The organism is Sporomusa sp. 246TCP1, from assembly GCF_057319775.1.
This window is the reverse complement of record NZ_CM170492.1, coordinates 325,001-382,671: the sequence shown is the minus strand read 5'-3', so window position 1 is coordinate 382,671 and position 57,671 is coordinate 325,001. Positions and strand designations below refer to the sequence as shown.

At 44.1% G+C, this 57,671-nt stretch carries 52 protein-coding genes, 1 rRNA gene and 3 riboswitches (2 of these 56 running past the window's edge); of the genes, 10 read left to right on the top strand and 43 right to left on the bottom strand.

Annotation, left to right across the window (positions count from 1 at the left end; all coding sequences use genetic code 11):
- Positions 1-453, bottom strand: the 5' portion of a protein-coding gene (locus tag AC1ECB_RS01830; protein ID WP_485667202.1) for a YmaF family protein. It extends 66 nt beyond the left edge of the window; 453 of the gene's 519 nt are visible here — the first part of the coding sequence; it begins with the start codon at positions 451-453; its stop codon lies off the left edge, out of view.
- Between the two features lie 188 nt (positions 454-641).
- Here AC1ECB_RS01830 and AC1ECB_RS01825 point away from each other — a divergent pair, with 188 nt between their 5' ends.
- The gene (locus tag AC1ECB_RS01825) at positions 642-1,364 is read left to right on the top strand and encodes an SIMPL domain-containing protein (RefSeq protein ID WP_485667201.1); all 723 of its coding nucleotides are present in this window, start codon (positions 642-644) and stop codon (positions 1,362-1,364) included.
- 139 nt (positions 1,365-1,503) lie between these two features.
- Here the strand turns inward: AC1ECB_RS01825 and AC1ECB_RS01820 are convergent, their stop codons facing one another.
- From AC1ECB_RS01820 to AC1ECB_RS01670, 31 genes are all read right to left on the bottom strand, one after another.
- A complete protein-coding gene (locus AC1ECB_RS01820) occupies positions 1,504-1,779 on the bottom strand; it encodes an ABC transporter permease (RefSeq protein ID WP_485667200.1) in 276 nt (91 codons plus the stop codon).
- A gap of 565 nt (positions 1,780-2,344) precedes the next feature.
- Positions 2,345-3,886 (bottom strand): bifunctional phosphoribosylaminoimidazolecarboxamide formyltransferase/IMP cyclohydrolase, encoded by a 1,542-nt coding sequence (purH, locus tag AC1ECB_RS01815; protein ID WP_485667199.1) that lies wholly within the window; start codon positions 3,884-3,886, stop codon positions 2,345-2,347.
- Positions 3,887-3,906: 20 nt separating this feature from the next.
- Positions 3,907-4,524 (bottom strand): phosphoribosylglycinamide formyltransferase, encoded by a 618-nt coding sequence (gene purN, locus AC1ECB_RS01810; RefSeq protein WP_485667198.1) that lies wholly within the window; start codon positions 4,522-4,524, stop codon positions 3,907-3,909.
- Between the two features lie 12 nt (positions 4,525-4,536).
- The gene (purM, locus tag AC1ECB_RS01805) at positions 4,537-5,586 is read right to left on the bottom strand and encodes a phosphoribosylformylglycinamidine cyclo-ligase (RefSeq protein WP_485667197.1); all 1,050 of its coding nucleotides are present in this window, start codon (positions 5,584-5,586) and stop codon (positions 4,537-4,539) included.
- 20 nt (positions 5,587-5,606) lie between these two features.
- A complete protein-coding gene (gene purF / locus AC1ECB_RS01800; RefSeq protein WP_485667196.1) occupies positions 5,607-7,037 on the bottom strand; it encodes an amidophosphoribosyltransferase in 1,431 nt (476 codons plus the stop codon).
- Positions 7,038-7,748 carry a phosphoribosylaminoimidazolesuccinocarboxamide synthase gene (purC, locus tag AC1ECB_RS01795; RefSeq protein WP_485667195.1) on the bottom strand — a complete coding sequence of 237 codons (711 nt, stop codon included), beginning with the start codon at positions 7,746-7,748 and terminating at the stop codon, positions 7,038-7,040.
- 94 nt (positions 7,749-7,842) lie between these two features.
- Positions 7,843-8,340, bottom strand: coding sequence for a 5-(carboxyamino)imidazole ribonucleotide mutase (gene purE / locus AC1ECB_RS01790; RefSeq protein ID WP_485667194.1), 498 nt, complete (start codon positions 8,338-8,340; stop codon positions 7,843-7,845).
- A gap of 106 nt (positions 8,341-8,446) precedes the next feature.
- The gene (locus AC1ECB_RS01785; protein WP_485667193.1) at positions 8,447-9,817 is read right to left on the bottom strand and encodes an NCS2 family permease; all 1,371 of its coding nucleotides are present in this window, start codon (positions 9,815-9,817) and stop codon (positions 8,447-8,449) included.
- A 252-nt stretch (positions 9,818-10,069) separates the two neighbouring features.
- Positions 10,070-10,171, bottom strand: a riboswitch (purine riboswitch).
- An 83-nt stretch (positions 10,172-10,254) separates the two neighbouring features.
- Entirely contained in the window at positions 10,255-10,728 is a 474-nt protein-coding gene (locus AC1ECB_RS01780; RefSeq protein ID WP_485667192.1) for a NanQ anomerase/TabA/YiaL family protein, read from the bottom strand.
- 19 nt (positions 10,729-10,747) lie between these two features.
- A complete protein-coding gene (locus AC1ECB_RS01775) occupies positions 10,748-11,215 on the bottom strand; it encodes a C40 family peptidase (protein ID WP_485667191.1) in 468 nt (155 codons plus the stop codon).
- A gap of 90 nt (positions 11,216-11,305) precedes the next feature.
- Complete coding sequence (locus AC1ECB_RS01770) at positions 11,306-12,637, bottom strand: 5'-deoxyadenosine deaminase (protein ID WP_485667190.1); 1,332 nt, start codon at positions 12,635-12,637, stop codon at positions 11,306-11,308.
- Positions 12,638-12,653: 16 nt separating this feature from the next.
- Positions 12,654-13,205 carry a UbiX family flavin prenyltransferase gene (locus AC1ECB_RS01765; protein ID WP_485667189.1) on the bottom strand — a complete coding sequence of 184 codons (552 nt, stop codon included), beginning with the start codon at positions 13,203-13,205 and terminating at the stop codon, positions 12,654-12,656.
- A 15-nt stretch (positions 13,206-13,220) separates the two neighbouring features.
- Positions 13,221-14,051, bottom strand: a complete 831-nt coding sequence (locus AC1ECB_RS01760; RefSeq protein ID WP_485667188.1) for a GNAT family N-acetyltransferase — start codon at positions 14,049-14,051, stop codon at positions 13,221-13,223.
- Between the two features lie 276 nt (positions 14,052-14,327).
- On the bottom strand, positions 14,328-15,803 hold the full coding sequence (locus tag AC1ECB_RS01755; RefSeq protein WP_485667187.1) for a class I adenylate-forming enzyme family protein: 1,476 nt from the start codon (positions 15,801-15,803) through the stop codon (positions 14,328-14,330).
- Between the two features lie 227 nt (positions 15,804-16,030).
- Positions 16,031-16,600 carry a DJ-1/PfpI family protein gene (locus AC1ECB_RS01750; protein WP_021166878.1) on the bottom strand — a complete coding sequence of 190 codons (570 nt, stop codon included), beginning with the start codon at positions 16,598-16,600 and terminating at the stop codon, positions 16,031-16,033.
- 88 nt (positions 16,601-16,688) lie between these two features.
- Positions 16,689-17,234, bottom strand: a complete 546-nt coding sequence (locus tag AC1ECB_RS01745) for a 2-oxoacid:acceptor oxidoreductase family protein (protein WP_485667186.1) — start codon at positions 17,232-17,234, stop codon at positions 16,689-16,691.
- Positions 17,231-17,983: a thiamine pyrophosphate-dependent enzyme gene (locus AC1ECB_RS01740; protein ID WP_485667185.1), complete on the bottom strand. Its 753-nt coding sequence runs from the start codon at positions 17,981-17,983 to the stop codon at positions 17,231-17,233. The genes AC1ECB_RS01745 and AC1ECB_RS01740 overlap by 4 nt, the downstream gene beginning before the upstream one ends.
- 1 nt (position 17,984) lies before the next feature.
- Positions 17,985-19,052 (bottom strand): 3-methyl-2-oxobutanoate dehydrogenase subunit VorB, encoded by a 1,068-nt coding sequence (locus tag AC1ECB_RS01735; protein ID WP_485667184.1) that lies wholly within the window; start codon positions 19,050-19,052, stop codon positions 17,985-17,987.
- Between the two features lie 96 nt (positions 19,053-19,148).
- Complete coding sequence (locus tag AC1ECB_RS01730; RefSeq protein WP_094603194.1) at positions 19,149-19,352, bottom strand: 4Fe-4S dicluster domain-containing protein; 204 nt, start codon at positions 19,350-19,352, stop codon at positions 19,149-19,151.
- Between the two features lie 180 nt (positions 19,353-19,532).
- Positions 19,533-19,700: a hypothetical protein gene (locus AC1ECB_RS01725; protein ID WP_021166873.1), complete on the bottom strand. Its 168-nt coding sequence runs from the start codon at positions 19,698-19,700 to the stop codon at positions 19,533-19,535.
- An 88-nt stretch (positions 19,701-19,788) separates the two neighbouring features.
- Positions 19,789-19,892: riboswitch (SAM riboswitch) on the bottom strand.
- Between the two features lie 94 nt (positions 19,893-19,986).
- The gene (locus AC1ECB_RS01720) at positions 19,987-21,321 is read right to left on the bottom strand and encodes a chloride channel protein (RefSeq protein WP_485667183.1); all 1,335 of its coding nucleotides are present in this window, start codon (positions 21,319-21,321) and stop codon (positions 19,987-19,989) included.
- Between the two features lie 4 nt (positions 21,322-21,325).
- Positions 21,326-21,910, bottom strand: coding sequence for an HPP family protein (locus AC1ECB_RS01715; protein WP_485667182.1), 585 nt, complete (start codon positions 21,908-21,910; stop codon positions 21,326-21,328).
- A 97-nt stretch (positions 21,911-22,007) separates the two neighbouring features.
- Positions 22,008-22,232, bottom strand: coding sequence for a hypothetical protein (locus tag AC1ECB_RS01710; RefSeq protein ID WP_485667181.1), 225 nt, complete (start codon positions 22,230-22,232; stop codon positions 22,008-22,010).
- Positions 22,233-22,270: 38 nt separating this feature from the next.
- Entirely contained in the window at positions 22,271-23,851 is a 1,581-nt protein-coding gene (locus AC1ECB_RS01705; protein WP_485667180.1) for an L-lactate permease, read from the bottom strand.
- Positions 23,852-23,983: 132 nt separating this feature from the next.
- Positions 23,984-24,946: an oxalate oxidoreductase subunit beta gene (locus AC1ECB_RS01700; RefSeq protein WP_485667179.1), complete on the bottom strand. Its 963-nt coding sequence runs from the start codon at positions 24,944-24,946 to the stop codon at positions 23,984-23,986.
- Positions 24,947-24,962: 16 nt separating this feature from the next.
- Positions 24,963-26,207, bottom strand: a complete 1,245-nt coding sequence (locus tag AC1ECB_RS01695; RefSeq protein ID WP_485667178.1) for an oxalate oxidoreductase subunit alpha — start codon at positions 26,205-26,207, stop codon at positions 24,963-24,965.
- Between the two features lie 12 nt (positions 26,208-26,219).
- Complete coding sequence (locus tag AC1ECB_RS01690) at positions 26,220-26,510, bottom strand: 4Fe-4S dicluster-binding protein (RefSeq protein ID WP_485667177.1); 291 nt, start codon at positions 26,508-26,510, stop codon at positions 26,220-26,222.
- 29 nt (positions 26,511-26,539) lie between these two features.
- Entirely contained in the window at positions 26,540-27,175 is a 636-nt protein-coding gene (locus AC1ECB_RS01685; RefSeq protein WP_145097454.1) for an oxalate oxidoreductase subunit delta, read from the bottom strand.
- A gap of 96 nt (positions 27,176-27,271) precedes the next feature.
- The gene (locus tag AC1ECB_RS01680) at positions 27,272-29,386 is read right to left on the bottom strand and encodes a CDC48 family AAA ATPase (RefSeq protein WP_485667176.1); all 2,115 of its coding nucleotides are present in this window, start codon (positions 29,384-29,386) and stop codon (positions 27,272-27,274) included.
- A gap of 201 nt (positions 29,387-29,587) precedes the next feature.
- Entirely contained in the window at positions 29,588-30,298 is a 711-nt protein-coding gene (locus tag AC1ECB_RS01675) for a response regulator (RefSeq protein ID WP_485667175.1), read from the bottom strand.
- Between the two features lie 33 nt (positions 30,299-30,331).
- On the bottom strand, positions 30,332-32,218 hold the full coding sequence (locus tag AC1ECB_RS01670) for an ATP-binding protein (RefSeq protein WP_485667174.1): 1,887 nt from the start codon (positions 32,216-32,218) through the stop codon (positions 30,332-30,334).
- A 331-nt stretch (positions 32,219-32,549) separates the two neighbouring features.
- On the opposite strand from AC1ECB_RS01670, the gene thiC (AC1ECB_RS01665) reads away from it, so the two are divergent.
- Both thiC (AC1ECB_RS01665) and AC1ECB_RS01660 read left to right on the top strand, forming a co-directional pair.
- Positions 32,550-33,851, top strand: a complete 1,302-nt coding sequence (gene thiC, locus AC1ECB_RS01665) for a phosphomethylpyrimidine synthase ThiC (RefSeq protein ID WP_485669254.1) — start codon at positions 32,550-32,552, stop codon at positions 33,849-33,851.
- Between the two features lie 44 nt (positions 33,852-33,895).
- Positions 33,896-34,474: a carbonic anhydrase gene (locus AC1ECB_RS01660; protein WP_485667173.1), complete on the top strand. Its 579-nt coding sequence runs from the start codon at positions 33,896-33,898 to the stop codon at positions 34,472-34,474.
- Positions 34,475-34,507: 33 nt separating this feature from the next.
- Here AC1ECB_RS01660 and AC1ECB_RS01655 read toward each other — a convergent pair whose 3' ends face one another.
- A complete protein-coding gene (locus tag AC1ECB_RS01655) occupies positions 34,508-34,813 on the bottom strand; it encodes a hypothetical protein (protein ID WP_485667172.1) in 306 nt (101 codons plus the stop codon).
- A gap of 280 nt (positions 34,814-35,093) precedes the next feature.
- On the opposite strand from AC1ECB_RS01655, the gene AC1ECB_RS01650 reads away from it, so the two are divergent.
- Positions 35,094-36,150, top strand: a protein-coding gene (locus tag AC1ECB_RS01650; RefSeq protein ID WP_485665795.1) for an IS630 family transposase whose coding sequence is annotated in 2 segments (ribosomal slippage) — positions 35,094-35,602 and positions 35,601-36,150 — 1,059 coding nt in all. Because the reading frame shifts where the segments join, the coding sequence is not laid out codon by codon here.
- Between the two features lie 107 nt (positions 36,151-36,257).
- Here the strand turns inward: AC1ECB_RS01650 and AC1ECB_RS01645 are convergent.
- From AC1ECB_RS01645 to thiW, 5 genes are all read right to left on the bottom strand, one after another.
- Entirely contained in the window at positions 36,258-37,550 is a 1,293-nt protein-coding gene (locus tag AC1ECB_RS01645) for a sensor histidine kinase (RefSeq protein ID WP_485667171.1), read from the bottom strand.
- Positions 37,540-38,223, bottom strand: coding sequence for a response regulator transcription factor (locus AC1ECB_RS01640; protein WP_485667170.1), 684 nt, complete (start codon positions 38,221-38,223; stop codon positions 37,540-37,542). Before AC1ECB_RS01640 ends, AC1ECB_RS01645 begins: the two co-directional genes overlap by 11 nt.
- Before the next feature lie 38 nt (positions 38,224-38,261).
- Positions 38,262-39,902 carry an ArnT family glycosyltransferase gene (locus AC1ECB_RS01635; protein ID WP_485667169.1) on the bottom strand — a complete coding sequence of 547 codons (1,641 nt, stop codon included), beginning with the start codon at positions 39,900-39,902 and terminating at the stop codon, positions 38,262-38,264.
- A gap of 402 nt (positions 39,903-40,304) precedes the next feature.
- Positions 40,305-41,860: ribosomal RNA gene (locus AC1ECB_RS01630) — 16S ribosomal RNA — on the bottom strand.
- A 318-nt stretch (positions 41,861-42,178) separates the two neighbouring features.
- A complete protein-coding gene (thiW, locus tag AC1ECB_RS01625) occupies positions 42,179-42,694 on the bottom strand; it encodes an energy coupling factor transporter S component ThiW (RefSeq protein WP_485667168.1) in 516 nt (171 codons plus the stop codon).
- Between the two features lie 263 nt (positions 42,695-42,957).
- Here thiW and pyc point away from each other — a divergent pair, with 263 nt between their 5' ends.
- Both pyc and thiC (AC1ECB_RS01615) read left to right on the top strand, forming a co-directional pair.
- Positions 42,958-46,407: a pyruvate carboxylase gene (gene pyc / locus AC1ECB_RS01620; RefSeq protein ID WP_485667167.1), complete on the top strand. Its 3,450-nt coding sequence runs from the start codon at positions 42,958-42,960 to the stop codon at positions 46,405-46,407.
- 17 nt (positions 46,408-46,424) lie between these two features.
- Positions 46,425-46,525, top strand: a riboswitch (TPP riboswitch).
- A 71-nt stretch (positions 46,526-46,596) separates the two neighbouring features.
- Positions 46,597-47,895: a phosphomethylpyrimidine synthase ThiC gene (thiC, locus tag AC1ECB_RS01615; RefSeq protein ID WP_485667166.1), complete on the top strand. Its 1,299-nt coding sequence runs from the start codon at positions 46,597-46,599 to the stop codon at positions 47,893-47,895.
- A 105-nt stretch (positions 47,896-48,000) separates the two neighbouring features.
- On the opposite strand, the gene AC1ECB_RS01610 is transcribed toward thiC (AC1ECB_RS01615), so the two are convergent.
- Positions 48,001-48,777 (bottom strand): ADP-ribosylglycohydrolase family protein, encoded by a 777-nt coding sequence (locus AC1ECB_RS01610; RefSeq protein WP_485667165.1) that lies wholly within the window; start codon positions 48,775-48,777, stop codon positions 48,001-48,003.
- 476 nt (positions 48,778-49,253) lie between these two features.
- On the opposite strand from AC1ECB_RS01610, the gene AC1ECB_RS01605 reads away from it, so the two are divergent.
- Both AC1ECB_RS01605 and AC1ECB_RS01600 read left to right on the top strand, forming a co-directional pair.
- Positions 49,254-50,495: a hypothetical protein gene (locus AC1ECB_RS01605; RefSeq protein WP_485667164.1), complete on the top strand. Its 1,242-nt coding sequence runs from the start codon at positions 49,254-49,256 to the stop codon at positions 50,493-50,495.
- Between the two features lie 359 nt (positions 50,496-50,854).
- Positions 50,855-51,271, top strand: a complete 417-nt coding sequence (locus AC1ECB_RS01600) for a hypothetical protein (RefSeq protein WP_485667163.1) — start codon at positions 50,855-50,857, stop codon at positions 51,269-51,271.
- Between the two features lie 205 nt (positions 51,272-51,476).
- Here the strand turns inward: AC1ECB_RS01600 and AC1ECB_RS01595 are convergent, their stop codons facing one another.
- Complete coding sequence (locus AC1ECB_RS01595; RefSeq protein WP_485667162.1) at positions 51,477-53,465, bottom strand: FAD-dependent oxidoreductase; 1,989 nt, start codon at positions 53,463-53,465, stop codon at positions 51,477-51,479.
- Positions 53,458-54,531: a heterodisulfide reductase-related iron-sulfur binding cluster gene (locus tag AC1ECB_RS01590; protein ID WP_485667161.1), complete on the bottom strand. Its 1,074-nt coding sequence runs from the start codon at positions 54,529-54,531 to the stop codon at positions 53,458-53,460. The genes AC1ECB_RS01595 and AC1ECB_RS01590 overlap by 8 nt, the downstream gene beginning before the upstream one ends.
- 242 nt (positions 54,532-54,773) lie before the next feature.
- Between AC1ECB_RS01590 and AC1ECB_RS01585 the strand changes: the two genes are divergently transcribed.
- Both AC1ECB_RS01585 and AC1ECB_RS01580 read left to right on the top strand, forming a co-directional pair.
- Entirely contained in the window at positions 54,774-54,953 is a 180-nt protein-coding gene (locus tag AC1ECB_RS01585; RefSeq protein WP_485667160.1) for a hypothetical protein, read from the top strand.
- Positions 54,937-56,547, top strand: a complete 1,611-nt coding sequence (locus AC1ECB_RS01580; protein WP_485667159.1) for a PAS domain-containing sensor histidine kinase — start codon at positions 54,937-54,939, stop codon at positions 56,545-56,547. The genes AC1ECB_RS01585 and AC1ECB_RS01580 overlap by 17 nt, the downstream gene beginning before the upstream one ends.
- 4 nt (positions 56,548-56,551) lie before the next feature.
- Here AC1ECB_RS01580 and AC1ECB_RS01575 read toward each other — a convergent pair whose 3' ends face one another.
- Both AC1ECB_RS01575 and AC1ECB_RS01570 read right to left on the bottom strand, forming a co-directional pair.
- Positions 56,552-57,208, bottom strand: coding sequence for a response regulator (locus AC1ECB_RS01575; RefSeq protein ID WP_485667158.1), 657 nt, complete (start codon positions 57,206-57,208; stop codon positions 56,552-56,554).
- A gap of 451 nt (positions 57,209-57,659) precedes the next feature.
- A protein-coding gene (locus AC1ECB_RS01570; protein ID WP_485667157.1) for a hypothetical protein crosses the window boundary here: on the bottom strand, positions 57,660-57,671 show its 3' portion. It continues 279 nt past the right edge of the window; the window shows 12 of its 291 coding nt (coding positions 280-291); its start codon lies off the right edge, out of view; the stop codon is at positions 57,660-57,662.

Sequence of the window (57,671 nt, the reverse complement as noted above, 5' to 3'; positions counted from 1 at the left end):
GCAAATTTCTTCACACGGATCTTCAATGTCTTCAACGCACTCATCTTCGTATTCTTCTTCACATTCATCCTCTGTTTCCAGGTCACAACATGGTACAAGACCAGTAGCACCGGTAAAGCTATGACAATGACACTCATCTTTGCTAGTCATGCCTTCAAAGAAGTGAACATGGTTGCCGTCCGGCATTTCAATCTCTGGTCCTGTCATAACATCCTCGGTATGCCAGTGACCGCCTTCCCCTTCTTCACATATAAATGAAGTCCGGCCATGTATCCGGTGTACATGACATCTTCCTTTGTCTTTTGCCGGACCGCTCACCCCCATAATAATATGCTGATGTTCATCTGCCACATCAACTTCTGTTATATAGGTATGAACATGTGGCATCATCTCCTGTTCATCAGGATGGTGATGCTGATGCTTGGGTTTGCGATCTTCTTCACTAATAGGCATAGTCTCCTCGCACCTCCAAAATGTTTTCACATCATATCTTATGCCACAATAGCCCTCTTTGCCACCTATCTTATCTGCTGACCAAACTGTTCGCTAAGTCTCATTTTATATTATTTTTGATATTTAACTATTTTCTGCGTTACTTCTGGCTATCTTAACCGTTTATATGAGTAAAGGAGTTGATGACAATGTTCAAATACGTCAAATCGTTGAGTTTAGCACTGCTGCTAATGGTAGTTGCACTACCTGCTGCTCTAGCCTCTGAAACAAACCCTAATGCTACCGAAGTACAGGTAAGCGGTAGTTACCAAGAGGAAATCGCCCCCGACATTGCATATATTAATCTAGGTACAGTAACCGAAGCCGAAACCGTTGCTGCCGCCCAAGCCAAAAACGCGGCCGCCTCTACAAGCATCCGTCAACAGCTAGAAAGTATGGGAATAAAAGATGAATACATAAAGACAGCGCATTATGCGGTAACGCCAATTTATAAAAATGATGACACTGGCCGCCGCACACCGACTATTAAGGGTTATCAAATTACCAACAGCATCCTGGTGACCACTGTGCCAGATAAAGCGGGCGAGGTTATCGATACCGCCCTCAATGCCGGTGCTAACCAGGTCAATAACATTCGGTTTGGCAAAAAGGATGAAAATGAGGTTAGAAATGCCGCTCTGGCCCAAGCAGTCCGCGATGCGATAAGCAAAGCCGACGCCATCGCCGCCGCCCTAAACAAACAAGTAGTCCGGGTCAAGGTTGTAAATGAAAATGGTGTCAATTTTTATTCGCCTGAGGCAACAACCCGCCTATACGGTAAAGGAATAGCCGATAATCTGGCAGCAACGCCTATCTCCGCCGGACTGGTTCAATTATCAGCCAATGTTCAAGTCACCGTTGAATTAGAATAAAAAAGCGCTACCGCGCCCTTGAGGATATGTTTAACCGCAGAGGACACAGAGAGCGCAGAGGGGAGATGTATGTCAACCATTCCCTCTGTGTACTCTGCGTCTCTGCGGTTAAAAAAACTTATACTTTATCTCCAGGAAATCAACCTTTTTTCCAGCCAATTGAGGGAGTAATTAAAAGTTCTCCAATTCCCAGCCACAAAATAATCAGCGGTAACAGTGCAATCTTCGGTATAGGGTATAGCGCGTGAACAAGTGGATTACCCACTGCCTCCGCCAAGCGAAAGAAACCGGTGGCAAGTCCTAGCAATATACCAGCAGCACTGCCAATAAAAAATCCCCAGCCAATCCGGTACAGACTGGCTGTAGCATTGGTTAGTAGCTCCCCGCTGACAAGCATATCCCAACTGGTAACCACTAGTCCCCCTTGTCTTTCGTTAAATAATTATGTCCAAGTTTATTCGCCAATAACATCCCGGACACTAATTGGAATACTTTTGTACTTTTCTTCACTAAAAGGTAAAATCCTTCCTTAGCCCAGTTGCTTACCTTAAAAAGCGCATAGAAAATACCGGCAGGAATCCTGCCGGTATTTTTTATAAGATAAGTATATGTTGTTGAGAGTTATGGAGGCCTTATAAAACAAGGGATGTCAAGTATAAAACCCGGCACAGGCGGCCCCGTGCCCTGTACCCCGTGCCCTGTACCCCGTGCCTTGTACCCCGTGCCTTGTACCCCGTGCCTTGTACCCCGTGCCTTGTACCCCGTGCCCTGTACCCGTGCCCCCGTAACCCCTCGGCCTTTGCCGGAAAAAGCGTTCCGCAGGAGAAAAGCCGGGTGGTATTCCGTTAAAAAATCCGTACTGTTTGAGCGTAGCGAGTTTACGGATTTTAGGAATATCGCCTGGCTTTTCAGCTTTTGGAGGCGTGGGGCCTAGACCTTTTGTTACTTTTGGGGCAATGCCAAAAGTAAAACCCCTTTGCTTAATGTTTAAAATGTCTCATACCTGTGAATACCATGGCAATACCCTGTTCATCTGCCGCTTTAATCGAATCTTCATCATGAACTGAGCCGCCTGGTTGGATAATAGCTGTAATACCGGCTTCGATAGCTGCCTTAACAGTATCTGCAAACGGGAAGAAGGCATCTGAGGCCAATACTGCCCCTTTAGTCTGTTCCCCGGCTTGCGCCAGCGCAATGCCGGCTGCACCTACACGGTTCATTTGCCCTGCTCCAACACCAAGTGTCTTATTATCATTGGCAATTACAATGGCATTGGATTTGACATGTTTAACAACCTTCCAGGCAAATAATAGCTGTTCCCACTCTGAAGCTGTCGGCTGACGCTTAGTAATTACTTTCATAGCAGCTTGCGGTGCGATGGTCATATCAGCTTGCTGCAAGAGCACACCTCCAGCCACTGATTTTACATCCAACCGTGTGCTGTCCGGCTCAGGAAGAACAGCCGCCAGTAGGCGAACATTTTTCTTTTGCGTTAAAATGCCAAGTGCCTCCGGACTAAATGCCGGTGCAATAACAGCTTCGGCAAAAAGTTCACTAATAAGCTGCGCCGTCTCTTTATCTACTTCCCGGTTGAGGGCAATAATCCCGCCAAAAGCAGAAAGCGGGTCAGCCTGGTACGCTTTATTATAGGCTGCGGCTAAAGTAGCACCAATGCCTGTACCGCAAGGATTGGTATGCTTAATAATGGCAGCAGCCGGCTCTGCAAACTCAGCAACCAACGCATATGCAGCTTCTACATCAACAATATTATTAAATGACAGTTCCTTGCCACTAAGCTGTTTGGCATTGGCAACGCCAGGCCCGGTATAATATTGTTCACGATAAAAGGCTGCAGCCTGGTGCGGATTTTCTCCATAGCGCAGATCCTGAGCCTTTTCATAAACCATATGCATCGTCTCCGGGAAAAGCCCCTGATCCAGCTGTCCGCTTAGATACCGCGAAATATAAGCATCATAAGCAGCAGTATGACTGTAAGCTTCCTGCGCAAGCGCCATGCGGTTTTTAAATTCAACCTCACCACCAGCCGTCAGTTGGGCGATAATTTCCCCATAACGTTCTGGGTTAACAACAACAGTAACATACTGAAAATTTTTGGCCGCCGCCCGGATCATAGCCGGACCACCAATATCAATGTTCTCCACAGCATCATTTAGCGTCACACCTGGTTTAGCAACGGTTTGCCGAAACGGATATAGATTAACTGCCACCAAATCAATGCCGGTGATGTTGTGCTCAGTCATTGCCGCCTGGTGAGCAGGATTGTCTCTGATAGCAAGTATGCCGCCATGAATATAAGGGTTAAGGGTTTTTACCCTGCCATCCATTATTTCCGGAAAACCAGTAATTTCACTGACATAGGTTACAGGTATACCAGCCTCTTTGATGACTTTCATGGTGCCGCCGGTCGAAACCAGCTCCACGCCAAAACTGTGTAATGCTTTAGCAAACTCAACAATACCGGTTTTATCTGACACGCTTAACAGCGCCCGTTTGATTTTCATCTGTCTCCCTCGCTTATCACTTATTCAGTTTCAATTATCCGTACACGCCGCCCATCTACCTTCAGCCGTCCTTCACAATATAAGGCCAGGGCCCGGGGGTAAAGAATATGCTCCGCATGTAAAATACGGTCTGACAGTGTCTCTGCTGTGTCATCTTCTAAAACAGGCACAGCCTCCTGCAAAATAATGGGGCCGGTATCCATACCCTCATCCACAAAATGAACCGTACACCCCGAAACCTTCGCACCATAGTCCACGGCCTGCTGCTGGGCATTCTCACCCGGAAAGGCCGGCAGCAGTGCCGGGTGGATATTCATGATTTTTCCGGCAAAACGGTCAATGAAATAGGAGGTCAAAATGCGCATAAAGCCAGCCAGAACAACCAGCTCCACATGACGGATATTCAATTCTTCGGCAACCGCAGCCTCAAATTCATGGCGACTGGCAAACTGCCGCCTGTCAATACAAAGTGTCGGAATATCAGCGGCAGTCATGCGCTTTAAGACATTGGCCTCCGGGTTATCACTAATAACTGCACCAATCTTGGCATTAAGGCGGCCGGCCTCAATGGCATCTACAATAGCCTGTAGATTACTGCCCCGTCCTGATGCCAGTACACCGATTACCGTTTTGTTCATGAAGCAGCCCCCCTACTTAAGTTCAACCAGATGCTTTTTGTCTGTTACTTTGCCAATTATATATGACGTTTCGCCCCTGGACGCAATGTCGGCCTGAATAGTTGCTGCATCTTCGGCGGCAACTAGGAGAATCATACCAATACCCATGTTAAAGGTCCGGTACATTTCAGCGTCAGCTACCCCGCCCCATTCCTGTAAGAGCCCAAAAACAGGCGGCTTAGGCCAGGCAGCTGTATCTACTGTCACGCCACAATCTGCTGGTAATACACGGGGGATATTATCATAGAATCCGCCACCAGTGATGTGAACCATACCATGAAGATCAAATTTTTCAATCAGCGGCAAACAGGTTTTAGGATACAGGCGGGTAGGCTCTAACAGTTCATCTCCCAGAGTGCGGCCTAGTTCCGGGATATAAGTATCAACACTAAACTGCTTTACATCAAAGCAGATCTTACGCACCAGTGAATAGCCGTTAGAGTGAACACCACTTGACGGCAACCCTATTAGCACATCGCCTGGCTTAATTTTTTCCCCGGTTATAATTTTATCCCGCTCTACAACGCCTACGGCAAACCCAGCCATGTCATACTCACCGTCAGGATAAAAACCAGCCATTTCAGCCGTCTCGCCGCCAATAAGCGCACAACCTGATTCGCGGCAAGCCATAGCCACACCGCTGACAATCGCAGCGACCTTTTCGGGTTCCAGTTTACCAACAGCCAGATAATCCAGGAAAAATAGTGGCTCAGCCCCTTGCACCAAAATATCATTGACACACATCGCTACACCATCTTGTCCAATCGTGTCATGCTTGTCCGCCATAAAGGCAACTTTCAGTTTGGTCCCTACGCCGTCTGTCCCGCTTACCAGTACCGGCTGGCGATACTTACCGGAGTTTAATGCAAACAGACCGCCAAAACCACCGATATCACCAAGTACTTCCGGGCGATATGTGGCCCGAACATGGTGTTTCATCAATTCAACTGCTTTATTGCCGGCATCAATGTCCACACCGGCATCACGGTAAGTAAGCTTAGGATTCTTTTCCTTATCGGCCATTCTTTGACCTCCTGCTGTATTTATTTACTTTTGGCTTCAAACAAGAATTTATTGTTGGCGCAATCCCTTTCACAAGGAATTTCTGCCGGATAATCGCAGTTAAAGCACGCATTACATAACGTTTGTTTCGGGATGCTGCCAATAGAGGCATATAAGCCTTCCAGGGACAGGTAATGCAAAGAGTCAGCACCGATATACTCTCTGATTTCCTCTACCTGTTTGGATGCGGCAATAAGCTCTTTCCGGGCTGATGTATCAATTCCATAGTAACAGGGATAACCAATCGGCGGCGAGCTTATGCACATATGGACAGCCGTAGCACCGGCTTCTTTTAGCATGCGGACAATTTTGCCGCTGGTCGTGCCCCGTACAATAGAGTCATCCACCATAACAATAGATTTACCCTTCACTACTGATGTAACAGCATTGAGTTTTATCCGTACACCCATATCCCGTTTTTTCTGTTCTGGCTGGATAAAGGTACGGCCGATATACCGGTTTTTCATGAGTCCTTCGGCAAAAGGTATCCCTGATTCCTGGCTATAGCCAAGCGCCGCCGTAGTCCCGGAGTCTGGTACTGAAATAACAAGATCAGCCTTATAACCGCTCTCTCTTGCCAGCGTACGTCCCATACTAAGCCTGGCCTGGTACACGCTCTGACCATCAATGACACTGTCAGGACGGGCAAAGTAGATATATTCAAACACACAAGCAGCGCGCCGGTCAGTCTCAGCAAACCGCCTGGTTTCAATACCCTTATCGTCAATGCTTACTATTTCACCTGGTTCAATATCACGCACAAATTCAGCACCAACAGTATCTAGTGCGCAGGACTCAGATGCCAGTACCCAACCATCGCCCAGCCGTCCCAAACAAAGCGGCCGGAAGCCATGTGGATCACGTACACCAATAAGCTTGTTTTCTGTCATGATAACCAGACTATAGGCCCCCTGGACATCAGTCAAGCTGTCGATTACTCTTTCCTCCACCGTCTGTTTGGTAGAACGGGCAATTAAGTTAACAATAACTTCACTGTCGATAGAGGTTTGAAACACATGTCCTTTTTTCTCCAGTTCTATTCTCATTTCATGAGCGTTGGTCAGATTGCCGTTATGAGCCAGACTAATCTGTCCCCCGGAATAGCTGACCAATAGTGGTTGTGTATTACGCAAAAGACTTGACCCGGTTGTTGAATACCGGACATGACCGATGGCAATATGAGCCGGCATATCAGGCAGTTCATGGCGAAACACCTCATTGACCAGTCCCATACCCCGCTGCACATCCATAACACTACCGTCGGTAACAGCAATACCGGCGCTTTCCTGGCCCCGGTGCTGCAATGCATACAGGCCCCAATACGTATTTAGTGCCACATTCTCCTGACGGGCAAAAATACCAAATATCCCGCACTCTTCCCGCCATTTGTCGCTTTGTATATCGTAAAGCACTTAGTTTCTCCTTCCTGTCAGTCGGTACAATACCTCTTGATAGGCTTCCTCAACATTACCTAAATCGCGGCGGAAACGGTCTTTGTCAAGCTTTTGGCTAGTCTCGCTATCCCAGAAGCGGCAAGTATCAGGTGAAATTTCGTCTCCTAAGATTACTTCCCCTTTGTGCACGCCAAATTCAAGCTTGAAGTCAATTAATTCTATTTTTTTCTCTTTCAGGAAAGTAGATAACACTTCATTTATTTGCAGCGCATATTTTTCTATGATTTCAACTTGCTCCGGGGTAGCTAGCCCTAGTGCCTTGATATGATAATTATTAATCAACGGGTCGCCCAGTGCATCATCTTTGTAATAGAGCTCAACAACCGTACTCGGCAATTTGCGGCCTTCCTCCCAGCCAATGCGTTTTGCCAGGCTGCCGGCAGCAATGTTGCGGACGACAACTTCTACCGGCAGGATAGCAAGTTTCTTAACCAGCATTTCCCGGTCATTAAGCATTTTGATAAAATGATGCGGAATACCTTTTTCGCTTAACAAATTAAAGAAAAAAGTCGAAATTTTATTGTTGAATACACCCTTATTACCAATCGTGCCCTTCTTTTCACCATTAAAGGCAGTGGCATCGTCTTTGAAATATACCAATAGTTCATCAGGATTCTCAGTTGCAAATACTTGTTTAGCTTTTCCTTCATACATAGGTTTTTTAGTCATGGGGTTAGCCTCCTCGTAAATTTAAATTAGTAAGTGAGATTGCTCTTTTCCATATAATGGTGAGCAGTCTCACTTTTTGGAACTTTAAATGCAACTACTTAGTGGCAGCCAGCTTTTGCGCCAGCCGCGCATCTTTTCGCTCAACTTCTTCGGCCATAGTCTGCCGGTGTGCTATTAGCTTAGCTGCAAGTTCAGTATTATGTACCGCCAGTATCTGTGCGGCAAATAAGGCTGCATTTTTTGCCCCGTTAATGGCCATGGTGGCTACAGGAATACCTGCCGGCATTTGAACAATGCTGAGCAGTGCATCCATACCGGCAAGTGGCGTAGCATTTACCGGAATACCAATAACCGGCAGCGTAGTAAAGCTGGCAATCACTCCCGGAAGGTGAGCGGCGGCGCCGGCAGCAGCAATGATAACCTGCACCCCGCGTTCGCTGGCACCAGCTACAAATCGGTGCACCTTATCTGGCGTGCGATGAGCTGATGCTACTAATACTTCTGTTTCAATACCAAATTCGGCTAGTTGGCTGGCAGCCGGCTCAAGCACCGGCCAATCCGAATCACTGCCCATAATAATTGCTACTTTCATATCCTCATCCTTTCACTCAATAATGCACCCATAGGTTAATTTACCAATGAATGTTTTGTTATAAAACCCAGATATTTTAATAAAATATCTGGGTTTAGCTTCCCCGTTATTCAGCCAGGAATGCAAACCGGAAGACAACGAGAGCCGCTAATATGTAGACAATCCAATGCACTTCGCGCCCTCTACCGGTAACGAGTTTTAACAACGGATACATCACAAGACCGGCAGAAATACCATTGGCGATGCTATAGGTGAACGGCATCAGGACAATGGTTAAAAAGGCTGGCAGGCTTTCTGTGAAATCATTAAAATCAATCTGACGGACTGACTCGAGCATCAATGCGCCAACAATAATAAGCGCCGGCGCAGTTGCAGCAGTGGGAATAAGGCCTGCAAGCGGCGCAATGAACAACGATAACAAAAAGAGTATGCCGCATACGATTGCTGTCAAGCCTGTACGTCCGCCTGCACCAACACCAGCAGCACTTTCCACATAGGAAGTGATCGTACTAGTGCCAAGCAAAGCACCAAGACTTACACCAGTGGCGTCTACCAGCATGGCTTTACCAATACCGGGAAATTTTCCTTTTTTGTCCATAAGGCCTGCTTTGGATGCAGTACCAACAAGTGTACCCATAGTATCAAACAGTTCAACAAAAGTAAACGTAAAGATAATCGCCATTAGGCCCATATTTAGAGCGCCCTGAATATCCAGTGCAAAAAAAGCATTATGGCTAAAATCAGGCATAGCGATTGGGCTAAAGCCAGCAGGGATAGTAACAATCCCCAACATAATACCTACAATCGTGGTAGTAAAAATACCAATTAAGATAGAACCCTTTATTTGGCGTGCCATGAGTACACCAATAACTACCAGGCCAAATACGGAAAGCAATACTTCGGGATGAGTAAATTGCCCCATCTCAATAATAGTTTCAAAACTAAGCGGTGTACCATTGCCCTTAGCGGCGACAATTTTCTCCAAAGTAGGTGGAATCAAAGATAACCGAATGCTCATAATACCGGAAAGTTTCAGCCCAATAATGGTAATAAATAAACCAATACCTACGGTAATTGCATGTTTTAGCACGGTAGGCATACCCTCAACCAATAATTGACGAACATGAGTTACTGTAAGCAAAATAAAAATAAGACCAGAAATAAATACCGCACCCAAGGCCACCTGCCAGGTAATCCCCATACCGATAACAACGGTAAACGCATAAAAGGCGTTAAGTCCCATGCCAGGAGCCAAAGCAATCGGATAGTTAACAAACAGGCCCATCATGATTGACACCACACCGGCACCAATGGCAGTAGCCAGTAATACGGCGTTCTTGTCCATTCCTGCTGAACCCAAAATACTAGGGTTAACAAACAAAATGTACGCCATGGTCATAAAGGTCGTAATACCTGCGACTACCTCAGTTCTCACATTTGTTTTGCGGGAACTAAGTTCAAACAGTTTTTCCAGCATTTTCTCTTCCCCCTTAGTCGTTCATCCAGGGAAAGTTTTACTTTCCATCTGGATACGATAACCTCTTCTTACAGTGTCACCGCTAGTACCATAGCGTATTCCAACAACACCAAAAAACCCTGACAGGGAAATTTCGCATGAACATCATAGAGCGAAACTTCCCCGCCAGGGTTTTTATCCCATCGGTGTAGTGTTATCCGGTAACACCTGTGCCACTTGGTCACAGCCACACCACGTTGTGTTATGCGGAACCCTAGGCACACTTTCACCCGTAGTCGGGCGATTTACGGTCGCCTGGTAGAAACTTTTGAGCCATATCCTCAAATATATACGAGCATTATGTATTTATTTGTATTGTACCAGCAGTGGGTAAAAGCTGTCAATGAAAAAATCGAACTTTAATTACATATTTGGAAATATTGTTCGGATAGTTCTGACTACTTTAACAACGACATTTTAATTTTTACCACAGCTTTTTTGACAGCAGCAGCCTTATTCAGTATACAGTTGGGGCGGTGTACATCCCAGGGAAAGAATATGGCATACATCCCCTCTGTCATTGCCAAATCAGTCTCTTGTTGCACTGTTTGATAAAATATCACGTCTTTAGCCGCCAGCTCATCAGCTAAAACTTCGTTATTTGCCGCCAACAAGCTATAAGCAACCATTTCCTGGCCGGAAATAATATATTGAATGTCCAGATAATCAACATGAGCTTCTGCACTGCGAACTTCCCGCGGCTGGGTTTCATATTCATTAATAGCTACATAGATATCTTTACCTTCAATTTCATACTTACCTTTAGGCAATGCCGCCAAATCAGTTTTAGCAAGATACGCAAGCCCTTTAACAAGAATTTTATGAAGGTGTGGTACATCTGCTGCTAATGTTGAAATATGTCCAAAAATCATAAGTACGCCTCCAAATAGTTTAATTAACGATTCGCTTGGCGCCGAAATAACGCGGCTTCCAGTACGTTTCGTCCAGTCGGCTAATCATTACACCCCGGCTGGAGGAAGCATGAATGAATTTACCACTTCCATAATAAATGCCTACATGTGAAGCTCCCGCGGCATAGGTTGAAAAAAATACTAAATCACCCGGTTTAAGCTTGCTGCGCTCAACCTTTTTTCCCTGCAGATACTGAACATCGGCTGAACGCGGTAATTTTTTACCATTCTTATCATATACGAATTTAACAAAGCCTGAGCAATCAAACCCTTTGGGAGATTCACCGCCAAACCGATATGGCGTTTTAAGATACTTTTCCGCTGTTTTAATAATATTATCCGTCTTTACCGCAGTTGGCTTGGCCGAAGCAGCAAATACCGAAGTATTCACCAAAACAAGCATCAGAACCACCAGGCATACGGCCAAAGGCTTTGGGGACAGCCGCATAAAATTTCACCCCTGATTCAATTATTTTAGCTTGCCATTATTCTTCGGCAAAATTCGAATAATTCCTTTATTTTCTTGTATATAATTCCCTTATTTGACTATTTGGGCACGGGCAGCTATCCGTTTTACAGCCTGGTTAGCCTGTTGCCGTACCTCTGTCTCATCAATAGTAGTAAGCTGCCGGTTTTCCATGACTACTTGTCCATTTACAATGGTTGTCAGTACCTGGCTGCTTTGCACCTGATAAACCAGTTGTGTATAAATACTAACCCCTGCTGTTGGGGTTGTCCGCAAGTCACCCAGGCTGACAATGGCTATGTCAGCCTTTTTCCCCTGTTCAATACTGCCAATTTGATCACTAAGTCCCATAGCCTTAGCCCCACCCAGGGTTGCCAACTCAAATACCTTGTTCGCCGGCATGGCAGTCGGACCATAAAAGGGCTTTTGGATTAACGCCGCAAGCCGCATTTCCATAAACTCATCAAGATTATTATTACATGGAGCCCCATCGGCGGCAATAGACACAGCAGCACCTTTATCGATAAGTTCGGGGATTTTTGCAATGCCTGAACCGAGCTTGAGATTGGAGGACGGACAATGAACAATGTTTGTCTGACTATTCGCCAGTACCGCCATTTCCTCCTTTGTTAGATGAATACAGTGAGCCAAAATAAGGCTGGGACCTGTTAAACCCAGTTTATCAAGATAAAGAATATTGCGCATCCCGAAAAGCTTTTGTACATATTCAACCTCACTCCGGTTCTCTGAAGCATGGGTGTGAATGGCAACTTTATACCTATTGGCTAGTTCTACCGTCTTAGTCAATAGTTCTTCCGTACAGGAAACGGCAAAGCGCGGGGTAAACGCATAACTAATCCGCCCCTCACCCGCGCCGTGCCATTTTTCCAGAAGTTCGATACTTTCCTCAAGGGCATTTATCGTGGTATCTTGTAGCGCAGCCGGAACATCTGTCCCAAAATCCATCATGCATTTGCCGGAGACGGCCCGAATACCGCTGTCATAGATGGCTTGAAAGTTACTTTCGGTATGATTGACTGTCGCCATATCAACAATAGCGGTCGTACCGCCTTTGAATAATTCACCAATGCCAAGTAGAGCTGAATAATAGATGGATTGTGCATCATGGGCTGCTTCTAACGGCCAAATCTTTTGTTTTAGCCAGTCTAATAATTCCAGATCGTCCGCCTGACCACGAAACAGTGTCTGACACAAGTGAATATGTGGTTGAACAAGCCCAGGAATCACCAATTGCCCGGCAGCATCAATTACTTTGTCTGCAGCCATGGTGAGCCCGGCACCGATTGCTTTGATTCTACAGCCTTCTACATATACATCGCCCTGAATAATTTCTCGGCCTGCATTCATGGTTACAATTGTGCCATTTTTTATCAGCAGTGACATCTTTTCCACCCCTTTGCTAATTTCCCCAGCGTTTGAATAACTCATGCTCGATAGCAAAGATATCTAATATCTTGCCGGCCATGAAAGCCACTATGTCATCTACTGTGGCCGGCTTATGATAAAACCCGGGAGCCGCCGGCATAACTACCACGCCAGCGCGCGCCAGCCTGAGCATATTCTCTAAATGAATCGGCGTCACCGGCGTCTCCCGGGGTACTACCACAAGTTTTCTTCCTTCTTTGAGAGTTACGTCGGCCGCCCTTGTCAGCAAATCCCGCCCGCTGGCACCTGCCAAGGCTCCTAATGTCTGCATAGAACAAGGCGCAACCACCATGCCGTTCATCTTAAAGGAACCACTGGCCAGCGGTGCAAACAGATCTGCGTTATCATACACAGTAGCATATTTTTGGATGACTTCTATATTGTGACCGCATTCATATTCTAGTACCTTGCGGCCCATATCGGTATAAACGGCGTGGACTTCGATACCCAAATCATACAAAGCTTTAATTAGAGTATAGCCGTATATGGCGCCGCTTGCACCGGTAACACCCACAGCTATGCGCATAAGTATTCCTCCAAATTACACTACAAATTTTACGATTAAATATTCATCATAATAAGTAAACCCCAGGGCTTGATAGGCTCTCAGCGCCGGAGTGTTATCTTTTCGTACCATTAATGTGGGAATCTTGCCGGCGGCCTGAATCTGCCTGCACAATTCAGCAACCAGAGCCTTACAATACCCTTTACCCCGACTTTGCTCACTGGTATAGACACCACCGATCTGATTAATCCGGCCGGTAGCTACCTGAATGATAGCCTGAGCCACAGGCACTTTGTTTATCAGCAAAAAAAGCAAAGTTTCTTCCTGACCTCGATCTTCAATAAGTTTGACCGCCAATTCTTGGTTAAAGCGGCGCTTAAAGCCCTGCCTATAGGCCTCAACCATAAAGCTAAGTGCCGTCTCCCGGTCTACTGCTTCCACAGCAGCAATTTGGTGTAAACAGGCGAGGGAATATGGCCTTAGTTCATGGTTTACCAAATAATAGCTATTCTCACACTCCCGCACTTTTTTATCGGGAGCCAGGGCCAAACATAAAGGCTCCACCAGCCTTTTCATACCAACCAATACTTCAAATCTACGTTGGCGCATGATTTCGATAAAGCTGCCAATAGCCTTATCAGCCTCAAAATGCGGTACTACATTTCCCAAGTTAAAGAAGGCGAGTATTCCTTCTAATCTGCCCGCAGAAAAGTATCCATAATAATCACCAGCGCGGCGGCTCATTCTGTCATTAGTAATCCCGCATCTGGCCAGATTACCACTGAGTAAAGCGGTTTCCATATAGTTGCGTTCCAAATAGGCTTTGACCTCTGGATTGTCGTCACCTGTTAATAACCGAATCATCATTATCGCCTTCCACCAAAACAAGAACTAAACTTACATACTACTATAAAGGCAAATAGCAATCTTTTCAAGTTTTGTCATTATTCTCATTAAAAAAGCGCTATCTCGCCCTTGAGGATATGGCTCACTAACCGCAGAGTACACAGAGAGCGCAGAGGGGAGATGTATATCGAGACATTCCCTCTGCGTACTCTGCGTCTCTGCGGTTCAAAAAAACTTATACTTTCTTTATGTATCAAAAAAGCCAAGCCCTCTTTATAAGGACTTGGCTTTCCCGCATTACCCCACGTGTTCGCGCAGCACACGTTTTAATATTTTGCCTGTCTGATTTTTGGGCAAAGCATCCACCACATGGAAATCACGCGGAATTTTATAAGCGGCAATATTGGCATGAAGATATTCTCTAACTGCCTTCTTATCAAAACGCTGACCTTCAGCCAGCACAATATAAGCACGCGCTACCTGGCCGCGCAGTTCGTCAGCGACACCAATAACACTGGCCTCAATGATCCCTGGGTACGCATAAAGCAACTCCTCAATCTCTCGCGGATAAATATTTTCCCCATTGGAAATAATCAAATCCTTCAAGCGATCAACAACAAAGAAATAGCCTTCCGAATCCTGATAAGCTAAATCGCCCGTATAAAGCCAGCCATCTTTAAGCGCGTTAGCCGTTTCAGCCGGTAAATTAAAATACCCCTTCATGACAATTGGCCCCCGCACGACAAGCTCACCAACCATCCCTGGCGGCAAAGTCTGCCCGCCCGGGTCAGCCACCCTTACCTCTAAGCCGGGGAGAGCTTTGCCAATCGAGCAGTATTTGGGTTTCAACACCGGGTTAAGCGCTACTACCGGCGAAGCTTCTGAAAGACCATAGCCTTCAATAATTTTATGACCATATTTGTCTGAAAACTGCTGCGCTACTTTTTCAGGCAAAGACGCTCCACCTGAGATAAAGTGTTTAACACCGGAAAAATCCTGATACTGCCCAACACGGGCAAAAAGATTATACATAGGCGGCACTCCGTAGACAACTGTCACTTTATAGTCTTTAATCGCCGCAATGGTCTCTTTGGGTGCAAAGGCATCCAAAATTGTAATTGACGCCCCGCTAAGCAGAGAGACAAGCACAGCGCACGTCCAGGAAAAGCAGTGATACATTGGAAGCACGCATAATACATTATCTGAAGCAGCCACCGGCAGCATTTCCCGGAAAGCAACTGCATCACTGACAAGATTTTTGTGGGTCAACACAGCCCCTTTGGGAATACCGGTTGTACCTGAAGTATATATAATAACACAAGGCTGATTTTCGTCAAAACCGGCTGTTAGCGCCGGAGCCGTCGAAAATTCCTCCTGTTCTACTATTAATTTAATGTCAGCTATAACAAGCTGGATCACTTCCTGCTTATAGCCCTGTTGGCCAAGCTCGGAATCAATGGCTAAGCACTCCCTGGTAATGAGATGGCTCATTTTAGCGTCTTTAACAATGAAAGAAGTTTCTCTGACAGTTAATTGAAAATTAATGGGAACAACGATAGCTCCCAGACTGACAATAGCCATATAGCAGTATATGAACTCAGCCGAATTGTGAGAAAACAACCCTACATTTTCACCTGTCCGAATGCCTGATGAATAAAAATAATTGCGATATTTCCCTACTTGCTCTTGCAGTTCACCATAAGACACCTTATCTTTACCGGCAAAAGCCGGGCTGTCTACTGTTCCATTAAGAATAAGATCATGAACAAACAATACCTGCACCCCTTCCTTTCGTAGTGCTGAAAAACAGCTATAACTGTATAATTATAGCTCAACTAGGCAAATCTGTCTATCTATAGTATGGCCTAATAGTCAATTCTTTAACAACAGTAAGTAGTAAAAGAGATTGCTATACTTTTGCCGCCAAGACGTAAGAAAAAACTTTTCCCACGTCATTGCAGCCGTTAGCATAGCAATCCCGTTATAGTATACAGCTTATTTTAGATACTGATCTTCGCGCCCAGTAGATCAACAAAAGCTTTTAACCATGCAGGATGATTAGGCCAGGCTTGGGCTGTGACCAAATTGCCACTAATAACAACCGGCTCGTTTTTCCATTCAGCACCAGCCAATTGGCACTCAGCGGCGCATGCCGGATAGGAAGTTACTGTTTTACCAGCCAATACTTTCGCCGGAGCCAGTAACTGAGTACCGTGACAAATGGCAGCTACCGGCTTGCCGGCAGCAAAGAAATCCTGCACTAGTTTGAGAGCCTCATCATACATCCTAATATATTCAGGAGCACGACCGCCAGGAACTACCAGCCCGACATAATCTTCAGCCTTTGCGTCTTTGGCTGCAATATCAACCGGAATCCGGTGACCAGTCAATTCAACATAGGTATCTAAACCGATAAAGTCATGTACAACCAACTGAACCATGTCGCCGGCACTCTTATTAGGCACAGCTACATCAACTTGATAACCAAGCATCATCAGCGCTTGTTGGGGAACCTTAACCTCATAGTCTTCTGCACAGTCACCAGTCAGTAAAAGAATTTTCTTTGGCATTATATGTAACCTCCTTAACTTATAGTAGGTTACACATTCTATATTAGTAATACTTTTCCTGCACCAATACACTCCTTTTTTGCTTCACTTAAGCTATGTTGTTTTTTACATAGTCATAACCGCGTATAATAGCGGCTTTGTTGGCCTCAATGACCTGCGGTTTAGAAGCAAACTTTTTGGCAAACGCGGTAAACAGCGCTTCCATTTCAACGGCAGCGGTAGCGGCAATAAGTGCGCCCAGTGCCACCATATTGGCCATTTTCAAGTTGCCCATCTCAATCGCTATATCATTTACCGGCACACGATAGACCTTGATATCCTGCCTGGCAACGGCTTTGTCAATTAATGAGCTATTAACAATCAAAACACCGTTTGCCCGAACGGCAGCTTCAAACTTATCGAGTGATGGTAAATTTAGAACAACAACTGCTGTCGGCTCTTCTACCATCGGAGAACCTGGTAACCCCTCAGTAATAATAACTGAGCAATTGGCTGTCCCGCCACGCATCTCGGGACCATAGGAAGGAATCCAGGATACGTGTTTTTCTTCCAGCATACCTGCATAGGTTACTATCTGACCCATAAGCATAACGCCCTGACCACCAAAACCGGACATGATAATTTCGTGTCTCATTTTGCCACCTCAGCCGCATCTTTATAAACACCAAGCGGGTAGTGTGGCACCATGTTTTCTTCCAGCCATTTAACGGCTTCAAGCGGCGTTTTTCCCCAGTTTGTCGGGCAAATTGACAGTACTTCTACTAAGCAAAATCCCTGGCCGCTGAGTTGAAGCTCAAATGCCTTTTTGATAGCGGTCTTTGCTTTATTCATATTAGCAGGTGTATTGACCGCCACCCTGGCAATAAAGGCAGGGCCATCCAGAGTAGCCAGCATCTCCGATACCCGAATAGGCATTCCTGCAGTCTCCAGGTTACGTCCGTAAGGAGATGTACTGGTAACTTGACCAACCAGACTAGTGGGAGCCATTTGACCGCCGGTCATACCATAAATGGCATTATTAACAAAGATAGTCGCTATTTTTTCACCCCGCGCAGCCGCATGGACAATTTCTGCACAACCAATAGCCGCCAAATCCCCATCGCCTTGATAGGTAAATACAACAGCGTCAGGATGCACCCGTTTGACACCGGTAGCTACAGCCGGTGCACGACCATGTGCAGCTTCCAGCATGTCAACATGGAAATACTCAGAGGCAAGCACTGAACAGCCTACCGGCGCAACCCCAATTGTTTTTTCCTGAATATCAAGTTCATCAATTGCCTCAGCTACCAACCGGTGAATAATACCATGATGACAGCCTGGGCAATAGTGAGTAGGTATATCAAATAATGCTTTCGGTCTGGAAAATAGCCCTTCTGCCATATTATTTGCCCTCCTTACCATCTAGAATCCTGGTGACCTCCTGGTAAATTTCCGTGGGGGTCATTATCATGCCACCGGTACGGCCATAGAAGTATACAGGCTTAGCATCATGAGTAGCCAGCCGCACATCTTCAATCATTTGTCCAGCGCTTAGCTCAAGCGTTAAAAAGGCCTTGGCCGTTTTTGCCAACCGGGAAAGTGGCGGCTCAGGGAATGGCCACAACGAAATGGGTCGTAACAAACCTACCTTTTTACCATTCTTTCTGGCTTTATCGACCGCCGACTGTGCAATACGCGCTGTAATTCCGTAAGCAACAAGAATAACCTCTGCATCCTTGGTGTAAATTTCTTCCCACCGCATTTCATTTTCCCGAATGAGTGCATACTTTTTTTGCAAACGATTATTATGGTCTTCCAGCTCCTTGGCTTTTAGGTATAACGAACTAATAATATTGGGCTTAGTACGCCCATGCATTCCAACAGCAGCCCACGGTTTTTCCACAGGCTTAGTATTGTTCTCTTTTATTTCAACCGGTTCCATCATTTGACCGATAACCCCATCGCCTAGCAGCATAACCGGATTGCGATATTGGTCAGCTAAGGAAAATCCCAACATAGTGAAGTCTGCCATTTCCTGAACTGAATTCGGAGCCAGTACAATAGTATGATAATCGCCGTGACCACCACCCTTTGTAGCCTGAAAATAGTCACTTTGTGCCGGTTGAATACCACCAAGTCCCGGACCGCCACGCATAATATTTACAATCAGACAGGGTAGCTCCGCTCCGGCAATATAAGAAATACCCTCTTGCTTTAAGCTAATTCCCGGACTGGAGGAAGAAGTCATAACCCTGGCCCCTGCGCCGGCTGCACCATATACCATATTAATAGCCGCGATCTCACTCTCTGCCTGCAAAAACACGCCGCCAACCTGTGGCATACGTTTGGACATATATTCCGGTATCTCAGTTTGCGGTGTAATCGGGTAGCCAAAATAATGACGGCAACCAGCAACAACTGCCACCTCAGCAATAGCCTCATTGCCCTTCATGAGCACTTTTTCTGACATGTTCACCACTCCTATTACATCTCTGATGACTAACTCGCTCTAAGACTTCCAGCTTCTACAAAAGCAAGCTAAGAGCAAGTTAATCCTAAGCTAAGTCTACTTATGAATCTCAATTACTATATCCGGACAGGATCGGGCACACAGACAGCAACCAACACATTCCGAGGCGTCAGGACATGTGGAGAAATTATAACCCTTACCATTAAAAGTAGTAGACATTACCAGCAGCTTTTTAGGACATGCTACCGTACATAAAGCGCAGCCTTTACACCGTTCTTGGAAAAATATCGGTTTTGGCATAATCGTCACTCCTCAACTATATTTGTAGAGAAGATATAACATGGTAAAATGATACGAGCTACAGATTTACATTTTTCTTTCTTATCATATGCCATTCTCCATAAAATATCGAAGCCCTTTTGTTTTTCTTTTTTGGTTGGCTGTTTTTATTCAAACCTGTCCATAATGGCAATAGTTTTATTATATCCCATCACCATACCTGCCTTCCACGAAGGTATCATGACTTTTCTGGTTAAAACTCACTACTTTTCCATCACGGATAATAATAATCACCTCATTGCTAGCTGACCGCTTCTCACTGGTTATCAAATCACCTGATTCATCATACACCTTGCAGCTATCTGCCATATCTTCATTCCTCTTTTCTGTCGCTTGATAAAAAATCAAAATAACAAAGCCCCTTTCCGAGGAAAGGGGCTAATTTACAGGCGCCTTCCTCTTATCTGCCAGGATTTCTCCTGCTGGAATTAGCACCACTGCAGCATAGCTGCCGGTTGCCGGGTGTCATCGGGCCAGTCCCTCGACCACTCTGGATAAGAGTCATATGAAATTTAACATATTTTAACATGGACAACTAGAATTTGTCAATACAGTATTTTGTTTTAACAACATGCCCCACCTTATTAGGCATTTTTCATATTGATATTCGTTCTTCTTTCACGGAAGTGAAGCTTACCTGTCTCTCAGCACAACTGACAGACTTCCCCTCGTCCTCACATAAATGTGGACTCTTGCCAGCAAATATAATCTGACTGGGGTAAACACTGCGATGACCGGAAATTAAATAGCTAATTGAGCAGCTAACCGCTGCATAAGGAATAATATCACTGCCAAATAATTCAGCAGCCATAACTACGGCTGCTACCGGAATGTTTACTGCTGCCGCTAAAAGCGCAACCATACCAAGCACAGCATACACCGCTATATCCAGATTTCCAAATAGTTGCCCAAATAGGTTGCCCGTCACAGTCCCAACAATAACAATTGGCATGATGATTCCCCCGGTTCCGCCACAGCCAAGCGTTATCCCTGTAGCCAGTGTTTTCCAGAAAAAGGCAGCCACCGCAACAGACTGTCCACTAATCCCATTTTCGAGCAGTTCTAATCCTAAGCCTAAATATAGCGGACTCACAAAATATCCAATCAGAATAAGCATAATACCACCAACAAAGGCTTTTGCCTGTTGAACTATACGTAAACAGATAAAACCATGTTTACAAAAGTTGATTGTTTTGATAAAAAAAATAGCTGCCACGCCGCACACTACTCCCAACATAATGGATTGAAAAATAAAATAACCTGTAGGCTCGACGTGAATTTGCAAATAGAAGTAGGGTATTCCTGTGATATGACAAATATAGTAACCTGCCAACCCCGCCACAAAGGCAGGATAGAGTGTATCATAAAGAATTTTCCCAATAAACAGTACCTCAATCCCGAAAATGGCGCCAGCAACAGGTGTTCCAAATACACAGGCAAAACCAGCACTTAAGCCGCAGGTAACTACTTTGCGGCTGTCAGCCCTGCTGACTCGTAGAAACTTTGCCCATGCTGACGCGAGCGTAGCACCAATTTGAGCTGCAGGACCTTCCTTTCCGGCTGACCCGCCGGCAGCAATCGTTATAATTGTTGCTGCGATCTTTACTGGCATTTCCGCTAGCTGCAAACAGCCATCTCGCTGATGAATGGCTTCAATTACTTTATCACTGCCGCCTGCTGTTTGAATCGCTGCCAAACTCATTAACCAGCAATTCAAGCATAAGATCACCGGCAAGAAAAAATAATAGTACCACACTTGGGTCCATACCGCAATCGCCCAGGCCATCATTTTTAGAAATACTGCCACACCGGTTCCGACAATTACTCCTGTTGTTATACCCAGAAAACTCCATCGAAGAATATAAATAAACAAGACTTTTTGTTCAAACAAACTAGCCTTCCACCCAAACCACTTGCCAGCAGGATTCATATTGCTACCACCAATACTTGGGGTATTGGCGCTTGTCGGCAAGATTATTCACCACTATGCCTACAAGTACCAAAATACAGATACCTACTCCTACCGGCAACGCGATAAATAGCCAGTCTTGTTTGGTAATTACAGCAATCAAAGCTGTTGCCCCGGCCGGCGGATGAACAGTCCTGGTTCCTACCATAGTAGCTACAGCTAACCCTACACTTAGCGCTGCCGTATACCAATGAGCACCGGCTAACTGATAGATAAAAACTCCAATTAATGCAGCAAGTAGATGTCCTGCGACAGCATTTCTGGGCTGGGCAAACGGAGCTGCCGGAACCCCATAAATCAGACACGCCGATGCTCCTAACGACGCGACAAGAACCGGAACATCCCTGATCAGGCTTATGTAAGTTACCACCCCAATACCCGCAAATGATCCAACAAACGCCCAAAAACATTCCGACAGTGGTGGACTAGCTACATCACACCGGCGTGTTGTTTTACATTTTTTTAGGTAAGTTTGACAATATAAAACGATAAGTTCAGCCTTTATCGCTGGTCTTTGCGTAGACGCTTCTTTCGGATCACCGCTAATCATGGTACCACCTCTCAATAGTCTTTCCGCTAACGTATATGAGTGGAATCTTTTATTGAAAATGGGGAAATGCCGCTAAAAACGGCATTTCCCTGACCACTTATTTTTTTGTAACCAAAGGAACCAAACAAGCCAGCGTAAATATCATGTACGACAAACTAATCATTATTCCGTTGTTGGTCACGCCGCCTTGGTGTGCTAGAAAGAATCCTATCCAAAACCCCCAGAAGGCAGCATTCATCAGTGGGTTACGATATTTCTTTCTCCAAGACACTTCTGTGGTAACAACATTAGTATTCGCATTAGGCACAGGATTTGTACTCATTACAATACCTCCTTTGCTTATTTCGCAATTTTATTGACTTAAGGAAGATCCTTAAATAGCATGCAAGCAAAAATCCAAGCATTAATGCCCACAAGTAGCGAAATGATTAAACAATACGGTATTGTCCGATTCATTACCTCGCCTTCGCGACCCTCAAGACCAACAGTTGCTGAACCAATCAACACTTTCGACGGAGCGATGGAACAGCCTACTGCACCGCCGACAGACTGCACGGCGCACATGATAACCGTACTAATTCCCAATACCTTGGCTGTCTCAAATTGCAACGCGCCAAACATGACGTTGGAGTTGGTGTTACTACCGGTAAGAAATGCTCCTAACACACCAATATACGGGGAGAATATGGGGAACAAGCTACCAGTAGAGTTAGCTATTCCTTGTGCCAGCAACTTTGTCATACCCGTATCGTTCATAATCAACGCCATCATAACCATGGTAGTTATCCCAATACTGGTGGGAACACATTGTTTAACCGTGGCTTCAAACGCTCCACTAAAGGCACCCGGTTTCCACTTATGAGCCATTTTGAATATAACAAAAGCGCATAATGCTGCAAATAGCAACAAAGGAGCCGGATGCGAAAAAATATTAATTTTAGAATACATTTTTTCGGCTTTTACTGCGAAGCCGGCAGCAGTTGTCATAGCCGGATAGCTAAGACCCCAGGTATATGATGCAAAAATTTTCGCAATAGATTTGACCTGCGTCATGATGCATAATGCGATTAAGATATAGTAGGGGGAAAACGCCATATGAAATCCCATATATGGCTTTTCGTCCTCTTTTTTAGTCCCATCTGCTTCGTGACGATAAATTGTTTTGGCCAATATAGCCATAGTTCCGCAACCACAAAGTGCCGGAATTAAAGTAGCCAATTGCGCTGCACCTAGTTTATTCGTAAACCAGCACATGAAGGCCATTACGGTACCAGTTATCATAACTGCCGGTAAACCTCTTTTAACAGCGGGGAAACCGCCATAAATATGGCATACGGCAAGACCTGTAGCATAAATTGGAATAGCAAACAAAATCGCCATCCAGGGACCGATAATATCGCCGGGAATCTTAGTAGCCAGTTGAATAGTATAATAGGATGAACCCATAGACCCAAAGCTAATTGACCAAGAGTGTCCTACTAGACAGGTAGCAGCCGCAACAGCTGGTTTGAAGCCCATAACCAGCATAATCGGCGCAACAACGGCAACAGGCACGCCAAATCCGGCAATACCTTGCATAAAACTGGCAAAACACCATGACATAAGTAAACATTGTAATAGTTTTTCTTCAGTCACATTGATCATGGTATCGCCAATTACTTTAATAGCACCATTCCTTTCAACAAAATTATAGAGGAAAACCGCACCCCAGATGATGAGCAACACATACAATGCCATTGCCATACCTTTACTATTGGCTAAAGCCAATATTCTAGAGTCGCCACCAAAGACAAACATACCTATAACTACTGCCGTAAACCATGAAACTGCTCCTGATTTCGGCGCGCCCCATTTAAACAGTAAAATAGTGGATAGCAAGACTAAGATAGGTAGGAAAGCGAGTATCCAATTTGTAAGAGTTAAGGCAACACCCTTATCCATACAACCAAGCCTCCTTCCAAGCTTCTTTGTTCATGGTGAACAAAGAGTGCTACATTAGTAAGTCCCTGGTTCCTTTTGTTCACAAGGGACCAGGGACTTACGGCATAATGCCTGTTTAGCTTTTAGGCAACTTTACTTAGCTGGTGGAAGCGGAACCTCCATGCCAAGTGTTTTCGCACGCTTGTTAACGAAACTTTGAATTTTAACTACATGCTCAGGCTGCAGGTGGCTGAAACGTCCCTGTGTTTGGAGGTACTCGTCAACAGGCTTAAGTTTCTTCGGCACATTAGTGAATTTCTTATTAGCCCAATCACCATCTTCAACCTCATATAGATTCCACATACCGGTTTCTACGGCTAGTTTAGAGATCTCAATGGTACGGTCAGACGGGAATGACCAGCCCTTCGGACACGTACATTGCAGATGAATGAACGCCGGGCCATCTTGGGCAAGGCCTTTCCGAACCTTGTTCATAAGGTCAATGGGATAACCAATGGAAGCAGTTGCACCATACTTGATATACGGATGGCCGCCTGAACAGAATATAGCCATCGGATCTTTCAAGTTATGTTTCTTAGCTTCCGGAATCTCCGGACCAGCTGGGGTAAACATCGTAGTAGCACCGTACGGAGTGGACGGGGAAACCTGAATACCAGTGTTGGCATAAGATTCATTGTCATACATTACGCAGAGAACTTTATGTCCGCGATAGAACATAGCTGACATTGCCTGCAGACCAATGTCGGAACAGCCGCCGTCACCGGCCATAACAATAATATTTGGGAATTCGTCCTGGATTTTCCCCTTCTTAATCATCATCCGAAAAGCTTCAGCAATACCGGAAGCTACAGCACCGGCGTTGGTAATTTGTGCATGAGTCCAGGGTACAGCCCACGGACCGCAGGCATAACTAGTGTTAGCAACATACATACAACCAGTTGGCCCAACAAAGATTGTATTTTTACCAGCAGCTTTAGCTACTAGTCGATACGCAAGAGCCGGGCCGCAACCTGCACAGGTACGATGACCTGGGACATACGTGTCCACAAGATCTGTAGTCTGCGCAATTGACTTAACTAATTCAGCAACTGCCATCGTTTACTCCTCCTTATTATTTACTGGGGGCAGCTTCGGTTTTAGCAGTATTAATTTGGGAAGCACCTTCATGATAATCATTGAAGTTAACCCAAGTACCGCTTTGAATAAGTTTGCCAGCATTTAATGTTTCTTTCATCATTTCAGCCATAGCGAAGAACTCGTCATGGGTAATAATCTCGCCGCCTAAACCGGAAGTAAAGCTTTGAATGATCGGCTTGTTCTTAATTTCAGACATCGCAGCTTTAACTTCGTTCGAGAGAACGCCGCCAGCGCACGGAGCACCGTAAGATGTTCCAGTATCAATAACACCGGCCACCTTGAACTTGGTCAAGATTTGAGCAATGTCCTCATCCGGGAACGGACGGAACCAGCGTATTCTACACATACCGACCTTGTAACCCGCTTCACGGAGATATTTGATGGCACTACGGCAAGTAACCGCGTGCGCACCTTGCAGCACAAATACCATGTCAGCATCGTCTGTCATATACTCTTCAACGAACGGAGCATAGGTCCGGCCAAATACTTGAGCAAATTCTCCTGTTGCCTGCACAATTTTTTCTTTAACTTTTGTCATAACAACATGGCGGTCCCACTCCAGAGGTGGTCCCATTTCCGGCTCGATCTGTGGCCCCATGATAACAGGGTTATTCACATCAAGACGGAACTTCGGGTTGAATTTAGGCAGGTATTTGTCAACTTGTGCTTGATCAGGCATTTCATAATCCTGCGCAATATGGGTAACAAAATAACCATCCATAGCAACGATTTGCGGCAACATGATTTCAGGATCTTCACCAATCCGAAAATATATTAGGCTATTATCTAACGATTCCTGGGCATCTTGTGCCCAGCCATAAATCCAGCCATTATCACGGAGAGTTAAGCAATCCGTGTGCTCAGAACCAAAGTCACCGGGGGGGTCAAGCGTACGATCGCCAACAAGGGCCTGGATTGGGCAACGACTGCCCGCAATTGGTGAATACGTTTCAAAAGCATAGGTAACGCCTACACCGGAAGAACCGGTAGTGGCACGAGCACCAGCCATGGATGCGCCGTGAGCAATACTGAACTGCGCATGTTCGCCCTCACCATGAACCATTTCGCAATTCATAGCACCGTTAGCAATCCGCTTCGCTAATTCAGCCATAACCGCTGTATACGGGCGAATAGGATATGATGCTGAGACATCGATATCGGCAAGCTGCCAAGCATCTGCAACCGCAGTTAACCCTGTACCTTTTTTCTTGATTGGCATCTCATTCACTCCTTATTCATCAAAATCGAGTTCAGGCACGCGACTTACGGCCCCAACCGGACAAACATTACTGCAAATACCACAACCTTTACAATATTTCAAATTAAAACTGATTCCTTCGTCCTTGGAGTAATTAACACAGGCATCTGGGCAAAAAATGTAGCAAGTTTTACACTCGGTACATTGTTCTTTGTCAACTACCGGACGGAGAAACCGCCAATTCCCTGTAATCATACCCTCGTTTTCGGTTTGAGGGGACGGAACAATAGCAGCAAACGGCACTTGCTTATAAACTTTTGCCATGTTTACACCTCCCTTAAAATTACCAACTACTACAGATTAACAACTTGAACTGCGTCCCAACCTTGCTGAACTGCCTTTTTGTTGTCAGCAAGTTTGATTAAGGACTCTAATTTAACGATTCCACTTGCTTTGGCAACAGCAGCAGCCATAGCTGCACCAACACCGGCACCAATCTTGGTATCGTCAATACAACCTTCGGTTCCATCAAAGGTATGGAACACGCCAGCACCCAAGGCATCAGCATCAATAGCGGCAACAGCTTTTACTTTACTCACATTTTCTTTAGGCGAAAGGTACTTAATTAGCTTGTTGACGTCACGTTTTGTATTGATTACAACCACGCAGCCATCTTTACAGCCTTTAAGAATGTCGTTGCCCTTGACCAGTGTTTCTTCAGCCAGCACAACAATATCAGGGCGGTAATTCTCATACTCATAAAAGGTTTCGATAGGTTCCGGACTAAGCCGGGCATAGCTCTTAACAGGAACATTGATCCGGTCAGGCAGATCAACATAGTTATCGAAGGATTGATTGTACTTTCCCTCGAGGCTACCTGCCTTGGCGAGCAGTGTAGCAGTGTCGCGAGCTTCTTTGGCTAGAGTTACACCCCTAGTCCATACAGTTACTTCCTTCATCTTAGCATCAACAGCAACTGCTAGTGTCATTTTCTCTCCCCCTTTTAAATACTTAAGATTGATCAACAGGTGACCATTAGAACACTTACCGTTCTTTAGCCATCACCTCCATTGGCAAAGTTGCCTTTACTTTTTTAGAGATATTTGACGCAGACCATAGCCAAAATCCTCATTTAACACTTTATAGATGTGAGTAACTATACTCTGCGAATCACTAACATAGCGTTTCATAGCTGATAAAGCTGCGTACTTACAGATGGCCTCAATATCAGATCCCACCGCACCCTCGGTAGAAATTGTTAGTTCATCCAGATCAACACCGTCTGCTAAAGGCATTTTTGCGGTATGAATCTTAAATATTTCTAATCGTTCTACTTTGTTAGGTAATGGTAGTTCCACAATATAATCAAACCGTCCTGGCCGCATAAGTGCCGGATCTACCATATCAGGCCGGTTGGTGGCAGCAACAACAATTACATTAGCACTATCCATTAAACTATCTAGTTCCAAAAGTAGTTGACTTACTAAGCGATCTGTTCCATTTCTGTCGGTTAGCACTCGCACAGGCGCTAATGCATCAATTTCATCAAAGAACAAAATGCAGGGAGCGATTTGCTTGGCTCGCTTAAAAATGCGGCGCAGACCCTTTTCGGCTTCACCGAACCAGCGGGAATTAAGTGTAACGGCATCTACCGATATGAAATGAGCTTCACTCGAACCAGCCAGAGCTTTTACTATTAGTGTTTTACCTGTTCCCGGCGGTCCTGTCAGCAAAAATCCTTTCGGCATATTGTGCTGCATCTCTTTAAACAATTCGAGGTGCTGTAGCGGCATTTCAACCATTGCCTGCAAATTTCTCTTTATATCAGCCATTCCCCCGACTTGTTCCCACTTGGTATTAGGCCGTTCTGAGAAAAATTCCCTGGTAGCAGTTGGCTCTACTTCCCGAAATGCAGCATAAAAATCGTTCATGTTAATTGTCAACTTTGCCAGGTCTTCTTCCTTGAGTTCTTCCGAGAAATCAATCTGTGGTAACAGCCGCCGCACAGCATTCATCCCGGCCTCCTTGCAGAGGATGGCAATATCTGCGCCAACAAAACCATGTGTCATTTGGGCAAGTTTTTCTAGGTTTACCGAAGAATCAATTGTCATTAAGCGAGTATGTATTTTTAATATTTTTAATCTTCCGAATTTATCAGGTGGATTAATGGAAAGCTCGCGGTCAAACCTTCCTGGACGGCGCAGCGCCGGATCGACCATGTCGGGTACATTAGTAGCACCAATAACAATGACTTGCCCCCGATTCCTCAGACCATCCATCAAAGCTAATAGCTGAGCAACAACACGTTTCTCAACATCCCCAATTACATCTGTTCGTTTGGGAGCAATGGCATCAATCTCATCAATAAAGATAATGGCCGGTGCCCGTCTTTGCGCTGTCTCAAATATTTCTCTAAGCCGGGCCTCGCTTTCCCCATAGAACTTATTGATGATTTCCGGACCATTCACGTGCAGGAATGCCGCATTGGTTTCACTGGATACAGCTCTAGCCATTAGGGTTTTACCTGTACCCGGTGGACCATAGAGTAATACTCCTTTAGGCGCTTCAACCCCTAACTGCCGAAAAACTCCGGGGTACTTAAGTGGCAGCTCAACCATTTCGCGAACACGCTGGAGTTCTTTATCAAGACCACCGACATCTTCATAGGAAGCCCGAAAACTCCGGTCTTCTGATGCATCCGCTTTAGTCACTTTTAGTTTTGTAGCCGCATTAACTACTACGGCACCCTGCGGTGCTGTACCGATAACAGTGAAGTACTGGCTTCTAACTCCAGCCAGATTAACCTTAACCCTGTCACCAGTAATCATTGGAAGTCCACTCAAGACTCGTTCTAGATGCTTACTATCTTGAGCATCACTAAAATCTATTGTTACATCTAAGGGACTCAAAACTAACGTTTGTGCTGGTTGACGCGCAATTTTTTTTACCGTTACCCGTTCGTCTATTCCGACGCCGGCATTTTCTCTGATTATAGATTCTATTTGCACTATATTTTGATTTTTGAATTGACTAAAACAGGGAACAACTTTGGCAACTGTCGTTTTTCTCCCTTGAATCTCGAGAATATCACCCATAATGACTTCCATTTTTTCCATGTCGGCGTTATCAATCCGGATATATCCTTGACCAACATCTTCCGGCATAGCATCGGCGACTCTAAAGGATACGGCTTTTTCCATAATAGATTATCCTCCTTTAGAAGGTGGTCTTCCTTGGAACATCTTACAGTTGTAATTATAAGATACACGCTCCAGCTTGGCTACCATATGGTAAATAAGGATAATTTTGTTAATATAATTCATGAAATTATCCTTAAAATGGATAAAAAAATAGATAGTAACCTACTCGCAAGCGAGTTGTTTACTATCCATTGGCAAAAATTATAAGAAAAATAGATCATCCTTAGTGTATTTATGCAATGGTCTTCCCACTGGTCCGTACGAGAGGATGCCTTTCAGCCAACCGTTATCAGTTAAATAGTTTAAGTAGCGCCTAACAGTAACCCTTGATATTCCAACCAATTTTGCTATTTCACTTGTAGTAAAATAATCAGACTGTTTATTTATAGTCATAAGAATAGCTTTCAGGGTCGCTTTGTCTAATCCCTTGGGAATATTTTCTGTTAATTCATTTAGGCTATTAGGCATGCTTTCCCCTGGAGTTGCTCCTTTCAAACAGTCAATATCTTTTTGGCATAGCTTTTGTGTTTTGCTTAATCGATCAATATACTGCAGATAACTCTTTAGTGCTTTTTTGAAACGTTGAAGTGTAAATGGTTTTATAATATAATCCACTACTCCGCACTGCATTCCCTGTTGAATTGTTTCTGAATAATGGGCTGCCGTAACTAAGATAACATCAATGTTAATTCCCTCAGCTCTTACTCTCCGTAACAGCTCAATCCCGCTTTCCCCCGGCATATAAACATCTAGAATGACCAACCGTGGTTTAATATTAACTATCATATTATAACCATCTGCCGCATTAACCGCTTGTCCTACTAAGCGGAAACCCTTAACTTGACTGATATATTGCCGGTGAAGTTCCATGACCATCGGATCGTCCTCAACAATAACAATATCAACTCCCATTCCGGTTCCCTCCTCTTTTCTATGTATCCAGGTTTACCGTATTGGTATTTTTATACAAAAGGTACTACCCTCGTTTTCACATGAGTGAACAGAAATTGTGCCGCCGCAGATTCTTACCTCTTGCATGACTAAAGCTAACCCAACTCCCCTACTACCTTGCTTAGTGGAAAAACCGCGGTGATAAATCTTCTTCCGGTAGGGTTCAGGTATGCCTTTACCTAAATCACTGACTTTGATATTCAGGTATTTCCTGCCTTCAAAGATATATACAGTAATAATTCGTCGTTCAGCAGGCAAACTAGCAACGGCATCCATGGCATTAGTTATTAGATTACCAAGCACTGTAACCATAGACAAACTACTAAAACTGACAGGAAGCGCGAGGAGTTTACTTCGGGAATGGAGTCGCAAAGAAATCCCCTGTTCACTGGATTCGCTTATTTTTCCAATAATTAATCCTGCCGTCGCCTGATCTTTAATCCGCCTAACAATAGAGCTAACCAGATCCTGCTGTGTTTTATACATCAATGTTATTAGTTCAACGACTTTATCATACTGTTTCATCTGAATCAACCCGGATATAGCGTGCAATTTATTGGTAAATTCATGGGATTGTGCTCGCATGGATTCCAGGAGGCTTTTCAAGCCTACCAATTCTGCTGCCAGGATTTTAACGTCCTGTTTATCCCGAAAGGTAGCAATAGCCCCAATGACAGCGTCATTGACTATCAGGGGTACCCTATTAGTAATAATACATTTATCCCCCACTTCCTGCTCCTGATCGTATTCAGCCTGAGTGGTTTTTAACACAATGGGCAAACGGGAGTTGGGTATAACCTCCCAAATATGTTTACCAATAATATTATCCTGGCGGCCCAAGAGACGTTGCCCTTCACTATTCACCAAATCAATATAGCCGTCCGTATTAATAGCAATTACGCCTTCACGCATACAATGCATAATGGCCCGTTTTTGCTCCAGAACAACAGTTACCTGATGTATTCGCTGCTTAAGTTTTAAATCGGCATCACCATATAATTGAGCGTTGTGGACTGCGATGGCTGCATGGTTAGCAAAAGTCTCGAGCAGCTTTTGATCAATGGGTGACATCTGCTGCATAGAACGAAAGCCGATAATCAATACTCCAATATCAAGTTCGTGCAAATAAAGCTTTATAAGCTTTACCTTAGATAAACTTTCTTTTTTAAAAACCGCCCTCATCTGCTCAGATATTAAGTCTTTATATTCTATGTCCATCAGGCTTGTTGTACAGACTAACATCTCCGAAATAGCGGCAGCTGAGTGAATATCCTGCCAGCCAGTTGTAATCGACTCGTGCAAATTACTAGTCTCATCCAGCAGCAAAATACTGCCACAATCTGCATGAAATAAACGCAAGGCGCTTATCACTATAAAATTCAATACTTCATATAGGTCAAGAGAAGAAGTAAGATAGACAGCTATTTCGTTAATGGTTCTTAACTGCTCGAACTGTTTGTAGACTGTTTCTTCGTACAATGTGAAAAAGTACTCTGATACATATACCCTTGCCCGATCTAATAGCGCATCAATCTCCCGCCTGTAGCGGTTAAGGCTGACCAAATCATCTTTTAGAAATTGAGACATAGCATCCTTGAGCGATTTTTCGTATAAATCAAAAAGCAGCATGATGTCTGCCAACTTAACACCCTGTTCGAGCCGAAGCTTGCATACCCAGCTGATATAAACTTTTAATGGCATAATGTTTTCATCTTTTACTGACTCTATAACGGCTTCAGTAAGTTGAATAATTTCTTTTGCCAGATCGCCTCTTGGCATTTCAATATAGCAAACTGGTGCCCCTTCGATCTCCAATTCACAAATTGTGCCTGTATTTGTTTCCTGTTGGATAGCTTCAATTATTGATGCTAGGTAATTCATCTAACCACCTTGCTTCATTTTTTTTTATTACTTTATTTTTTTTTGTTATCGTTTGGTTGACTAAACAGCATCTCAATACTTATTATATAACTGAAATACATTATTTGCCATTCAATTTTCAGATTTGTCGAAATTTCAGAATTAAAAAACATGTCCAACCGCTTATTAGTTATAGCTAGGGGTGCCCAACGGCTGAGAGGATAAACTCCAACCCTCGAACCTGATGTGGTTAATACCACCGTAGAAAAGCATTCATCCCAATTACATTGGAGCTTGCCTACCCTCCACCTCTGCCTATGACTAAAATATAATTATGAGGAAGGGGAAACTAATCATGTATACCACACAAATGGATGCTGCTAAACAAGGCATCATCACTGAACAAATGCATATCGTCGCGTGGGAGGAAAGTCTTAGTCCCGAACTACTTCGCTGGTTAGTGGCAAACGGCAAGGTTGTTATCCCGGCTAACCGCCATCATACCAGCCTTATCCCTAAAGGGGTCGGTGAAAAACTTCGGACCAAAATTAATGTCAATTTGGGTGTTTCAAAAGACCACTATGATCCAGAGCTTGAATTAGCAAAAGTCAAAAAGGCGATTGAACTAAAAGCCGAAGCCATTATGGATTTAAGCTGCTATGGTAAAACCCGGGAGTTTCGGCGTAAATTAATTGAAATGTCCCCTGTGATGATTGGCACTGTGCCAATGTATGACGCTGTTGGCATGCTTGATAAGGATTTAAAAGATATCACTGTTGATGAATTTTTTTCAGTTGTGGAACGACATGCCGAAGATGGTGTGGATTTTATGACCATTCACTGTGGTATGAACTTGCAAACAGCCGAACGAGTGAAAAAAAATAAGCGGCTCACCAACATCGTTTCCCGTGGTGGTTCGCTGCTCTTTGCCTGGATGGAATTGAATAAACAAGAAAATCCATTTTATGAATACTATGACAGACTGCTCAATATTTGCGAAAAGTATGATGTGACCATCAGCTTGGGAGACGCCTGCCGCCCCGGTTCCATCAATGACTCTACCGACCCAGCACAAATCGAAGAACTCATTACCATGGGCGAGTTGACTAAACGCGCCTGGGCAAGAAATGTGCAGGTTATGATCGAAGGTCCTGGTCATGTGGCTATTAATGAAATAGCTGCCAACATGTTGCTAGAAAAAAGACTGTGCCATGGCGCACCGTTTTATGTGCTTGGCCCACTCGTTACCGATGTCGCGCCTGGTTATGATCATATTACCAGTGCAATTGGCGGTGCTATTGCGGCAGCTAATGGTGCTGATTTTCTCTGTTATGTAACACCGGCCGAACACCTTCGTCTTCCCAATTTGGATGATATGAAAGAGGGAATTATTGCTTCCCGAATTGCTGCCCATGCAGCTGATATTGCCAAAGGAATTCCGGGGGCACGAGAATGGGATAATCAAATGAGTGCCGCCCGTGCTGATGTAGATTTCCCACGAATGATTGAACTAGCTATCGATCCTGAAAAAACAAAAGCCTATCGGGAAGAATCAAATCCGGAATGTGAAGATACCTGTACGATGTGCGGCAAAATGTGTCCGATGAAAAACATGAAAAAGATTCTTAATGGTGAAGACTTGAGCATTATATAGGACTCGTTAACTAGTACATACAGATATACGGGAGGCGATGATTTATGGATGCTTATCAAGCATTAGAAAAGCTCCTCGCAGGAAATAGGCGCTATGTAACTGAAAAATATGCCAAAACAGACATCGGAATCAAAAAACGTGCTGAACTTACCAAAGGTCAGGAACCTTTTGCCATAATCCTTGGCTGCTCAGATTCCAGAATTCCCCCTGAAATTGTGTTTGACCAAGGTCTGGGCCAGTTATTTGTTGTACGAACAGCAGGGCAAGTAGTGGATGATATTGTGCTTGGAAGTATTGAATATGCGGTTGAGCATCTTGAGGTTAGGTTAATTTTAGTATTGGGTCATGAAGATTGTGGTGCCGTTAAAGCAGCACTTAATTGTGCGCCAGCTCACTCTCATATTGATTCACTTGTCCACTCAATTGCTCCTGCCATTGAAATTGCCAAAAACCGTACTGGCGAAATGCTATCAAATGCAATTAAGGCTCATATTGATTTTACTATTCAAAAACTCCAAGCAACAAGCCCTATTATAAAAAAGGCGATCAGAAGCAAAGGTCTTCAAATCATAGGTGCTATTCACAATATACATAACGGCAATGTAATCTTGGATTATACTTAAAATTCATACACATTGTTTCTAAATTCTTCACATTTACTCCAGGGCAAAATGATCGTTGTCATCAATATGAATCCAGTGATAACATACCGCATACTCTGCCAAGGATTCATCCGCAACGGCCCGCTTTGGAGCATTTAGTTTAGCCTGAGCATCTTCAAGAGTAGTAATATTGCCACGCAAGGCAAAAACTCCGTATGACATTTCATCCATAAATATATGAAATAGGGTTCTCCCGTATTCGCTTCCTTGGCCCTGCCCCTCATAAATTATACTTGCTAAAGAACCTGTTGGAGCTTTTACCGATTCTACAACTATCATTCCCTTTTCTAATTTTGTCATTGCCTGCATCCCCCTTTGCCTTCTTTACCATTATTATACAATATTGATTAGGCATCCTGCTATTTTAGTAAATAAAGTAAACCGAAAATATTTTTAAAAAAGGAACTACCTGAAAGTAGTCCCTAAATCGTACGCTATATAGAGATATATATGACGCATTAAAGAGTAAAAAAATATCAAAAAGAAGCAACTATTGATAATTATTATTTGTTAAGAAAATGGTTTTTGGATTTTATGGCGAAATCCTTTGTCAATTAATTCATGACGAAGGGGTAGACACATGCGAGACATCCGCCAATTACCATCAGAAGTAATCCATCGAAGAGTCAAACGCCTCAAAAGAAAAATGAAGTCATGTAAGAATTCGCGGATGCAGGAACGTTATCAAACGATTTACCTGTATTTGCAAGGGTATTCAAAAGAAACAATTTCTCAAATAACTGGGCGGGCTCTTAGCACAGTCTATCGATATATTAATCTTTATGTTAATTGCGGATTAAAAGGCTTACGAATGAACCATTCGCCAGGCCGGCCAACCTTTTTAAGCGAAGAGCAATGCCAACAAGTGTATGATATGGTTGCACATCACGTTCCAAAAGACGCTGGATTTTCGGTAGAAATGAACTGGACAGCTCCCTTACTGCAGCAATGGATTGAGAAAACTTTTGGTGTAACTTACAGTATACGCGGTACGTTAAATTTGTTGCATAGCCTTGGATTTAGCTGTACCCGGCCCACATACACTCTGGCTAATGCAAATCCTCAAAAACAAGAAGAGTTTAAAAAAACTTTATGAACTGAAAGATTCGCTTTTGCATGGTACAATCGACCGTCTGCTGTTTCAAGATGAGTGCATGATTAGGGACTATCAAGCCATTTTTCGGACTTGGTTTCCTAAAGGAAAGCAAAGAATAGTTCCAACCTACGGAAAACACAGTGGTGTAAAGCTAATCGGCGTATTAGATTATGAAACCGGAGAAGTAGTATGTAGTCACTCTACCAGTTATGATGCACAGCAATTTCTCGCATTTTTGCAATTGGTGCTTGAGAAATATCCTGGTCAAAAAATCGTGATGATTTTGGACAATGCCCGCATTCATCATGCCAAACTGCTTCAACCTTTTTTGCAACAAAACAAAGAAGTACTTGAGTTAGTTTTTTTACCCCCATATAGCCCACAACTAAATCCAATTGAAAAAGTATGGGGTTGGCTCAAACGCACCTGCATCTACAATGTTTTTTTCAAATCAGTTGAGGAAATTGCTAATGCTGTATTTGCTTTTATTAATGATATTAATCGTAATCCGCTTAAGACCGTCGACCGCATTTGTGTTTAATTTTTCATTGTTTAATGCGTTGTATATAGATATAAAAAATAATTGGAGGCGACACCCAGATTCGAACTAGGGGATAAAGGTTTTGTTATAATTGTACCAGAACTCACTTAGCTAGGTAATGTTACAATAAAAGTACTGCCAACGCCAATGGCACTTTCCACTCTAATTGTCCCGCCATGAGCTTCTACTATCCATTTGGCAATAGATAACCCGAGGCCTGTACCACCAGCTTCCCTGGATCTTACTTTATCTATTCGGTAAAATCGTTCAAAAATAAGTTTTTTCTCTTGGGGGAGAATGCCTATCCCATTATCTTGCACAATAATATTGATAGTCCCCTTCGAACCAGTCAGTTGTTTGACAGTGAGGATTACTTTCCCTTCATGCTGCACATACTTCAAGGCATTGTCAATTAAAATCACCAACAACTGGCTAATTCTTTCTCTATCTGCTTGAATAGAAAGATTGCTTGTCCCGGCAAACTCAAGCTTAATCCCCTTTTCAGTTGCTAGCGGTTGAAAGGAACGGATGATCTTCTCGGCAATCATATTGATATCAAATTTTTCTTTGATGATAGCAGTTGCGCCGGCATCAGCTCTGGCAAGAGTCAATAAATCGGAGACAATTTTAGTCATTCTCTTGATTTCACCTTTCATATCATCAAGCACCTGCACAGAAAATGGCGAAAATCTATTTTCGTCATCTGTTCGAATTGCCTCAACAGAAGTCAACAGAACACTAAGAGGAGTACGAAGTTCATGAGACGCATCAGCAACGAACTCGCGTTGCCTGGCAAAAGAGTTTTTAATCGGGACAATTGCCCGTCCTGCCAGTAGATGTCCAACAAAAGCGGCAATAATAAGAAATAATAAGCATCCCAGGCTAAGAACTAACAATAGCCTTTTTAACATCACGTAGTAGGACGTAATATCTTTACCCACGAAAACCGTACCGAGCGCCTGCTCTCCTTCATAAACTTTCATACGGCATAGCATGAAGTAATTTTTTCTGTCACCCGAAAGATGCAGTTTGGTTAATATTGCTTCCCCGTCAGCACCTTGCCAATTATGGATGTTTTCCAGAACAAGAGCACGTACTTCGCGAGCTGGTTCACTTGAGGAAACCTGCTGCCCATTTACATCAAATGCATAATGGAAGAGTTTCCCATCGTTTTGCTCATCGTCTTCCCCTAATGACGAATTTCCCGACAATTGTATTTGTCGAAGCAAAGTAATGTGTTCGCGAGCTTCTTCTTTGGCGAACGCCTCGATATCTTGTTGTTCTTCCCGGTACAGTACCCAAACCAGCCCTGTATAGCTTGACACTACGAATGATATTAGAAAACACACCATAACCGCAGAATAGACCATCGTCAAATGGTTGCGAATTTTAGCAAACATGATGAGCCTCTAACTTAAATCCTATCCCTCTGACATTTTGAATTACTACATCGCCCTCAGGCAAGTTAATTTTTCTCCGCAACAAACGCACATGAGCATCAAGGTTATTCGTTGATACGTCGGCATCTAACCCCCAAACCCGATCTAGTATGACTTCCCGTGGTACCACCTGTCCTTTATTTTGTACAAGCAAATCTAACAGTTGAAATTCACGGCTGGTAAGCTGTACCTCGGTTTCGTCAATACGAACACTGCGAGTCGAGCGATCTAAAATAAGATCGCCTATTTGCACGATATCTTCTTTCAGCTTAGCGCTGCTCCGGCGCGATAAAGCCCGGAGTCTGGCAAGCAATTCTACAAACTCAAACGGTTTTACAAGGTAGTCGTCGGCTCCTGTATCCAGCCCTAACACCCGGTCAGTAATATCGTCTTTTGCTGTAAGCATCAAAATAGCGCCTTGATAACCATCTTTACGCAGCTGAGCACACACATCGATGCCCGTCTGTCCTGGCATCATCCAGTCTAACACAATTACATCATAATAAGAGCATGTTGCGTACTCAAATGCGGTATCCCCCCGTGTTACCCAATCAACCGCTACCTCAGCCTTTTCTAACATGCGTTTAATTAAATTACCAAGTTTAGTATCATCTTCAGCTAATAATATACGCATCTGTATCCCCCTCCACCTCAAGCCCAGAGCAACAATCGTCAGTCTCCAAAATGATAATAGCTAAATCTGTCAGTAGTCTTCAATAATTGAGGATTGCTATTTTTTATCTCTTCCAAAAACTGCTTTCGTTTCTGTTCAGGTACTATAATCACTATACTATTTTTTTTAGAATTCGTCACGAAGTTGACTAATGATTCAGTAGGCATCGTGTACTTGCTTGACCAACTTAATTCGGTCTGTGGTGATACCACTGGTTCTGAGGAGGTAAGTTTCACTGCCGTTTTACCACTGTAATAAACTGCCGAAGTACTATAAAACTCGTAAAGGCCTAGGTGAGAATCACTATAATTTAGCAAGTCTTGCGCAAGCTCTTTTTCAGATCTGGTATCAGCCATGGCAGGAAGAATAAAAAGTGATAGCATCATATACACTGCAACTTGATAAATACAAAGTAACTCCAAAATATATTTTGGACGTTGTTCTTTTATTTTCCGCCAAACAAATACCATGATCAGCATCAGACTGGCGACAACAATCCACAGGTTTTCAAGATAACTCTGAACGGCAACAATATAGGCTAGCGTCGAAACTATCATGGGAATGGCTACCCAATAGATAATTGTGTTTTTCTTATTCTGAACCAAGAGCTGCTCCAGATAATTCCCCGTTAGCATCGCCAACGGAAAAAGCGTAGGAAACGTATAGGTAAGATATTTTGTAGCCATAAGTGAGTAAAAAATGAAATATACTCCCGTCCAGATGAAACTAAATAACCATAGCGGTGATTTTCGCAGCGATTGGTCTTTCCAGGTAGCAACCATTGCCTTTAGCGCCAGCGGCGCCCAAGGCAGCATACTGAGCAAAAATATCACAAGATAGTAATAGATTACATTGTCTTTTGGATGCTCTGAAACTGTCGCGCGCAGATAATTATGCACTCCCAAAAAGGTATCAATAAACTCGGAGCCATGAACATAATACATGGCGCTATACCAGGGAAATGCAATCACCGCAAACAATACTAAGCCTGTCGGGATTGACATTTTTCTAAGTTCTGCCCAATTACGCTGTACAGCGATAAAAATTGCCATCACAAAACCAGGAAGCAGCAACCCAACAGGCCCCTTAGTTAAAACGGCCAAAGCCATACTTGCATACATAAGCAAATACCACCGTTTACTTTCCTCCACCTTGGTATACCCAAGGTAAAAAAATACAAGTGCTGCACTATTAAATACAAACAGCACCATATCAGTAATGACAAATTTTGCAAGAAGAACATACTCTAATGACGTTCCCATAACGAGAGCCGATAATAATGCTACTGCTTGACTTGATGTCTTGTTCAAAAACCAATAGATCAATACCACCCCTAATCCGGCAAACAAAGCCGGAGCTAGACGTGCCGCCAGGTCGGAAACTCCAAACCATTTAAAGGCCAAAGCGGTAAGCCAATAAAAAAATATAGGTTTATCAAACCATACGTGGCCATATATTTGGGGCGAAAGCCAATCTCCACTTTTCACCATTTCTTTGGCGGTAAGCACATAATTAGATTCTACAGGATCTGTAATCGGCACAAGATGGCTAAACAACAGATAGGAAACAAACGAAACTAAGAATAATCCTAAGCAAATCTGCCTAGAGCGAACGGCTGCGATAGATAGTGAAACGGCCACCAAAATTCCTCCTTAAAAAGTTAAATTGTTACCTTTAGATTTTATCTTCGGTGTTAGTATTTCCCCTTCCAATCACACAAACAATAACGACTGCTTATTTCTTAGTAATTATAGCAATTGATTCTGAAAACAGAATGAAGAACGTAAAAAAAAAGGTAAAAGCCTGCAGGAAATTCCTGCAGGCTTTTACCTTTTTTTAATATTTAGTATCACGTTGGCATTCCCTCAAAACTAAACAATGTAAGAGTTTTCGACTATCGATTTTCGACCTGCGACTTTCGAAAAAGGCAAGGTTTCTATCTCTTGTCTTGCATCTGCCAAATGTACCGACCTGGAAGTTGATTCGTGTTTATCGTCGAAGATCGAAGGTCGACATTCGAACGTCGAATCGGTTCTCCCTAGAAAGGAGGTGATCCAGCCGCACCTTCCGATACGGCTACCTTGTTACGACTTCACCCCAATCATCGGCCCCACCTTAGACGGCTAGCCCCATTGCTGGTTACCCCACCGGCTTCGGGTGTTGTCAACTTTCGTGGTGTGACGGGCGGTGTGTACAAGGCCCGGGAACGTATTCACCGCAGTATGCTGACCTGCGATTACTAGCGATTCCGACTTCACGGAGGCGAGTTGCAGCCTCCGATCCGAACTGAGAGCTTGTTTATGCGTTTGGCTTACCCTCGCGGGCTTGCTTCGCTTTGTTTAAGCCCATTGTAGTACGTGTGTAGCCCAGGACATAAGGGGCATGATGACTTGACGTCATCCCCGCCTTCCTCCGCATTGTCTGCGGCAGTCTCCCTTGAGTTCCCACCATTACGTGCTGGCAACAAAGGATAAGGGTTGCGCTCGTTGCGGGACTTAACCCAACATCTCACGACACGAGCTGACGACAGCCATGCACCACCTGTTTTCGTGTATCCCGAAGGATAGGAGCTAATCTCTTAGCTTTTCACTCAATGTCAAGTCCTGGTAAGGTTCTTCGCGTTGCGTCGAATTAAACCACATACTCCACCGCTTGTGCGGGCCCCCGTCAATTCCTTTGAGTTTCAACCTTGCGGCCGTACTCCCCAGGCGGGGTACTTATTGCGTTAGCTTGCGGCACAGAAGGGGTCGATACCCTCTACACCTAGTACCCATCGTTTACGGCCAGGACTACCGGGGTATCTAATCCCGTTCGCTCCCCTGGCTTTCGCGCCTCAGTGTCAGACACAGTCCAGAAAGTCGCCTTCGCCACTGGTGTTCCTCCCAATATCTACGCATTTCACCGCTACACTGGGAATTCCACTTTCCTCTCCTGCACTCAAGATCTCCAGTTTCCTGCGCCTATACGGGGTTGAGCCCCGCACTTAGACACACGACTTAAAAATCCACCTACACGCCCTTTACGCCCAATAATTCCGGACAACGCTTGCCACCTACGTATTACCGCGGCTGCTGGCACGTAGTTAGCCGTGGCTTCCTCCTTTGGTACCGTCATTGCTCTACATTATTCACATAGAACACGTTCGTCCCAAACGACAGAGCTTTACAATCCGAAGACCTTCTTCACTCACGCGGCGTTGCTCCGTCAGACTTTCGTCCATTGCGGAAGATTCCCCACTGCTGCCTCCCGTAGGAGTCTGGGCCGTGTCTCAGTCCCAGTGTGGCCGTTCATCCTCTCAGACCGGCTACTGATCGAAGCCTTGGTGAGCCGTTACCTCACCAACTAGCTAATCAGACGCAGACCCATCTCTAAGCGGTAGCATATTCAGAGGCCACCTTTCTTATCTCAGTCATGCGACTAAGATACCACATTCGGTATTAGCACCACTTTCGCGGTGTTGTCCCCAATTTAGAGGCAGGTTGTCTACGCGTTACTCACCCGTTCGCCACTAGGAGTTATAAATAACTCCCCGTTCGACTTGCATGTGTTAGGCACGCCGCCAGCGTTCGTCCTGAGCCAGGATCAAACTCTCCATAAAAATTTTATGAAAAGCCAATTGGCTCTTTAAAGCTATTAAGAAATTGTTTTTGGTTTTGTATGTCGCAAGCGACATACAACCGCACATCTGGCTTTTTTGATGCATTACTTACATTGTTCAGTTTTCAGGGAACTCACGTGCATGAATGCACTAGTGTCGAGGGCATATCAGACGATACGCTTTATCCTGTATCACTTTTATCGTTCTCATTCTTGCGGAGCCGACATTTATAAATGATAGCATGCTTGTTTGACAATGTCAACATAAAACTACAAATAAACTTATTACCTACCGCCTATATATCAACCAGCGTCTTGGTCATCGGATAAACTTACGTTTCTCTGCTAAACCTAAATTCTCATAAAGATAATTCATGACTTTGGCCTTATATAGGAAGTAAGCAATAATACTTCCCCCCACAGTACTGACTAAGAATGGTATAATAAAGAAGAATGCGCCAGCTTGGGAACCGACAAAATATTTCGCCACAGGATAAGCCAGTAAGGCCCCAAAGAACCCGGTACCAATCACCTCGCCAATAATCGCACCCCAGATACTATTAGTTTTCTTATAAACTAAACCAGCTAGTGCTGCGCCAACCATACTCCCGGGGAAGGCCAATAATGATCCTGTTCCTAAAATATTGCGTAATAAGGATATTCCAAATGCAGCACTAACCGAGTAGCGTGTTCCTAACAGCACTGCAAGCAGTATATTGATAACATGTTGCAAAGGAAAGCACTTAGCAATGCCAACCGGAATATAGACTAAGTGGGCGGATAGTACACCCACAGCCATAAATATAGCTGTATAAGCCAGTTTTCTACTATTCATATATTGGACTTCCTTTCAATATATATAGCATATATCATTTAATTAAGGTAATACGCCCAGCAATGCTCCGCCCTATTACCTCGACAATTTTACAGTTACATCTTCGTCACTGGCAACAGTACATCCTGCTAAATACCTTAACATGAAAAACGAAAGATTAAATTCTTATTATATCTTGTGTTTTTTGTAAATCAGTGGTAAATTAGCAATTACAGTTGTTTGTTTACAATGTACTTATACCTTGTTTTAGGAGGAGAATTACGATGAAAAAAATCCAAACGGTGCTTGTCGCCAATCGTGGCGAAATTGCTATTCGGGTTATGCGAGCTTGCAATGAACTGGAAATACGTACAATTGCTATTTATTCTAAAGAAGATATATTCTCGTTGCACCGCTATCGAGCTGATGAGGCCTACCTGATAGGTGAAGATAAAAGCCCTGTTGACGCTTACCTGGATATTGAATCCATACTGCGCATAGCCAAAAATCGAAAGGTAGATGCCATCCACCCCGGTTATGGTTTTTTGTCTGAAAACATTAATCTAGCCATACGCTGCAAAGAAGAAGGCATTACCTTCATTGGCCCAAATATTGAACATTTAGCCATGTTTGGTGACAAAATTAATGCCCGCACCCAGGCAGTTGCCGCAGGTCTGCCTGTCATACCAGGAAGTAACGGTTCAGTCCATAGTATAGAAGAAGTCAAGGATTTTGCTGAACAATACGGCTATCCATTCATTATTAAGGCAATATCAGGCGGCGGCGGTCGCGGCATGCGCATCGTTCGTTCAGCCGATTCCCTCGAAGATTCCTATTTACGTGCCAAATCAGAAGCTAAAGCCTCATTTGGCGACGATCAAATCTATCTTGAACAGTTGATTGAAAACCCCAAGCATATCGAAGTTCAAATCCTGGGAGACCAACATGGTGATGTCATCCATTTATATGAAAGAGATTGTTCTGTGCAACGCCGTCACCAAAAAGTAATTGAAATCGCGCCTAGTATCTCCCTGCCAGAAAAATTGCGGCAGGAAATTTGCGCCGCTGCCGTCAAACTGATGAAAGCAGTTGGCTATATCAGTGCCGGTACAGTAGAGTTTTTAGTAACACCTGATCAGAAGTTTTACTTTATTGAAGTAAACCCCCGCGTCCAGGTAGAGCATACAATTAGTGAAATGATTACAGGTATTGATATTGTTCAAGCCCAGCTACATATCGCCGACGGCGCCAGCCTAAGCGGTGACGACATCGGTATTCCCAGTCAAGACTATATTACCTGTAATGGTCATGCCATCCAATGCCGGGTAACCACCGAAGACCCAGCAAATCAGTTCATGCCTGATACCGGAAAAATAGCAGCCTACCGCAGCGGTGGCGGCTTTGGCGTGCGGCTTGACGCCGGCAATGCTTACACTGGCTCAGTGATTACTCCTTATTACGATTCACTGCTGGTTAAGGTCTCTACCTGGGGCCTCAGTCACAAAAGCGCTATTGCCAAAATGAAACGCTGTCTTAGTGAATTCCGGATTCGCGGGATAAAAACCAATATACCCTTTCTTTACAATGTTGTTAACCATGCGGACTTTTTAAGCGGTCATTATTATACTACCTTTATTGATACATCGCCAGAATTGTTTATATTTTCACCACCCCAGGACAGAGGTACTAAGCTGCTTACCTATCTGGCCGAAACCACGGTAAATGGGTTCCCTGGAATTGCCAAACGTCCCAAACCAAGTTTCCCACCCCCCCGCCGGTTACACGCCCCTGATGCGCCTCTTACTAACGGCACCAAACAAATCCTGGACAGCCAGGGACCGCAAGGTCTGGTATCCTGGATTAAAGATCAAAAAGAGGTTCTATTGACAGACACTACGCTGCGGGATGCCCATCAATCACTCTTGGCTACCCGGATGCGAACCCATGATATGCTCAACATTATTGCCCCTACTGCCCATATGCTGCCTAATTTATTTTCTCTGGAAATGTGGGGCGGAGCTACTTTTGATGTAGCCTACCGGTTTTTAAATGAAGACCCCTGGAAGCGTCTGGAGGCCTTGCGAGCCCAGGCCCCCAATATCTTATTCCAAATGCTATTCCGTGCTTCCAATGCAGTTGGTTACACCAGTTATCCGGATAACGTAATTCGCGCGTTTGTTGCCCAAGCGGCGTCAGCAGGTATCGACGTATTCCGTATTTTCGACAGTTTAAACTGGCTTGATGCCATGATCGTTTCCATCGATGCAGTACGCCAGTCCGGCAAGGTCGCAGAGGTTGCCTTGTGCTATGCAGGCGATATTCTGGACCCGTCGCGCTCTAAGTATGACCTGAAATATTATGTAAATATGGCAAAAGAAGTTGAACAAGCCGGCGCGCATATTTTGGCCATCAAAGATATGGCTGGATTATTAAAACCTGAGGCCGCCTACAGGCTGATTTCGGCCCTTAAAGAGGCTGTAGACCTGCCTATCCACTTGCATATGCATGACACCAGCGGTAACGGAATTTACACATACGCCCGGGCCATTGATGCCGGTGTAGACATTGTAGATACTGCCATCTCCTCGTTAGCCGGCATGTCATCCCAACCCAGCAGTAACAGCTTATACTACGCCTTACAGGGCCATGACAGGCAACCCCACGTGAATATTGACAGCTTAAATAAATTATCCCACTACTGGGAAGATGTTCGCACCCATTATAAAGATTTTGAAAGCAGTCTCCTTTTCCCTAACCCCGAGGTTTATCAGCATGAGATGCCTGGTGGTCAATATAGCAACCTCAAGCAGCAAGCCAAATCGCTAGGGCTAGAAAGCCAGTGGGATCGCGTCAAAGAAGTATATCGTCAAGTTAATGACATGTTTGGCGATCTTATCAAAGTAACTCCTTCATCCAAAATCGTTGGCGACATGGCCCTGTTCATGGTTGAAAATAACCTGACAGAAGACGACATTTACAAAACCGGTGATAGTTTAGACTTCCCTAACTCTGTCGTGGAATTCTTCTCCGGGCAGATTGGCCAGCCATACCAGGGATTCCCCCAAGAACTGCAGCGCATTATACTGAAGGGTAAAGCGCCCTTAACCAAACGTCCTGGTGAACTACTGGAAGATACCAACTTTGACCAAATCCGTAATAAACTATCCGATGTTCTGACTCGCCCGGTAACCGAAAAGGATGTGCTTGCTTACTCCCTCTACCCCAAAGTATTCTTAGATTGGGTTAAATTGACTGCAATCTATGGTGATGTGTCGATGTTAGATACCCCAACCTTTTTCCATGGCTTACTCCCACGCGAGGAACTCCAAGTCGATATTGAGGAAGGTAAAACACTTGTAATTAAGTTTATATCTATAGAAGAACCACTTCCTGACGGCACGCGGATTGTCAACTTTGAGCTTAACGGCTTACCACGCGAAGTTATTGTTAAGGATCGAAGCTTCAAAGCCATTACGACTACGAAAATAAAAGCGGAAAGGGACAATCCTGGCCAGCTTGGTGCTTCTATGACCGGAAAAGTAATTAAAATTATGGTGAAAAGAGGAGATCCTGTTAAAAAAGGCGAATACTTACTTGTTACTGAAGCCATGAAAATGGAAACAACGATACAATCTCCATTTGATGGTGTAGTTAAAGAGCTTTATGTAAAACCTCAGGATTCTGTAGAAACAGGCGATTTATTAATCGAACTCGTGAAGATAGCAGAAGCATAAAGCGTAGTTCCTGTCATAGTTATAGCTAGGGGTGCCAGATGTGGCTGAGAGGAATTCAATTCCAACCCTCGAACCTGATGTGGTTAATACCACCGTAGGAAAGCTTTATACCAAACTAAAAGAAGCTTGCCCACGTTTTCTCCCCCTCTGCTATAACTAAAAATACACTCATAGAGGAAGGGGAAAAATATGTATACTACACAAATGGATGCCGCGAAAAGAGGCATTATTACCGAACAAATGCGTATCGTAGCTCAGGAGGAAAATATCGATATTGAGCTATTACGCCAACTAGTAGCAAATGGCCGTGTTGCTATTCCTGCCAATAAGCAGCATACTAGTCTTAGTCCCAAAGGGGTTGGGGAAAAACTACGCACCAAAATCAACGTCAACCTTGGAGTTTCCAAAGACTGCTGCAACCTTGAACTTGAATTAGAAAAAGTAAAAAAAGCCATTGACCTCAAAGCGGAAGCGATTATGGATTTGAGCTGTTACGGTAAAACTCAGGAATTTCGGCGCAAATTGATTGAAATATCCCCCATCATGATCGGCACTGTACCTATGTATGATGCCGTCGGCATGCTTGATAAGGAGCTAAAGGACATCACCGTCGATGAATTTTTCTCGGTTGTTGAACGTCATGCTAAAGACGGTGTGGATTTTATGACCATTCACTGTGGTATGAACCGCCAAACAGCCGAACGGGTGAAAAAAAATAAGCGTCTCACCAACATTGTTTCCCGGGGAGGTTCACTTCTTTTTGCCTGGATGGAATTAAACAAGCAGGAAAACCCCTTCTATGAATATTACGACAGACTGCTGGACATCTGTGAAAAGTATGATGTGACTATCAGCTTGGGGGATGCCTGTCGTCCTGGTTCGATTAATGACTCTACTGACGCTGCCCAAATTGAAGAACTCATTACCCTTGGCGAACTAACCAAACGCGCCTGGGCCAGAAATGTGCAAATCATGATCGAAGGCCCCGGCCATATGGCAATTAATGAAATTGCTGCTAACATGCAATTAGAAAAACGTTTATGCCATGGTGCTCCCTTCTATGTGTTAGGACCACTAGTCACCGATGTCGCCCCCGGTTATGACCATATTACCAGCGCGATTGGTGGTGCCATTGCTGCGGCAAATGGCGCAGACTTCCTCTGTTATGTTACTCCGGCTGAGCATCTTCGCTTGCCCAATCTTGATGATATGAAAGAAGGCATCATCGCTGCCCGCATTGCTGCTCACGCCGCCGACATTGCCAAAGGAATTCCTGGTGCCCGCGACTGGGATAATCAAATGAGTGCCGCCCGGGCCGATGTAGACTTCTCCCGCATGATTGAATTATCGATTGACCCGGAAAAGGCCAGAAAGTATCGGGAAGAATCTGTACCTGAATGTGAAGATACCTGTACCATGTGCGGTAAAATGTGCCCTATGAAGAATATGAAAAAAATACTCAACGGGGATGACTTGAGTATTTTATAAGTTAGTGTACACTAATTACCTCAAAAGCTCTGTATTCTGCATTTAGCAGGTACAGAGCTTTTTTGCAGCTTAAGCCAAGGTTCAGGTTCTGAGTCAACCCTCCGCTTAAGCTTCTCTATTCATATATTTTTTCTCAAATGCTACTACAATTGCCCTTAATCTTTCATCAAGCTTCTTGATAGCCATCTCGCGGATGTCATCAGGAATACCAAAAAAGGCTTGCGCAATTCCCCCTGCTATACAGGCAATTGTATCACTATCCCCGCCTACAGAAATAGCATTTCTTAAAGCGTCTTCATAATCCCTGGCCTCTAAAAAGGCTATAATAGCAATCGGAACTGATCCCTGACAGGACACATCAAAACCATAATTAGGACGAATATCACTAATCTTTTGGTGAAGATCATAATCAAACTGCTTGATAATAAATTCTTTTATTTCGTTCTTCGAACTGTTGTTTCTCGCTAAATAAATAGCTGCTGCTGTTGCCTGGGCTCCTTTAATACCTTCAGGGTGATTATGGGTTACTGCCGCTGATTTTTCCGCCTCCCCCATAACCTCTGCCAAATTATTAAAAGCAAAACCGATAGGACTAACGCGCATAGCCGAGCCGTTTCCCCAACTATTGTACGAATCAGTACTATTTGATCGAGCCCAAGCTGCAAACTTCGGCCCATATCCTACTGTTGGGTACAGACTATAGTGCTCTTTAAACTTCTCAACATAGGATTTTCCGGATAATAAACTATCTGCTACTGCACAAGTTAGTACCGTATCATCTGTAAAAACAGATGCCGCTTGAAATAACGGAAATTTCTTGTCCTTTCGATTGTTCCACTCGTAAACTGAGCCAATAATATCTCCGGCAATTGAACCGATCATTGATTTTCCCCCCAATACGGACCGTACGCTCTCGGAAACCCGAGATATTATATGGATCAAGGCAGTTAGCCTTGGTCTTTTTGTATTTTCCTCCACCGAAATATACATTTTAATAATAATACTTGACAAATCAGAATCACCCCAATAATCGCGATGGAAGCACTTATTAGCCTACCTTCTCTGATGGTGGTGATTTTTTTGTTGAAAATGACTCGTTCTCATCAACAATTTCAGGATTTTCTGAAAGAACAATTGCAAATCCACTACTTAAAACGTGGTTTTTTAGAGCCGGTTTTGCTCCAACAAAAAGCCCTAGCCAGTATTTGGTGCAGCGATTTATCAAGAGTCACGGAAATTGTCGCTCATCGCTATTCCAAATCTTTCGGTCCCATTGCACGCGACCCGACCGATATGTTCCGCTCTTTACTGCTTATGGAATTACTCCATGAACGCTCCATTGACACTGGGTCAATTCCATGCGTTCGACGCCCATTTTTGCGGTCCTCAGCGGGTTTCTACCGGATGATGTTCCGGGGGTTGGTACTTTCTATGATTTTATCAAGCGCCTGTGGCTGTCTTCTTCGACACATCTTGCCAACATAGTCCGCAGGCCCCGGCGAAAACCCAAGAAGGGTAAGAAAAAAGGAGAAAAGTCACCACTTAAAAAACCTGGCGTCGTCAAGCGATTGATCGACCGCTATCTCGAACACCCTCCTGATTTTCATTCGCGTCCGCAGGACCTCTTCCAAAAGATTTTTAAAGAGTGTTTTGTAGTCCCCTCTGCAAAACACGGCATCTTGGGAGACATCTCTGCTCTGAGAATCGCCGGGGACGGGTCCTCTGTCCGCACGGGCGCTAGCCGTTACGGCAAGTTGATTTGTAATTGCAGAAAAAACGGCGTCTTTAAGTGCCGTTGTCCCCGCAAATTCTCGGACCCGGATTCTTCTTGGGGCTGGGATAGTTATCGCGAAGAATATTATTTCGGTCGTACTTTGTACGCCTTTACCGCTGCCGACAGTCCTTATGATTTGCCTGTGTATCTCAATTTTTTCAAGGCCTACCGGCATGATAGTCTTGCTTTTGTTTATTCCTTTTTTGATTTCATTCAATTGAATCCGGATTTTAAAGTGACCCAATGTCTACTTGACTCGGCTCATGATGCCTACGCCATTTACAATTTGCTTCATCGGTATGATATTGCTGCTTTCATTGACCTCAATACTCGTAATGAAGGAAATTGTTCCCATCAAGATAGAATCTCGTTTTCTAAGGAAGGCATTCCGATTTGTCCTGCCAAGCACATCATGGCCTACCATGGTTTTTGCAAGGACCGCCAGCGTCATAAATGGCGTTGTCCCTTGACTCGTAAAACCTGGAAGGTTTCTTGTGATTCACCCTGTTCAGATTCTCCTTACGGCCGGGTTTTTTACACCCGCGAACAAGATAACCTCCGGTTTTTCACCCGTGTCCCTAGCGGTTCTGCTTTGTTTAAAGCCCGTTATCGACGACGTACCGCCTCGGAACGCTGTTTTAAACGCCTGAAAGAGGATTATTTCCTGGAACGAAAGACCAAAACCCGTAATTCATGCAATTGGTATTTCCGGGCTTATTCCACTGCCATGTGTTTACATATAGATGCCTGGGTAAAACACCTTAACATCGATATGCGTCCCCTCATTTCTGAATGGTCGGCGGAAGTCTTTCCTGTAACCGCTTAGTCCATAAGTGCTTAACACTACATCTCTACACCCTTAGGCCTAGTTTTTTTAGGATTTGGCTAGGTCTGTTTGCTATGCTCTCTTTTGAAACTCCCTTTCCTCATCCCTTGTTTTTGGCAATTTACTTCTGATTTTGCTACTCAATACCCTTAAAATCCCATTATATGGGACTAAGTTTCCGAGAGCCTACGGACCTGATCAGATACTACCTGAATCAGTGGCACATTTTTTGCATAAACGCTGATAAAATAATTTTTGAGCATAACTTAAACTGCGTAATTAAAGCTAAGGCAATCTAATTTATTCAATATCGCAACGAAAAATCCTGCCAAATTTTTAAAAATTGGCAGGATTTTTGTATGTTTACAGGAAAGTTAAACTATGGTAATTTAATGTTGGCAAAAAACGGATACTTGTATTGGAAGAAAGCTTATGAAAGTAAAGAACCGGATATTTATGCTAGCACTAGCTCTTTTCTTTGTTTAACTTCTATAGTATTTGCTGCGAAATTTAGCAGTGATGATGTAAAGTGCATAAAGGTCAGCGCAATGGAGGGGGAGGAATACGGCTGCATTTTACGCAGCAGCAGGAAATGGGTAATTCCGCCTCAGTTTTCTACTGCTAGGGAATTTCAGCCAAACGGTTTGGCAACATTACGTTTAGTGAACAACTTGGCAGCAGTAAGCCCTATAACCAGCTGGTCTTTGCTATTAAAAAGCCATATTTGCCGTTTATGCTGCTGCCGGAAAACAACAAGATGTGAAGCTTTCCAGTGATAATGTTATTCCTGTTCCTTTGACTGCTGAAAGCGGGACTAAATTCGGTTATATGCATTGGATACAGGCCGCTGGGTCATTTTCCCGCGCTTTGAGAAGGCTGGAAGCTTTAAAGACGATCTGGCTAAAGTTAAGGAAACAAGGAAGTGTCGCTAACTACTAAAAAGTAGTTTTGCGACACCCCCCATGGAGTAAATGAGAATGACTATAGCATTCGCCCAATCAGGGCACCATGTTGAATAGCAGAAAAACCGTTTGCAGTGTTTGCATATGAATCACCGACTTCGTATACCGCCGGTACTATGTCCTTAATATATTTAGTAATTTTGTTTTCAGACTTGACACCTACTGCCATTACAAAGGTATCAAAATTTCCGAGGCTTTCATCTTTGCCATTTTTGTGGATGATGAGCTGATTGTCTTCGGTAATCTTCTTAACCTGTGATGAAGTGAAAACTTTCGCGCCTTTTTTTGCGAGAGTTTCCAGTATAAAGACCTTACGGGCAAATTTTTCATCACGAGCAATCTCTGGAAGCATTTCGACTACCATTACCTTTTTACCCTGGTCGAGGAGATAGTTAGCTGTTTCTACGCCACAGGCGCCTCCACCGATAACGGCAACATTTTGCCCGATCTTGGTTTTGCCGGTCAGCGTATCAGCGACATCGGTTACATTATCTTTATCATACCCCGGGATGGGGAGCATAATTGGGACGCTTCCGGTTGCCACTACAGCGATATCTGGTTTGAGTTCCTTCACATATTCAGGTGTTACCACTTTGTTCAATTCAAGCTTCACATTATCCATCTTCTTGAGTTCGTGTACTCGCCAATTCACGATGGCATTGAATTGAGTCTTGCCCGGTGGGATTGCTGCGAGGTTCCACTGTCCGCCGAATGCGTCATCCTTCTCGCAAAGGGTGACCTTATGACCACGTTTAGCGGCAACAACTGCTGTTTCCAGACCGGCGATCCCGCCGCCGATAACAAGGACATTCTTGGGATTTTTAACCTGTTCAAGCTTGTATTTTGCCTCTCGGCCCACTTCCGGGTTCTGGAGGCAATCCACGAAGAAGGCAGTCAGTAGATTGTCAATGCACCCCTGGTTACACCCGATGCACTGCCGGATATCCTCAGAACGCCCTTCCTCGGCCTTCTTGGGCCAATCGGGATCGGCAATCAAGGTTCTGCCCAGGGCAACCATGTCACACTTGCCTGCCTCAAGGATTTCCTCGGCCAGTTCCGGTGTCCGTATCGACTGCACGCCGATCACCGGAACATTAACAACCTTTTTGATCTCGGCTACCTGGCCAATAATAGGGGCTGGCCCCGCCTCTGCAATCGGCATCATATAATTCAAACCCTCTACCGTAATACCGCGTCCTGTGGTTACATGGATGGCATCCGCGCCGGCCATTACCGCCATCTGAGCCGTCTGTTTGGATTCTTCAAGTTGTATGCCGTCGTCAATGCCCTCACTTGCACACATTCTAAATAAAACAGGATAATCCTTGCCCACAGCAGCTCGTACTTTTTTAATTACCTCGATCGTATATCTCATCCTGTTCTCAAAACTGCCTCCATACTCGTCAGTACGGTGGTTAAAATGCGGAGACATCATCTGTTCGATGAGGAATCCCTGAGATCCGTTGATTTCTACCGCATCCGCGCCGGCCTTCTTGGCCCTGACAGCGGCATCGGCAAATTTCTGCGCTATATCTTTGAGTTCCTCAACCGTGATCTTTCTCGTCATGAAAATGCTCTTTTCCAGATCGGGGTGCCCGTGGAACATTTCATTAATTAGTGTCCATATGCCTCCGTCAGGTGAGAGCTGTTGGCCTTTTGACATAATGGGAAATCCCTCAAGACCGCCGAACATAAGCTGAACAGCCAGCTTGGAACCTGCCGCATGGAGCGCGTCAGCCAATTTTTCCCACCCCGGGGTGAAGGTGTCGTCCCAAAGTGAGTGCATAAAGCCTACTGGTTTCCCTCTCTTATCGACCGGCGTGATTCCGGATATAATCAACCCGGTATGTCCTTCAGCACGGCGGACATAATAGTCAATCGCCCGCTGGTTCAAGTAATCATCGCCTTCGGTATATCCGCAGCTCATGGGCGCGAGGGCGGTTCTATTCCGCAGTTTCATCCCATTGATTGTGATGGGCTCACAGAGCTTTTTGAATTGCTTACTCATTGATCCATCCCCTTTCCAAGGCAGTAATATACTCAACAGGTTCTTCACCGTATAAGGCCATCCTGACGAGGTCTGCCGCCATGACCGGCATGATTCCGGCTGCCTTGTCATCTTTAGCCAGTGCCGCATAACAGAAGGGACACAGGAACATCATGTGATCGGCGCCGAAATATTTGGCATCAGCGATATTCTTATCCCGGGTCTCTTGTGAGAAGGTTTGGTTTTCTATAAGGCTATCAGAGCGACCGCCACCGAGTCCGGCCATTGCGCCGCAACAGATCTGGTATCTGCGGTCATACTTGCGCTCTACCAGTTCAACGCCGATCAGATCGAATAACTCTTCAATCCATATATGCCGGTCCGGCCCGCACCGTATTGAGCAGGGGAGCTGTATTGCAGCTCGGACCCCAAGTTTTTTGACATCCTTATAGTTTTCTTTTACCACCCTGATCAGCCATTCCAGCAGATGGACCGGCCTGAAATTGGGCTCAAGTTTCATATCCTTGGCGTAACTGAAAAATGGAGCGTAACATTCATCGTGGTAAAGAATTATTTCATCGGTTGGCAATTTATTAAGATGATCGACATATGCCTTCATGTTCTCGAAAACGGCTGTATCCTGCCTGCCGTGAACCATGCCGTTTACACAGAAATAATCCCCGCCGCCTGCAATGTTCACTCCTTCAAAGAGTTTGCTGTCCCAGAACAGATGCGGCTGGAAATATTCCATGCAACAAATACTCATCCACGGCGCGCCCTTCTTAGTTTTCCTGACATAGTTTCTGGCCAGGTTAAAACAGAAAGTGTCAAGAAGGTTTGTTGCAGCGCCCATTGCAAAAGGTGAACTAAATTTTTCCATTTGATGAATTATAAGGTCAAATGGCTGGGCGCCTTTGTTACAATACGTGTTGCAAGCACAGCAAGTTATACACTTGTCCAAAACTTCGCTGTGTTCACCCGAAATAATTTTCTTCATCTCTTTTTGGGCGCGATCGTGATCATACCCAAGGTACAAACAGGATTCGAGACATTCTCCACAAAGATCACATCTTTCTGGTTTCCACATAATAATCCCCCTTTTTTTATATGGGTGAAGGCCTTCGCTCCCGTTGTTACTACTATAAACTTAATGTTAAAATATTGAAATAGAGTAAACTATCTATATTTAATGAGTATTTGCCCTATTTTTTAGAAAGGATTATCCTAGATAAACTCGGTATTGGGGGAGATGCCAAGCTAACCATAGTGGGTAAGTGTGTAACTTTGCAGATGATGTCTATATTTAACCAGAGCATGAGGTTCTTTTTTATGTATCCGCCTAAAAAAATAAAACTGCCGGGTTCACCGGAGTTTGTTAAAACGGGACACTATGTTATCCTGCCCAGAAATGCCGAAAGGGGTAAAACTCATGTTGCTACAGGGCTTGGGATCAAAGTAGAGTTTTTAGATTGTTATCTGGGGGAGGTTTCAATTGACAACTACAAATGAAATAAATCAAAATCAGCAAAAATGTACAAAAAATGAGGAGTGCATTGAGAAAATAAATCATGAACTTGGCGTGAGCTATAACAAAGAAAAAAATTATGATATAACAAAGAAAAAAAATATTGAAACCTTATTCCGTGAAAGTGAAAAACGACGTCTTCTGGCCCTTGAGACAACCAGCGACGGGATATGGGAATGGTATATCCAAACTGGTCAAATTATAACATCTCCCTCGTATTTTATTATGCTAGGATGTACTCCGTCTGAATTGGATATGTCATATCCGGAATTTATTACGTCGTATGATGAATTCATTAATCTGCTGCATTTAGATGACAGGGAATACGTTGACAAGTGTATGCGTGAGCATATTACCGGTAAAAAAAAATGGTGTGAGATTGAACTGCGCCTGAGGACAAAATCCGGCGGCTGGAAATGGATCCTGAAAAGAGGCAAGGTGGTTGAATGGGATGAACACGGGAATCCGGTCCGCATGATCGGTACCCATATCGATATCCATGAAAGCAAACTGGCAAAAGATGCGCTAAAACAAAGCGAAGAACGCATCAGGGCTCAGTACATGGGCATGCCCATACCTACCTATACCTGGCAGAAGGTTGGTAATAACATTATCCTCATTGACTATAATACGGGTGCCTATGAATTTACAAACGGAAAGATTTCAGAATTTATCGGCAAAGAAGCCCATACTCTATACAAGGAAAATAAGGAAATATATGACAGCATCATAAATGCGTACAATAACAAGGCTATTTATAAGCTTGAAACCCTCTACAATATGTTTACCCTGAAAGACAAAAGATACGTTGACTTTACGTGTGCCTATGTGGCACCTGATATGATCCTGGTGCATATGGAAGATATCACAAAGCAAAAGTTGGCTGAGAAAAAACTACAACGCTCAGAAAGAGCTTTGCGGGAACTGACAACGCAACTATTCAAGGCTGAAGAAAATGTGAATAAATACATTGCGCAAGAGTTGCATGACAGTATCGGCCAATACCTAAGTTCCATTAAGTACATTGCAGAGGAGATCATCAACCAGATACATGCCGGACATCTAGAAAAAGGATGTTCTTCATTGGAGATGATTATCTCGATAATCCAAACCACGATTGATGAGGTATCCAGAATCTCCATGGGCTTACGTCCTTCGACCTTAGATGACCTGGGAATCCTCGCTACCATCTCCTGGTTTTGCAGAGAGTACCATCGCGTTTACCCCAATATTTACTTGGAAAAGAAAATTGAGATTGAGGAAAGTGATGTACCTTTCACTATTAAAACACCTTTATTCAGGATACTTCAGGAATCCCTGAATAATGTTGCTCGTCACAGCCAAGCAACTAAGGTTCAGGTTAGCCTGGTAAAAACAGGGACTGGGATTGAAATGTCTATCACTGACAACGGTATCGGTTTCAATGTTCAGGGAAAAATCCTTCCTTGTCAGGATAACCCCAAAGGTTTCGGTCTCGTAAGTATGCAAGAGCGAACCAAATATTCAGGTGGTGTGTTTTTCATTGAGTCAACCAAAGAAAAGGGAACGATAATACAGATATCATGGCCTTTTAAGTGACCAACTATCTGCATATCAGCCCCTGGTCAATGGCATAGGATGTCAGAGCCACCACATTATGCAAATTGAGCTTTTTCATAAGATTATCCCTGTGTGTTTCTACTGTGTTTACACTTATACAGAGATACTTTGCGATTTCTGCATTTTTATATCCCTCGGCAATGAGTTTAAGCACCTCTCGTTCTCTTTTCGTGAGCGTACCCCAGCGAGATTTTTCTTTTTCCTTCGTTTTTCTGTTCAGGTACCCTTCGATTATCCTATCGGATATGCCTGGATCAAGGTACGGTTCTCCGGAAATAACATGATAAATAGCATTCAACAGTTCTCCATGGGACGATTTCTTCAGAAGATATCCATCCGCTCCGGCCTGGAGACAGGCACGGACATACTCCTCTATTTTATGTACCGTCAAGATTAACACCTTGGTTTCAGGAGAGATGGATTTGATGTCACCGATAGCCTCCATACCATTCATTTTTGGCATCGTAAGATCCATCAGGATGAGATCCGGTTTAAGTTCATCAACAATTCGAATGGCTTCAAGTCCGTTTTCGGCTTCGCCCACAATCTCGAAATGAGGGTTAGCGGAGATAAGGGCCTTGATACCATCTCTGACGATAATGTGATCTTCCGCAATAACAATCCTTACTTTGCTATCCATTAGCATATCCCTCTCTTTTGTCAATAAATCAACTGCGGCTGAGTCCGATACCCCGGTAAGAAATAATATCAACTAAGCTGTATAGTTAACCTTTCGTGATTTGTATAATATTACAGAATAATCAGATATGTTAGCTTCTTGTATTACCATTTTTTAATTCTTTGGTATATCTCTTACCTTTCTGTCCTGTTCCCTTTCTACCAGCCATCTCAGTCGATAGATCTGCTATATCTTTATTATAAAGAGTTTTTTATTGTTTTCATAGGGTAATTGTAAATTTAACCATTTTTGACGCTTTTCAGCAAATTTTAAGTATTGATTTTATTCAGCGAGTAAGACTCCCACCACTATAGGCGGTGTCAGTTCAGGTGGAGTTAACTCTCCACCTGAACCCCCGATATTTCAGCTTTGCTGAAACGAGTTTACTTAAATCCGAGCAGTGCTGCGTTTATCATTTTATGTT

Coding starts and splice junctions, on each gene's coding strand:
- AC1ECB_RS01765 (WP_485667189.1), bottom strand. CDS start 13,205: ATGCGCATAGCTGTGGGTGTTACCGGTGCAAGCGGCGCCATATACGGC.
- AC1ECB_RS01730 (WP_094603194.1), bottom strand. CDS start 19,352: ATGCCAAAACCGATATTTTTCCAAGAACGGTGTAAAGGCTGCGCTTTA.
- AC1ECB_RS01645 (WP_485667171.1), bottom strand. CDS start 37,550: ATGTTTGCTAAAATTCGCAACCATTTGACGATGGTCTATTCTGCGGTT.
- AC1ECB_RS01750 (WP_021166878.1), bottom strand. CDS start 16,600: ATGCCAAAGAAAATTCTTTTACTGACTGGTGACTGTGCAGAAGACTAT.
- thiW (WP_485667168.1), bottom strand. CDS start 42,694: ATGAATAGTAGAAAACTGGCTTATACAGCTATATTTATGGCTGTGGGT.
- purM (WP_485667197.1), bottom strand. CDS start 5,586: ATGGCCGATAAGGAAAAGAATCCTAAGCTTACTTACCGTGATGCCGGT.
- AC1ECB_RS01660 (WP_485667173.1), top strand. CDS start 33,896: ATGGATGCTTATCAAGCATTAGAAAAGCTCCTCGCAGGAAATAGGCGC.
- AC1ECB_RS01705 (WP_485667180.1), bottom strand. CDS start 23,851: ATGGATAAGGGTGTTGCCTTAACTCTTACAAATTGGATACTCGCTTTC.
- AC1ECB_RS01720 (WP_485667183.1), bottom strand. CDS start 21,321: ATGAATCCTGCTGGCAAGTGGTTTGGGTGGAAGGCTAGTTTGTTTGAA.
- AC1ECB_RS01655 (WP_485667172.1), bottom strand. CDS start 34,813: ATGACAAAATTAGAAAAGGGAATGATAGTTGTAGAATCGGTAAAAGCT.
- AC1ECB_RS01675 (WP_485667175.1), bottom strand. CDS start 30,298: ATGGGAGTTGATATTGTTATTGTTGAGGACGATCCGATGGTCATGGAA.
- AC1ECB_RS01590 (WP_485667161.1), bottom strand. CDS start 54,531: ATGTGGAAACCAGAAAGATGTGATCTTTGTGGAGAATGTCTCGAATCC.
- AC1ECB_RS01670 (WP_485667174.1), bottom strand. CDS start 32,218: ATGAATTACCTAGCATCAATAATTGAAGCTATCCAACAGGAAACAAAT.
- purC (WP_485667195.1), bottom strand. CDS start 7,748: ATGACTAAAAAACCTATGTATGAAGGAAAAGCTAAACAAGTATTTGCA.
- AC1ECB_RS01760 (WP_485667188.1), bottom strand. CDS start 14,051: ATGATGATTCGGTTATTAACAGGTGACGACAATCCAGAGGTCAAAGCC.
- AC1ECB_RS01735 (WP_485667184.1), bottom strand. CDS start 19,052: ATGTCAGAAAAAGTGCTCATGAAGGGCAATGAGGCTATTGCTGAGGTG.
- purE (WP_485667194.1), bottom strand. CDS start 8,340: ATGAAAGTAGCAATTATTATGGGCAGTGATTCGGATTGGCCGGTGCTT.
- AC1ECB_RS01745 (WP_485667186.1), bottom strand. CDS start 17,234: ATGAGACACGAAATTATCATGTCCGGTTTTGGTGGTCAGGGCGTTATG.
- AC1ECB_RS01605 (WP_485667164.1), top strand. CDS start 49,254: ATGCGTTCGACGCCCATTTTTGCGGTCCTCAGCGGGTTTCTACCGGAT.
- AC1ECB_RS01600 (WP_485667163.1), top strand. CDS start 50,855: ATGTTTACAGGAAAGTTAAACTATGGTAATTTAATGTTGGCAAAAAAC.
- AC1ECB_RS01725 (WP_021166873.1), bottom strand. CDS start 19,700: ATGGCAGATAGCTGCAAGGTGTATGATGAATCAGGTGATTTGATAACC.
- thiC (WP_485667166.1), top strand. CDS start 46,597: ATGTATACTACACAAATGGATGCCGCGAAAAGAGGCATTATTACCGAA.
- AC1ECB_RS01785 (WP_485667193.1), bottom strand. CDS start 9,817: ATGCTGGAAAAACTGTTTGAACTTAGTTCCCGCAAAACAAATGTGAGA.
- AC1ECB_RS01825 (WP_485667201.1), top strand. CDS start 642: ATGTTCAAATACGTCAAATCGTTGAGTTTAGCACTGCTGCTAATGGTA.
- AC1ECB_RS01715 (WP_485667182.1), bottom strand. CDS start 21,910: ATGATTAGCGGTGATCCGAAAGAAGCGTCTACGCAAAGACCAGCGATA.
- AC1ECB_RS01690 (WP_485667177.1), bottom strand. CDS start 26,510: ATGGCAAAAGTTTATAAGCAAGTGCCGTTTGCTGCTATTGTTCCGTCC.
- AC1ECB_RS01695 (WP_485667178.1), bottom strand. CDS start 26,207: ATGCCAATCAAGAAAAAAGGTACAGGGTTAACTGCGGTTGCAGATGCT.
- purH (WP_485667199.1), bottom strand. CDS start 3,886: ATGAAAATCAAACGGGCGCTGTTAAGCGTGTCAGATAAAACCGGTATT.
- pyc (WP_485667167.1), top strand. CDS start 42,958: ATGAAAAAAATCCAAACGGTGCTTGTCGCCAATCGTGGCGAAATTGCT.
- AC1ECB_RS01585 (WP_485667160.1), top strand. CDS start 54,774: ATGTATCCGCCTAAAAAAATAAAACTGCCGGGTTCACCGGAGTTTGTT.
- AC1ECB_RS01640 (WP_485667170.1), bottom strand. CDS start 38,223: ATGCGTATATTATTAGCTGAAGATGATACTAAACTTGGTAATTTAATT.
- AC1ECB_RS01780 (WP_485667192.1), bottom strand. CDS start 10,728: ATGATTTTTGGACATATTTCAACATTAGCAGCAGATGTACCACACCTT.
- AC1ECB_RS01700 (WP_485667179.1), bottom strand. CDS start 24,946: ATGGCAGTTGCTGAATTAGTTAAGTCAATTGCGCAGACTACAGATCTT.
- AC1ECB_RS01770 (WP_485667190.1), bottom strand. CDS start 12,637: ATGTCACTGCTGATAAAAAATGGCACAATTGTAACCATGAATGCAGGC.
- AC1ECB_RS01775 (WP_485667191.1), bottom strand. CDS start 11,215: ATGCGGCTGTCCCCAAAGCCTTTGGCCGTATGCCTGGTGGTTCTGATG.
- purN (WP_485667198.1), bottom strand. CDS start 4,524: ATGAACAAAACGGTAATCGGTGTACTGGCATCAGGACGGGGCAGTAAT.
- AC1ECB_RS01710 (WP_485667181.1), bottom strand. CDS start 22,232: ATGAGTACAAATCCTGTGCCTAATGCGAATACTAATGTTGTTACCACA.
- AC1ECB_RS01575 (WP_485667158.1), bottom strand. CDS start 57,208: ATGGATAGCAAAGTAAGGATTGTTATTGCGGAAGATCACATTATCGTC.
- AC1ECB_RS01595 (WP_485667162.1), bottom strand. CDS start 53,465: ATGAGTAAGCAATTCAAAAAGCTCTGTGAGCCCATCACAATCAATGGG.
- AC1ECB_RS01685 (WP_145097454.1), bottom strand. CDS start 27,175: ATGACACTAGCAGTTGCTGTTGATGCTAAGATGAAGGAAGTAACTGTA.
- AC1ECB_RS01610 (WP_485667165.1), bottom strand. CDS start 48,777: ATGATCGGTTCAATTGCCGGAGATATTATTGGCTCAGTTTACGAGTGG.
- AC1ECB_RS01740 (WP_485667185.1), bottom strand. CDS start 17,983: ATGGCAGAAGGGCTATTTTCCAGACCGAAAGCATTATTTGATATACCT.
- AC1ECB_RS01680 (WP_485667176.1), bottom strand. CDS start 29,386: ATGGAAAAAGCCGTATCCTTTAGAGTCGCCGATGCTATGCCGGAAGAT.